Here is a 43,989-nt window from a genome sequence, read left to right on the forward strand (position 1 = left end):
GACGGCCTCCTTGTCGCCGTGCACGACGTTGAAGACTCCGTCGGGCAGGCCGGCGTCCTTGAGCATCTGGGCCATGAAGTTGGCCGCGGACGGGTCCTTCTCCGAGGGCTTCAGCACGACCGTGTTCCCGGCCGCGATGGCCAGCGGGAAGAACCAGAGCGGCACCATCGCGGGGAAGTTGAACGGGCTGATGATGCCGACGACGCCGACCGGCTGCTTGAGCGAGTACACGTCGACGCCGGTGGAGACGTTCTCGGAGTAGTCGCCCTTCATCAGGGTCGGCATGCTGCAGGCGTACTCGACGACCTCGAGGCCGCGGGCGATCTCGCCTGCGGCATCCGAGAGCACCTTGCCGTGCTCGTTGGTGAGGATCGCGGCCAGCTCGGGGGTGCGCTTGTGCAGCAGCTCGCGGAAGTTGAACATGATGTTCTGCCGCTTGGCGATCGACATGTCGCGCCAGGCCGGGAGGGCGGCCTTGGCTGCCGCGACCACGGTGTCGACGTCGGCGGTGCTGGCCATCAGCACGTTCTTCTCTGCGACGCCGCGGGCCGGGTTGAAGACGGGTGCGGTGCGCGTGGAGGTTCCGGCTGCGGGTGCGCCATTGACCCAGTGCTGGACGGTGGGGATTTCGGACATTGCGGTGTGTTTCCTATTCTTTTCTGGTGAAAATCTGTGGTGCCGGGCTTTAGCCGAGCAGGTCGAGGGAGAGCACCTCGTCGTAGATGGCCATCGCCTCGGCGACCTCCTCCGGCGTGACGACGCACGGCGGCACGACGTGGATGCGGTTCTCGGCCAGGAAGGGCAGCAGGCCGCGCGCGACGAGCTCCTTCTTGATCCGGCCCATCACGGCGCCGCTGACCGGCTCGCGGGTGGCCCGGTCGGCCACCAGCTCGACGGCCCAGAAGACGCCCTCGCCGCGCACCTCGCCGATGATGTCGTGCTTCTCGGCCAGGGCGGTCAGGCCGGGGCCGATGTGCTCGCGACCGACGGATGCCGCGTTCTCGATGATGCCCTCCGAGGCCATCGTGTCGAGGGCGGCGACGATCGAGGCCATCGCCAGCGGGTGGCCGCTGTAGGTGAGGCCACCGGGGAACACCCGGTCGTTGAAGAAGTCGGCGATCGGGTCGCTGATGACCACGCCACCGACCGGAACGTAGCCGGAGTTGACGCCCTTGGCGAAGGTGATCAGGTCGGGGACGACGTCGTAGCCGTCGAAGGCGAACCAGCGGCCGGTGCGGCCGAAGCCGCACATGACCTCGTCGAGGATGAGCAGGATGCCGTGGCGGGTGGCGAGCTCGCGCACGCCGGCCAGGTAGCCGGGCGGCGGCAGCAGCACGCCGGCCGTGCCGGGGATGGTCTCCAGCAGGATCGCCGCGATCGACGACGGTCCCTCGCTCAGGATGACCCGCTCGAGGTGGCGGAGAGCACGCTCCGCCTCCTGCTCCGGCGTGCTCGACCAGAAGTCGCTGCGGTAGGCGTAGGGGCCGAAGAAGTGCACGTGGCCCGTGGCGTACTCGTTGGGGATGCGGCGCCAGTCCCCGGTGGCGACAACGGCCGAGCCGGTGTTGCCGTGGTACGAGCGGTAGGTGCTGAGCACCTTGTCGCGGCCGGTGAACTGGCGTGCCATGCGGATCGCGTTCTCGTTGGCATCCGCCCCACCGTTGGTGAAGAAGACCCTGTTGAAGCCCTCCGGTGCACGATCGGCGATGCGCTTTGCTGCCTCGCCGCGGGCCAGGTTGGCGGTCGCGGGGGCGATGGTGGCGAGCAGGCTGGCCTGCTCCTGGATGGCGGAGATGACCGCGGGGTGCTGGTGCCCGATGTTGACATTCACCAGCTGGCTCGAGAAGTCGAGGTAGCTGGTCCCTTCATGGTTCCAGACCCGCGACCCCCTGCCGCCTGCAATCACGAACGGCGCGAGCGCGGCCTGCGCCGACCACGAGTGGAAGACGTGGCGCTGATCGAGCTCGGCCGTGATGGCGTCGAGATCGGGGTTGGATGTTTCGAGCATGTGTTGCTGCCTTTCGGTGTTTCTGTGAGTGGTTCCGACAGGCCCAGCCGGCGGTGGCTGGGCCTGTCGAATCCGGTTTAGTTGCCGCCCTCGGCGAGGGTGACGGTGATGGGCTTGAAACTCTCGCCCGTCACATCGACTCCCTCAGCCTTGAGTTCGTCGAGTGCTTTGGTGATCCAGTCGTTGGACCATGCGGATGCCGGCGGCTCCTTCGTGATCGGGGAGGCCCCGGTCTCGTTGACGGCCGAGAGTGCACCCTTGACGGTGGCGTCCCAGGCGGCCTCGTCGATCACGCCGATGCCATCCGGTGCCGGCCAGATCAGCTTGTTGGTCTCGTTGACCATCCACAGCTCGTGGCTGGGGCCCCAGTTGGACCCTGCCGCGATGGTGATCGCCGAGGCCTCCTCCGGGTTCTCCGCCGCGTAGATCCAGCCCTTGACGACGGCCTTGAGGAACTTGACCGTGGTGTCCTGGTAGGCGGTGTCGCTCTCGAGCCGGGCGGTGTCGGCCCAGATCGCGTCCTGCAGCATGGCGCCGACCGTGTCCTGGTAGCTGATCACGTTGAAGTCGGCATCCGTGTACTGCTTGCCGGTCTCGGGGTTGACGGCCTCGAGCAGCTGCGCGTACTCGTTGTAGGTCATCGCCTGCGCGGCGTCGATGTCACCCTGCAGGAAGGCGTTCATGTTGAAGTCCTGCGTGATGATCTGCACGGTGGAGGAGTCCAGGCCGTCCGCTGCCATGGCCGCGAAGATCTCCCACTCGTTGCCGAAGCCCCAGGAGCCGATCTTCTTGCCCTCGAAGTCGGCGACCGAGTCGATGCCGGAATCCGCCCACGACACCTGCAGGGTGCCGGAGCGCTGGAAGATCTGCGCGATGTCGGTGATGTTGGCGCCGGCCTCGACCGAGCCGAGCGCCTTCGGCACCCAGGCGATCGCGTAGTCGACGTCGCCGTTGGCGAGGGCGTCCTGCGGCACGATGTCGCCGCCGGACGGGATGATCTCGACGTCCAGGCCCTCGTCGGCGAAGTAGCCCTGATCGGCGGCGGCGAAGTAGCCGGCGAACTGGCCCTGCGGCAGCCACTGCAGCTGGAGCTTGACCGCGGTGGTGGCGTCGCCGCCGCCAGCGCCATCGGTCGAGCCACCCGAACCTCCGGAGGTGTCGCCAGAACCGGAACAAGCGGAGAGTACGAGCGCTGCCGACAGTGTGAGCGCGCCCAGTGTCGCGAGGCGACGTGTGCTGTGTTTCATTTCAGTCCTTTCCCTGCTCTCAGTGGTGCCTGTGTTGCCATGCGTTGTGTTGAGTTGCCTTGTGTTGCCTGCCCCTGGCCCGTCGGGCCCGGGGACGTGTGTGGGCTACGAACCACCCCCGCGCCGGTTGGCGAGGCGTTCGAGCGCGAGCGTCGCGACGTAGAAAAGGAGGCCGAGCACGATGGATGCGACGACGTAGGCCCACGCCCTGGCGTAGGCGCTGGACGCGGCCGACGTCGAGATGAGGCCGCCCAGGCCGCCGCGCGGGCCGCCGAAGTACTCGGCGACGAGGGCCGAGATCACGGCCAGCGAGGAGGCGATGCGGATGCCGGTGAAGATGAACGGCTTCGCCGTCGGCAGCGTCACGGTGCGCAGCACCTGGCCGGGGCTGGCCGCGTACACCCGCATCAGGTCGCGGTGCACGGCGCGGGTCTGCCGGAACCCGCGCAGCGTGTTGATGAACACGGGCACGAAGGTGGCCAGCGCCGCGATGGCCTGCCGGCTGAACTGGCTGTCCGCGCCGAACATCGAGTTCAGCACCGGGGCCAGGGCCACGATCGGGATGACGGCGATCGAGGCGACGATCGGCGCGCTCATGCCGTCGACCAGCCGCGAGTTCGCGGCGAGCGCCGCCAGGCCGATGCCGAGGATCGAGCCGACGAGCAGTCCGATCAGGGCGTTCATGCCGGTGATGTACATGGCGGAGAGGATCGAGGGCAGGTACTCGACGAACTGGGTGGCGATGGATGCCGGGCTCGGCAGCAGGTACTCGCTGACGCCGACCACGGTCACCAGGAACTGCCAGCCGCCGAGCACGATCGCGCCGACCGCGACGGGCGCGATGATGCGCAGCCACGACTCGGTGCGCGCGCTCATCGCCTTCCGGCCGGGGGCCGTGCCCCGTCTCGATACCGCCGCCGTGCTCATCAGCGCGTCTCCGCCCCGCGCACGGGCGCGGAGGCCGCGACGGAGCCGGTGGCCAGGCCACCCGTGGCGATGCCGCCGCCCGGGTTGCCGCCGTGCAGCGCCTCGCGCACCGCGGTGATCATCTCGAAGTAGCGGGTGTCCTCGCGGAGGGACTCGGTGCGCTCGCCGTCCAGGCGCATCGGCACGATCTCCTGGATCCGGCCGGGGCGGGCCGACATGACGACCACCCGGTCGGAGAGGTACACCGCCTCGGGGATGGAGTGGGTGACGAACACGACGGCGGCCTGGGTCTCGGCGCAGATGCGCACCAGCTCCGTCTGCATCCGCTCCCTGGTCATCTCGTCGAGCGCGCCGAACGGCTCGTCCATGAGCAACAGGCTCGGGCTCTCCGCCAGCGAGCGGGCGATGGCGACGCGCTGCTGCATGCCGCCAGAGAGCTGGTCCGGGTAGCGGTCGGCGAACTCGGTGAGCCCGACCATGCTCAGCAGCTCGGCCACCCGGGCAGCGCGGGCGGCGCTGCCGACCCCGTGCAGCTCGAGCGGCAGGCCCACGTTGGCGGCGACCGTGCGCCAGGGCAGCAGGCCGGCCTGTTGGAAGGCGATGCCGTAGTCCTGGTCGAGGCGCGCCTGGCCCGCGCTCTTGCCGAAGACGGCGACGCTGCCCGCGGTGGGCTGGTCGAGGTCGGCGATGATGCGCATCAGGGTGGACTTGCCGCACCCGCTCGGCCCGATCAGCGATACGAACTCGCCGGCCTTGACCGTGAGGTTGATGCCCTGCAGCGCGTGCACCTGTCCGCTGCGGGTGTCGAAGGTCTTGTCGACGCCGGTGACGGTGACGGCGTCGGCGGTTGTCTGAGACGGTGCGCCGTGCTGAGCCTGGTTCATGCGTTGACCTCCACGCGTCGGTAGTTCTTGAGGAAGACGCCGAGCAGGGCGATCGAGCCCGCCACGACGAGGCCGAGCACGATGGCGCCGAAGATCGGCCCCCAGGCCTTGGCCGGGTCGCCGCTGGCCTGACCGGCGTACTGGATGAGGATGCGGCCGAGGCCGCCCTGCAGGCCCGTCGACACCTCGGCGACGACGGCGCCGATGACGGCGTTGGCCGCGCCGAGGCGCAGCGCCGGCAGCAGGTAGGGCACGGATGCCGGCACGCGCAGCTTGACGAGGGTGCGCCACCAGCCGATGCCGTAGCTGCGCATCAGCTCGGTGTGGATCACGTCCGGCGACTGCAGGCCGCGCAGCGCGCCGATCGCGATCGGGAAGAAGGCGAGGTAGCTGGCGATGAGGGCGACCGACATCCAGTCGGCCCACTCGAAGCCGCCGATCTGGATCTTGGAGCCCCAGCTGCGCACGATCGGCGCGAAGGCGATGAGCGGAACGGTCTGGCTGAGGATGATCCAGGGCAGCAGGCCCCACTCGGCCAGCCGCCAGCGCAGCATCACCAGGGCGAGCCCGACGCCGACGACGAGGCCGACCAGCCAGCCGACCGCGGCGATGCCGAGCGTGACGAGCGCGCCGGCGCCGACGGCGGCCCAGAGCGGCGCAGCCCCCTCGGCCCGGGTGACCGGCTCGAACAGCCGGGCGAGCATGTCCCAGATGTGCGGCATGGCGAGGTCGGTGGTGCGCGGCAGCACTCGGAGCCCGCCGATCACGACGCCGTCGGCGGGGGCGAGCAGCTTGTAGAGCTCCCAGACGATCACGATCGCGGCCAGGCCGAGCGCGCCGTACGCCCACACCTGCAGCTCCCGGGCGCCGCGCGGTGTCTGGCGCGCCTTGGTCTCGATACGCTCGTTCCTCGCTACTCGGCCGGCGGGGTTTCCGCGGCCGGCGGGGTTTCCGCGGCCGGCGGGGTTTTCGACCCCCGACCGTTGGTCGAGTAGGCCGCCCGCGGCCGTATCGAGACCCGGCGGCCCGGCCTCAGGCCCAGGCCGCAGGCCCTCCGTTTCTGCTCCAGTGGTCATGGTCATGCCTTGGCCGTGATGTGATCGCTGAGGGCCGGGATCACGGTCTCCCCGTAGACCCGCAGCGTCTCTTCCTTGTTGTCGTGCTGCAGGTAGCCGGCGAACTGGTCGACGCCGAGCGCCTTGAGCGCCTCGAGCTTCTCGATGTGCTCCTTGGCGGTGCCCAGCAGGCAGAAGCGGTCGACGATGTCGTCCGGCACGAAGCTGGCGTGCGTGTTGCCCGAGCGGCCGTGCTCGTTGTAGTCGTAGCCCTCGCGCGCCTTGATGTAGTCGGTGAGGGCTTCGGGGATCTCGCCGTGCGCGCCGTACTTGGCGACGATGTCGGCGACGTGGTTGCCGACCATGCCGCCGAACCAGCGGCACTGGTCGCGCATGTGCTCCCAGTCGTCGCCGATGTACATCGGGGCGGCGACGCAGAACTTGATCGACATCGGGTCGCGCCCGGCCGCCTCGGCCGCCGCCCGCACGGTCTTGATCATCCACGCGGCGATGTCGACATCCGCCAGCTGCAGGATGAAGCCGTCGCCGACCTCCCCCGTGAGCTTGAGCGCGAGCGGGCCGTATGCGGCCACCCAGACGTCGAGCTTGGATCCGACGCTCCACGGGAACTGCAGGGTGGCGCCGTTGTACTCGACCGAGCGGGAGTTGGCCAGCTCGCGGATGACGTGGATCGACTCGCGCAGGGTGGTCAGCGTGGTCGGCGCCCCGTTGGTGACGCGCACGGCGGAGTCGCCGCGGCCGATGCCGCAGATGGTGCGGTTGCCGTACATCTCATTGAGCGTGGCGTAGAGCGAGGCGGTGACCGTCCAGTCCCGGGTGGCCGGGTTGGTGACCATGGGGCCGACGATGACCTTGCGCGTCTCGGCCAGGATCTGGCTGTAGATGACGTAGGGTTCCTGCCAGAGCAGGTGCGAGTCGAAGGTCCACACATGGCTGAAGCCATGGTCCTCTGCCAGCTTGGCCAGCTGCACCGTGCGCGCCGAGGGTGGGTTGGTCTGCAGTACCGCTCCAAAATCCATCTGGTTCCCGTTCCTTACGAAATGTGCCGATTCACGTCTGTGTGAGGGGCGGATGCCGGAGCCTCCGGCATCCGCCCGTTGCCGCTGCTAGATGAGGTACTGGCTGAGCCCGCGCCTCACAAACTGGCCATCGCCCTTCTGGCCGACGTACTGCCGGTCGGTGACGACCACCTTGCCGCGGGAGAGCACGGTGTCGACGTGGCCGTCGATCTCGTAGCCCTCCCAGGCGGAGTGGTCCATGTTCATGTGGTGGCTGCGCCCGGTCGGGTTGCCGTCGGCGTCGACGGGGTAGCCGATCGAGGTGTGGCCGTTCGGGTCGTAGACGACGATGTCTGCGTCGGCACCCGGCTGGATGACGCCCTTCTTGCCGTACAGGCCGAACATGCGCGCCGGGGTGGTGCTCGTGATCTCCACCCAGCGCTCCAGCGTGATCTGCCCGTCGACGACGCCCTGGTAGAGCAGGTCCATGCGGTGCTCGACCGAGCCGATGCCGTTCGGGATCTTGGAGAAGTTGCCGAGCCCCAGGTCCTTCTGCCCCTTCATGCAGAACGGGCAGTGGTCGGTGGAGACCATCTGGATGTCGTTCGTGCGCAGGCTCTGCCACATGTGGTGCTGGTGGCCCTCCTCCTTGGAGCGCAGCGGCGTCGAGCACACCCACTTGGCGCCCTCGAAGGCGCCCCACTCGTCGCTCGAGGCGCCGAGCTGGTCCTCCAGCGAGAGGTAGAGGTACTGCGGGCAGGTCTCGCCGAACACGTTCTGGCCGTTGTCGCGGGCCGCGGCGAGCTGCTCGACGGCCTGCTTGGCCGAGACGTGCACCACGTACAGCGGCGCCCCAGTGAGGTTGGCGAGCATGATCGCCCGGTGCGTCGCCTCCTCCTCCATCTGCCAGGCGCGCGCCACCCCGTGGTAGTACGGGTCGGTCTTGCCCTGGGCGAGCAGCTGCTCGACGAGCACGTCGATGGCCGGGCCGTTCTCGGCGTGCATCATCGTCATCAGCCCGGTGTCGGCGGCGACCTGCATGGCGCGCAGGATCTGGGCGTCGTCGCTGTAGAACACGCCGGGGTAGGCCATGAACATCTTGTAGCTCGAGATGCCCTCGTCCGGGAGCCCGCGGAGCGCGAGCAGCGACTCCGGGTTCACGTCGCCCACGATCTGGTGGAACGCGTAGTCGATCGCGCACTGCCCGGCGGCCATCCCGTGCCAGGTGGCCAGGCCGTCCTGCACCTTCTGGCCGTGGGTCTGCACGGCGAAGTCGATGATCGTCGTCGTGCCGCCCCAGGCGGCTGCCCGGGTGCCCGTCTCGAAGTTGTCGGATGCCGCGGTGCCGCCGAACGGCAGCGACATGTGCGTGTGCGCATCGATGCCGCCCGGGATCACGTACTTGCCGGTGGCGTCGATGACCGTGTCGACGCCGGCCGTCAGGTCGGTGCCGAGCAGCACGCTGCCGCGCGCCAGCACCGCCACGATCTTCTCGCCGTCGACGAGCACGTCGGCATCCGCCCGGCCCGTGGAGGTGACCACGGTGCCGCCGGTGATGAGGGTCGTTGCCATGTCTGTTCCCCTTCTCCTGCTCCTCTTTCCTGTTCGGCGGCTACGGCTTCGGGATGGACGTGTAGGACTCGGGGCGGCGGTCGCGGAAGAACTGCCAGTCGTTGCGCACCTGGCGCACCAGGCTCATGTCGAGGTCGCGCACGAGCACCTCCTCGTCGGTGGACGAGCCGAGCTCGCCGACCCAGTTGCCGCGCGGGTCCAGCACCTGGCTGGAGCCGTAGAAGGTGACGGCGAGGTCGCCGTACTCGTTGTCCTCGCGGCCGACGCGGTTGGAGGCCGCGACGAACATGCCGTTGGCGGCGGCCGCGGCCGCCTGCTCGATCTCCCAGAGCCGGTTGGAGAGGCCGGGCTTGGTGGCGTTCGGGTTGAACACGATCTGCGCGCCGTTCAGGGCGAGCTCGCGCCACCCCTCCGGGAAGTGCCGGTCGTAGCAGATGTAGACGCCGATCGGGCCGACCGCGGTGTTGAAGACGGGGTAGCCCATGTTCCCGGGGCGGAAGTAGAACTTCTCCCAGAACTTGTCGAGGTGCGGGATGTGGTGCTTGCGGTACTGGCCGAGGATGGTGCCGTCGGAATCGACCACAACGGCGGTGTTGTAGTAGACGCCCGGCTGGTCTTCCTCGTAGATCGGCAGCACCATCACCATGCCGAGTTCCTTGGCGAGCGCGGCGAAGCGCTGCACGATCGGGCCGTCGGCCGGCTCGGCGTAGTCGTAGTACTTGGCGTCTTCCGTGATGCCGAAGTAGGGGCCGTAGAACAGCTCCTGGAAGCAAATCACCTGAGCGCCCTGCTCCTTGGCCGTGCGGGCGAACTGCTCGTGCTTGTCGAGCATGGACTCCTTGTCGCCGGTCCACGTGGTCTGGGTGAGTGCTGCTCGAACGATTTTGGGGGTGTCGCCGGTCATCTTGCCTCCACTTGCGCCTATTTCAAACTGGGTTTGAGCCGCGATGCGTAATACTTCGCGGGGTGCCGGCGTTGGCAATTCACGGGAGTCACCAACGCCGAGCGGTTGAGCCGAACCGAGCTTCTTTGCTCATTCTGTTATTGTTCGGCGTAAACATTTCTCTTTTGTTTCAGTGTGTGACACACGCGTTAATCATCATGTTGCCGAACCAGTCAGAAAGGCAAGGGTTTCTGTGAACGAGTTCTGGAACGAGATCGACGATCCCACCCCGCGCGGCATTGCCGCGGCCATCGCCAGACGGATCACGAGCGGGGAACTTCACCCCGGAGACCGGCTGCCGACGGTGCGCGCGCTCGGCACGCTGCTGGGCGTCAGCCCCGCGACGGTGAGCCACGCCTGGCAGGCGCTCAGCCAGGCCGGGCTGATCGAATCGCGCGGGCGGGCCGGCAGCTTCGTGCGGCAGCATCCGCAGACCTGGCTGCCGCCGCGCATGCTCGGCCTCGTCGCCGGCGGCGAGTTGCCCCAGGACGCCACCCACCTCGACCTCTCCCACGGCACCCCCGACCCGCTGCTGCTGCCCGCGCTCGGCCCGGCGCTGTCCCGCGTGTCGCTGCGCGCGGAGACCTCGAGCTACCACGAGCTGCCGGTGGTGCCGGAGCTCGGCCGGGTGCTCGACGAGAGCTGGCCGTACCGCGCCGAGTCGCTGACCGTGGTCGACGGGGCCCAGGACGCCGTCTCGCGCAGCCTCGAGTCGGTGGTGCGCTTCGGCGACCGGGTGGTGCTGGAGAGCCCCGGCTTCCCCGCCTTCTTCGACCTGGTCAGCGCCCTCGGCGCCTCCGTCGTTCCGGTCGCCATCGACGAGCACGGCATCCTGCCGAGCTCGCTCGCCGCGGCGCTGCGCCAGGGGCCGTCCGCGCTCGTGCTTCAGCCGCGGGCGCAGAACCCCACCGGCGCCTCGATGACCTCGGAGCGGGCGCAGGAGCTGGCCCGGGTAATCCGCTCGGCCCGCAACGGCTCCAAGCTCATCGTGGTCGAGGACGACCACTCCGGCCAGATCAGCACGGCCGCCCCGGTCAGCCTCGGCCGCTGGATCCCCGACCAGGTGTTGCACGTGCGCAGCTTCTCCAAGTCGCACGGCCCCGACCTGCGCATCGCCGCCCTCGGCGGGCCGGCCGCGCTGATCGACCGCATCGTCTCCCGGCGCATGCTCGGCCCGGGCTGGACCTCCCGCATGGTGCAGCGCATCCTCGCCGACCTGCTCACCGACGGCACCGCGCTCGACGAGGTGACGGAGGCGCGCCGGCAGTACTACTCGCGGCAGAAGGCGCTGAACGCCGAGCTGGCCCGGGTGGGCGTGCACGCGGTCTCCGGCGTCGGAGAGGCCTCGACCACTCTCCCCGACGGCATCAACCTCTGGCTGCCCGTCGCCGACGAGCGTGCAGCGCTGGTGCAGCTGGCGGCGGCCGGCATCCGCGTCGCGCCCGGCTCGCCCTTCCTGGCCGGCGGGGCCGTGCACACGGATGCCGCAATCGGCGGCGTCTCCTCGGTGCCCGGCGTCGGCCCCGGCTTCGTGCGCGTCACGGCCGGCATGGTGCGCAGCAACGCGGCCGAGGTGGCCGGGGCGCTGGCCGGCGCGGCGCTGCCCGGGCCGCGCGCCTTCTACACGCTGGAGGCGTAGCGGCGGGCGGCGCCCCGCCGGCTCGGGGGAGCGTGCGACCGAGGCGTGCCCGGCGCCGCCGTTTGGGAGGCCGACGGCGGATCGGGAGGCCGCTTCCGGCACGAAGTTGCGTCCCGATGTCGCGCTTGCCTCCGCATCCGGTGCCGCTTCCCTTTGGCTCGGGGGAGCGCCAGCGACCGAGGCCAACCCCTGGGTGCGAGATGCGCTGGATCCAGATTCCAGCGGAGTCTGGCGCCTGACGGCGCCGGGCGTCTAGGCTGAATGCGACCCCCTGTCGGGATGACGGGGCTGAACCGGCCTGGACTTGGGCCGCAGGTCGCCGACATCGCTCGGATTCCCTGCCATCACCCTGTCCGGAGGCCCCTCTTGTTCACGCTGAACCCCGCCCCGCGCACCGCACGCCGCCTCCTCGGCGCCGGCGTGGCCGCCGCATCCCTCGCCCTCCTCGCCGGCTGCGCCGCGCCGGCATCCGCCCCGAATTCAGCGCCGGCCGGCGGCGCGCCCAGCGCCTCGGCCACGCAGACGGTCTACCCGCTCACGATCGACAACTGCGGCACCGAGGTGACCTTCGAGGCGGCGCCCGAGCGCGTCATCACGATCAAGTCGACGTCGACCGAGGCGCTGCTGGCACTCGGCCTCGACGACCGGATCGTCGGCACCGCGTTCGGCGACGGCCCGGCCGCGGCCGCGTGGCAGGCGGCGGCCGAGGCGCTGCCGGTGCTCAGCGACAAGCTGCCCGGCCAGGAGGCGACGCTCGAGCTGGAGCCCGACCTCATCTACGCCGGCTGGGAGTCGAACCTGAGCGCGGAGGGTGCCGGCGACCGGCCGACCCTCGCCGCCCTCGGCGTGAACAGTCTCGTCTCCCCCGCCGCGTGCAAGGGCGAGGCGTACCGGCCGAACCCGCTCAGCTTCGACGCGGTGTTCGCCGACATCGAGCAGCTCGGCGAGATCTTCGACGTGCAGGATGCCGCCGCGACCCTTGTCGCCGGGCAGCGGGCCGAGCTGGCCGCGGTGCAGCCGGCCGGCGCCGGGCGCAGCGCGCTCTGGTACAGCTCCGGCAACGACGTGCCCTACGTCGGGGCCGGCATCGGCGCCCCGCAGATGATCCTCGACGCGCTCGAGCTCGAGAACGTGGCCGCCTCCGTGCAGGACAGCTGGGCGCCGCTCGGCTGGGAGGCGATCGTGGCCGCGGACCCCGACGTCATCGTGCTGGTGGACGCCGCCTGGAACACCGCGGAGAGCAAGATCGCGCTGCTCGAGTCGAACCCCGCGACCGCCGAGCTGAGCGCCGTGAAGGCAGGCCACTACCTCACCGTGCCGTTCCCCGCCGGCGAGGCCGGCGTGCGCAACGTCGAGGCCGTCGCCTCCCTGAACGCCCAGCTGGCGGCCCTCGATGGCTAGCCCCGCCCCCGCCGCACCGCCCGCCGAGACTGCTCGACTTGTCGTTCCGGGCGCTCCGAACGACAAGTCGCGCAGTCTCGGCGCGCGCGGGCGAAGGCCGCGGGGGCGCGGGCAGCGCGGGCGCAGCGGGGTCGTGGCTGCGGTGCTCGGGCTGGCGCTGGCGGCATCCGTGCTGCTGGCCATCGCGATCGGGCCGGCCGACCTCAGCCCGGCCGAGGTGCTCGCCAGCGTGCTGCACCACCTCGGTCTCGGCGGCCTGTTCGGGCTCGAGCCGCTCTCGCCACTCCGCGACGGCATCGTCTGGGAGCTGCGCCTGCCCCGGGTGCTCACGGCGGCGGCCGTCGGCGCGGGCCTGGCCCTCTGCGGCACGGTGATGCAGGCGCTCATGCGCAACCCGCTCGCCGACCCGTACCTGCTCGGCCTGAGCTCCGGCGCCTCGCTCGGCGCCGTCAGCGTGATCGTGCTGGGCGCCGCCATCGCGCTGCCCGTCGCGGCGTTCCTCGGGGCGCTGCTCGCCCTTGGCGCCACCCTCCTGCTCGCCGGCGGCGGCGGGCTCAGCCCGAGCCGCACCATCCTCGGCGGCCTCGCCGTCTCGGCGATCTTCGGCGCGCTGACCAGCCTGGTGATCTTCTGGAGCGCGACCGGCGACAGCTACCGGGAGATCCTGAACTGGCTGCTCGGCTCGCTGGCCGGCGCCCGCTGGCCGGCCGTCGTGATCGCCGGGACCGCCCTGCTCGTGATCGGCCTGCCGCTGCTGTTCAGCGGCACCGTGCTCGACGCCTTCGCCTTCGGCGACACCGCCGCCTCGGCGCTCGGCATCCCGGTCACCCGGGTGCGCTGGCTGCTGCTCGGCGCGACCGCCCTGCTCACCGGCGCCCTCGTCGCGGTGAGCGGTGCGATCGGATTCGTCGGCCTGGTGCTGCCGCACGCCGTGCGGCTGCTCGTCTCCCGCGGCGGGGCGGGCCCCGGCCACCAGGCACTGCTGCCGCTCTCCGCCCTGGCCGGCGCGATCTTCCTGGTCTGGATGGACACCGGCGCGCGCACCCTGTTCGACCCGCGCGAGCTGCCGGTCGGAATCCTGACCGCCATCGTCGGAGGCCCCGTCTTCGCCCTGATCATGCTCAGAAACCGGAGGGTCGGATGACCGTCACCGCCGCACGCCCCGCGCCCGCAGCCGATGCGGGTCTGGCCCCGGATGCCGCGCCTCCCGGCTTGGAGACATCGCGCCTGCACTTCACCCGCGCCGGCGCCCTCGTCATCGACGGGGTGGACTGCACGATCCCACACGGCCGCCTCGGCGCGATCATCGGGCCGAACGGCGCCGGCAAGAGCACCCTGCTGCACCTCATCGCCGGCGTGCTGAACGGCGACGGCGGCACCGTCAGCCACGGCGGCACCCGGCTGGACACCGCTACCCGGCGCGCCCGCGCCCGCGTCGTCGCCCTGGCCGAGCAGCACGCCGACAGCCAGCTGGAGCTCTCGGTGACGGATGCCGTGCTGCTCGGGCGCACTCCGCACCGCAGCCTGTTCGCCGGGCCGGGCGCCGACGATCACGCCATCGCGGCGCGCTGCCTCGCCGACACCGGCGCGGCCGAGCTCGCCGACCGGCTCTACCGCACCCTCTCCGGCGGCGAGCGGCAGCGGGTCAACCTCGCCCGCGCGCTGGCCCAGGAGCCGCGCCTGCTGCTGCTGGACGAGCCAACGAACCACCTCGACATCCGGGCGCAGCTCGACACCCTCGCCCTGGTCTCCCGGCTGACCGAGCGCGGCCTCACCGCCGTCGCCGCTCTGCACGACCTGAACCTGGCCGCCGCCTTCGCCGACCATGTGATCGTGCTCGCGGCCGGCCGGGTCGTGGCCGCCGGCGCCCCCGCGAGCGTGTTGACGAGTGAGCTGATCCGCGAGGTCTACGGCGTACACGCCGAGGTGTTGCGGCATCCGACGACGGGGCGGGCGCTGCTGGCGTTCTCGGCGCTCCCCGCGGACGATTCCGGGGCGGATGACGGGGCGGATGCCGCTGCGGGCACTGCGGCGACGGCCGCGCGGGTGAGCGCATGAGCGCCGCGCCCCGTAGCGCCGCGCCCCGCGTCACCGTGCTGGCCGGCGGGGTGGGCGGGTCCCGCTTCGTGCGCGGTCTGCTGCACCAGCTGCGCACCGAGTGGCCGGCCGCCGCCGGCGGCCCGGAGGAGAGCATGCCGGGCAGCGGCACCGCGGCATCCGTCACCGTCATCGCCAACACGGGCGACGACCTCTGGCTGGCCGGGCTGCGCGTCTGCCCCGACCTGGACTCGATCATGTATGCCCTCGGCGGCGCGAACGACGAGGAGCGCGGCTGGGGCCGGCGCGGTGAGAGCGAGCGGGTCAGCGCCGAGCTGACCGCCTACGGCGTCGGCTGGCCGTGGTTCACGCTCGGCGACCTCGACCTCGGCACCCACATCGCGCGCAGCTCCTGGCTGCGCGAGGGCCTGCCGCTCAGCGAGGCGACCGCCCGGCTGTGCGCCCGCTGGAACCCCGGCGTCGCCCTGCTGCCGGCCACCGACGACGAGGCGGAGACGCTCGTGACCGTCGCCGACGAGGCCGGCGGCACCCGGCAGCTGCACTTCGAGGAGTGGTGGGTGCGGCACCGCGCCGCCCTGCCCGCGCTCGCCTTCACCCAGCACAACGTCGAGCGGGCCCGCCCGGCCCCCGGCGTGCTCGAGGCGATCGCGGAGGCCGACGTGGTGCTGTTCGCGCCGTCGAACCCGGTCGTCTCCGTCGGCACGATCCTCGGCATCCCGGGCATCGCCGACGCGGTGCGGCAGACCGCGGCGCCCGTCGTCGGAATCTCGCCGATCATCGGCGGCGCCGTCGTGCGTGGCATGGCCGACGCCTGCCTGAGCGCGATCGGCGTGGAGACGAGCGCGGTCGCGGTCGGCGCGCACTACGGCGCGCGCGGCCTGCCCGGAGCTGGCCTGCCCGGAGCTGGCCTGCTCGATGGCTGGCTCGTCGACAGCGCGGATGCCGCGGTGGCGGCGTCCGCCGCGACCGGGCCGCTGGCCGGCATCCGCACCCTCGCCCGCCCGCTCTGGTTCCACACCGTCGAGGAGACGGCCGCGATCGCCGCGGACGCCCTGGCCCTGGCCGCCCGCCCGCGCCCCTAGCCCCACCCCACCGGTACCCGTCGAGACTGCGCGACTTGTAGTTTTAGCCGCTTCCAACTACAAGTCGAGCAGTCTCGATGAGGTGAGCGGGGCTGCGGGGTGGGGGCAGCAGGCTAGGAGAGGATGTCCTTGGTGAGGAAGCGGCCGCAGGCGAGCGCCCCGAAGACGAGGATGTAGCCAGCCTGCAGCAGCGCGTTGTCGGCGAAGGACGCCCACTGCACCGGGTCGCGGAGCAGGTCTGCGAAGCCCAGCCAGTGCTCGCTGAACAGCCACGGGTGCAGCCAGTCCAGCTGCGGCAGCGCCCCGATGATCTGCGCGACGACGGCGAGGATCGCGGTCGCCGCCATCGCCCCGACCGGCACGGTGGTCAGGGTCGAGAGGAACAGGCCGATCGCCGAGAGGCCGAGCAGCGAGACGCAGACGTAGGCCGCGATGCCGAGCAGGCGCAGCAGCCCCTCGCCGACGCTCACCGTGCTGCCGGAGAGCAGCGTGACCGGGCCGATCGGGAACAGCGCCCAGCCCACGAGCGTGCCGACGACGACGACCGTCAGGCTGGCGGCGAGGCAGAAGACGCCGGCGCTCAGGTACTTCACCGCGAGCAGCCGGAGCCGCCCGGCCGGCGCGATGAGCAGGTAGCGCAGGGTGCCGTGGCTGGCCTCCCCGGCAATCGTGTCGCCGGCGACGACGCCGATCGTCAGCGGCAGGAACAGCGGGATCGCCACGATGATCGCCGTCACCCCGACGAACAGCCCGTTGTTCGTGATCTGGTCGAGAAAGGCTGGCCCGCGGCCGCTCCCGGCGTCGCCGGCCAGCCGGATCGCGACGCCGATCAACACCGGGATGAGGGCCAGCGCGGCGAGCAGGGCGACGGTCCGGCGCCGCCGGAACAGCGTGAGCAGCTCCGAGCCGAACAGCGCAGCGGTGCTGCCCCGGCGCTCGGCGCGCACGCCGCCGTGTCCCGCTCCCCGGTTGCCACGAATCGGGGGTGTCGCGTCGCCCACACCCCCGAAAATCGGCAACTGGGGTTTGGGGTCAGCGCCTGGGGCGGATGCCGGTCGGCGCCCCGCATCGGGTTGCGGGTCGGGCGCAGGCTGCGGCTCACTGGACAACGTCGAAGCCCTCCCCCGTCAGCTCGACGAAGCGCTGCTCCAGGCTGGCGTGTGCGGCCTCGAAGCCGCGCACCCGCACCCCGGCGGCGACGAGCGCGGCGACGACGGCCTCCGGAGGCGTGGCGTCGAGCCGGGCCGTCACCAGGCGGGTCGCGTCGGCCGGGCCGCCGGCCCGCGCCGGTGTGCCGGCCGGCGCGTCCACGGTCAGGCCGAGCCGGGCGAGCACCGCGCGGGCGTCCGCGACATCCGGGGTCTGCAGCCGCACGCTGACCGCGCCCGTGCTGCGGAAGTCGTCGAGGGTGCCCTGCGTCACGAGCCGCCCGGCGCGCATCACGCCGACGTGCGTGCAGATCTGCTCGACCTCGGCCAGCAGGTGGCTGGAGACGAACACGGTCGTGCCGTCGCCGGCGAGCGAGCGGATCAGGTTGCGCACCTCCCGGGTGCCCTGCGGGTCGAGGCCGTTGGTCGGCTCGTCGAGCACGAGCAGGTCGCGCGGCACGAGCAGGGCGTTGGCCAGCCCGAGGCGCTGCTTCATGCCGAGGGAGTAGGCGTGCACCTTCTTGTCCGCCGCGTGCGAGAGGCCGACCCGGTCGAGGGCGTCGGCCACCCGGGCCGGGCGGCTGCGGCCGCCGGCGCTGCGGTCGGCCGCGTCGAAGCGGCGCAGGTTGGCCGCGCCGGAGAGGAAGGGCAGGAACGCCGGCCCCTCGACCAGCGCGCCGACCCGGGGCAGCACGCTGCCGACGCCGCGGGGCATGTCGGTGCCGAGCACGCGCGCGCTGCCGCTGCTGGCCGCGACCAGCCCGAGCAGCATCCGGATCGTCGTGGTCTTGCCCGAGCCGTTGGGGCCGAGGAAGCCGAACACGGAGCCGCTCGGCACGGCGAGGTCGATGCCGTCAACGGCCATCTGCGCGCGGAAGCGCTTGGACAGCCCCGCTGTCTCGATCGCGAAGCCCGTCACTCCCGGCGCCCGTCAGCGCCCGCTCGAGGCGGCCGGCGCGCTCGCGGCGGCCTGCAGCGTTGCGACGTCCACGGCGCCGGCGAACGCTCGCCCGTCGGAGGTGAACAGCACGGTCACGAGCGAGGTCGTGAGCACGCGGCCGCCGTCGACGGGTTGTGTGACGGTGTCGAGCGGGCCGGATGCCGGTGCGCCGAGCGCCCCGGCCGGCAGCTCCACCACGGTGGTCCAACCGGTGCCGTGCAGCACTGGCTTCGCGGCGGAGTCGACGGAGCCTGCGTCGCCGGAGCCGGCTTCGGCCTTAGCCTGCTGCAGCTCGGCGGCGGTCGGCACCGGGATCGGCTTCTCGGTCACGGCGGTGCCGGCCGGTGGGGTGAAGGCGAACACAGCCGGGTCCGGCGCCGCGAACGTCACGTCGGTGAAGGCGATGCTGAACGCCGGGGTGTCGGCGCCGCGCGCGGTGACGGAGGCTGCCAGGGCCGTTCCCGTCTGGCCGTCGATCGCCACCGAGATCTGGCCGACGAGGGTGCCGCTGTCGCGCGGGGTGAGCACCAGCTCGTAGGCGGCGCGGCCGGCGACGAGGGCATCGGTGCCGACGGTGACGGCGGTGGACTCATCCAGCCGGGCGAGGGCCTGGTCGAGCATGGCCTCCGGTGTCGGCATCTCCGCGCCGGCCCCGGCGTCCGCGTGGCCCGTCTGCAGCTCGGCCTTGAGCGCCTCGACGGCCGCCTGGTCGACGGTGATGTGGGTCGCGGCCTTCTCCGCGGAGTCGTAGATCCAGACGCCGTCGGCGTTGCGGTAGACGTTCCGCTCGGCGAGCGGGTCGAGCACCTGCAGCCGCGCGTTCGGCCCGTCGAGGTAGACGCGGGCGGTGTGCGAGCCGAGGGCGAGGGAGAGCAGCTGCTCTAGGTCGGCGGACGACGCGGCAGCGGGTGCCGACGAGCCGTCACCGCCCGCACCGCCCAAGGCGCCGGTCAGGCCGGAGAGGTCTGGCAGCCCGAGCTCGGAGCGCTGCTCGATGGTGCCGGAGAGCGGCTGTGCCGGGCTCTCCGCCGCGAACTGCACCAGCTCGGCCGGGGTCTTGTCCGGCAGGTCGACCGCCGCAGTGGCCTGCATCGGCACGAGGATGACGCCGACGCCGATCACAATCGGCGCGACGATCGCGGGGATCCAGCGACTGAACGTGCGGGATGCCGTGCTGTTCTGTGTGCGGGAGCTCTGATCGCGCATGGGCTCAGGCTACGCCTCGCCCCCGCGGATCGGGGCTGTTCCGTGGCGAACGCACAGGATCTGGCGCTTACGGCCGCCGGCGGAGCAGGCCACGGCGCTCGGCGACGCTGAGCGCCCGCTCGCGGTCGCGCACACCGAGCTTGGCGAAGATCGACGCGATCTGGCTCTTGACCGTGTTCGGCGAGACCGAGAGCGCCGCTGCCACCTCGGCCGTCGACCCGCCGCCCCGGAGCCCGTCGAGCACGACCAGCTCGCGTGCGGTCAGTTCGGCGATCTGCTCCGACTCCGGGAAGAGCGGGTTGAGCCCGGCGAGGCGCTCGGCGGCGACCGCCGGCAGTGTCGCGCCGCTCGCAGCCGCGAGCCGGGCGAGTGATTCGCGCGGAATGCCGAGGAAGACGCGCCACTGCCTCCGGTGCACCGCCAGCGCGTGGGCGTGCGTGAAGGCCTCGACCGCCGCCTCCTCCTCGCCCTGCCGCAGCAATGCCTCGGCGAGGATCAGGGATGCCTCGACGCCGTCGGTCGGTGCCGTGCGCCGCGAGTTCACCGCCGTCGAGGCGAGCCGCGCCGCCTGGGCCTCACGACCGCCGTAGAGGTGTGCCCGCGCGTTGCTGACGAGCAGTTCCGGCACGGCGTCCGGCTTCGCGGCGCAGACCCGGTGCGCCACCATCTCGAGCAGCTCGACTGCGCGGCCGGCGGCGCCGGTCGCGATGAGGCCGTCTGCGCGCGTGCGCGCCATCATCAACAGAGCCCCGTTCGAGCCGGTCCGGCCCAGCCGGGCCTGCGCGAGCTCGACCCTGTCGAACTCGGCCAGCATCACGGTCGGGTCGCCGAAGGTCAGCGCGGAGCGCGCGGCTTGCGCCGCCACGAACGGCCACATCTCGATCGGCGCGGAGCCGTCCCCCGTCGCGGCGAGCGCCAGCTCGGCAGCCGCGCGGTCGAGGCGCTCCGTGGCGACATATGCCGCTGCGACCTGCGCGGGCACGCGGGTGAGGGTGCCGTGCCACTGGCTCGGGTCGTGCGGGCCGGCCACATCCAGCCAGTCCAGCGCATCCTGCTCCGCACCGCTCAGCGCGTGGCAGAGGGCGAGGTGGGCGGCGGCGTTGACGACGACATGCTCGGCATCGATTCCGGCGCCCACGGCCCACTCGTAGGAATCGGTGGCCGCGGCCAACGACCCCGGCAGATCGTCGGCCAGGAGCAGGGTCACCGCATGTTGGAACCGGGCCCAGGCGTAGTTCGAGGCGCTCGGCAGCTCGCCCAGCGCGGCGCGCTGCTCCAGCTGTTCGGCGAGCAGTCGTGACGACTCCAGCGCCCCGGCGACGGCGCCGGTCACCCGCTGGTTCACGAGCACGGCCGACATCACGCCGATGAGGCCGTCCGCGGTGGTGGAGTCGCTCAACTGGGGCAGCAGCGGGGTGGCGGCCTGGGTCGACGCGCGCAGCCAGACGCCGCCCGCCGTGCTTCCGGCTGTGGCGCCCGGGGCGCTCCCCGCGGCATCCAGGCTCATCAAGACGAGCTGCGCCAGGCGCAGCTCCGGGTACTCCCGGATGGCCCCGTCCGGCAGATCCGAGTAGGCGGCGACGGCCACAGCGAAGTTGCGGTTGAGGAGGCCGAGGCCGTGCCTGGCCCAGAGCGATGCCAGGATGTCCCAGGCCTCCGCGGCCCTGGCGTGTTCCAGCGCGACCCAGATCTCGTCCCGCCCGCCGTGGCCGACCAGCCCGTCGGCGAAGACCCGGTTCCACTCCCGGAACTCGGCCGGGGAGTGCGTGCGCGCGTCATCCCGCAGCACCGCCCGGATGGCCGGCACCATCTGCCGCGCCCCCGAGGCGCCGGCCGCCCCCGACTGCACGAAGAAGCCCAGGGTGCTGAGCGTCCCGACGACGACGTCGCCCTCCAATCCCAGCAGGGCGATGTGGCGTTCCAGCAGCTGCGGCGCGAGCGCCATCCTGCGCGCGATCGAGAGCAGTTCGCCGTCGCCGAGCGCGCGCTCCACGGCGGCGCGCAGCCACTGGGCCACGGCGGGCGTGCCGACCGCGAGTGCGACGGCGGCCGCCGCGCCCTCGGCGCCTGCGCTCTCCAGCTCCGTACCGCCGGCCGTGGCCGCATCCGCCAGGCGGATCATCAAGCCGGGCCACCCGTCGGCGGTCTGCAGCAGCTGCGCGGCGAGGGCGCTCGGCGACGCGTCGGGGTCGTGCTGTGCGTCGGGGTCCTGGTGCACGGTGGTGGCGTTCTGGCGCACGGTCAGCTTCAGCTGCGCGGCCCCGACCTCGCGCACGCTGAGGCCAGCGGGCAGCGCCGGGGCATCGGCGGCGGCCGCGCAGGAGGTGCAGAGCACCGCGCGGAGCCCCGGCTCGACCTGCAGCTGCGCGTACAGCTGCCCGAGCTGCGGCGCGGTGAGCAGCTCGGCATCGTCGATCACGAGGGTGTGGACCCGGCCGGATGCCGTCGCTGCCGCCTCGGCGATCAGTGCGGCCAGCGGCATCCGCAGCTCACGCGCCGAGGCGATGGTGGTCTGCACGCCGCGCTCTTCGCACAGTGCGCGCCAGGCGTCGACCGACCGGGTCTTGCCCATTCCGGGCAGTGCGCGCACGATGACGAGCTGCTCCGGGCCCTCCAGCAGAGCGCTGCCGTCGGGCTGGGCCGCACCCCGGAGCAGCGGGTGGGCGTCAGGCGGAGCGGCCTGCCGCGAGATCGTGGCCGTTCGCGACAACAGGGCCCCCTCGGTCGTCGGCGGGTTCCCCGCCTCGGTCTTTCGCACAGGCTATCGCGCGATTGCGCCCGCCCGGCGTGGGGCCGGGCGGGCGCACGGTGGTGCTCAGAGGGCGCGGAGGCGGGGGGCCAGGTCGCGCTCGAACAGGGTCATGAAGCGCTCCTGGTCGTGGCCGGGGGCGTGGAAGACCAGGTGGTTGAAGCCGGCATCCGTGTACTTCTTGATCTCGGCGACGGTCGCATCAGGATCGGTGCCCACGATCCAGCGCTTGGCGATCTGCTCGATCGGCAGCGCGTCGGCGGCCTTCTCCATCTCGACCGGGTCGGTGATGCTGTGCTTCTGCTCGGCGCTCAGCGAGAGCGGCGACCAGAAGCGGCAGTTGTCGAGGGCGGTCTGCTCGTCCTCCTCGTAGCTGAGCTTGATCTCGATCATCTTGTCGATGGCGTCGTAGTCGCGGCCGGCCGCCTCTGCGCCCTCGCGGAGCGCCGGCAGCAGCTGCTCGGTGTAGAGCTCCATGCCCTTGCCCGAGGTGCAGATGAAGCCGTCGCCGGCACGGCCGACGTACTTGGCGACGACCGGGCCGCCCGCGGCGATGTAGACGGGCACGCCGCCCTCCGGGCGGTCGTAGATCGAGGCGTCGTGGGTCGAGTAGTACTCGCCCTCGAAGTTGACTCGGTCGCCGTCCCACAGCTCGCGCATCAGGCGGATCGACTCGCGCAGCCGGGCGAATCGCTCGCGGAACTCGGGCCAGTCCTGCTCGCCGGCGCCGCGGAATCCGGTGGCGATCTCGTTGAGGGCCTCGCCCGTGCCCACGCCGAGCATGACCCGCCCCGGATAGAGGCAGCCGAGCGTGGCGAACGCCTGGGCGATGACGGCCGGGTTGTAGCGGAACGTCGGCGTCATGACGCTGGTTCCGAGCTTGATCGTGGAGGTGCGCTCCCCCACGGCCGCCATCCAGGCCAGCGAGAAGGGGGCGTGCCCGCCCTCGTGCCGCCACGGCTGGAAGTGGTCGCTCGTCGCAACCGACTCGAAGCCGTGTTTCTCGGCCGAGACCGCGATCTCAACGAGTTCGCGGGGGGAGAACTGCTCTGCAGAGGCCTTGTATCCGAGGGTCAACGTCATGCCCTCGATGCTCTCATGGCGCAGCCGAATCGTGCGCTGCTCATTCGAGCGTGGCGCGATCGGCCCGCGACCGGCGCGCGACCGGCCCGCGATCGACAGAGACCCGGCGGGGCCGGCGCCGCCCGCTAGGCGTCCTCGGCGTCCGCCTCGGCGAACCCGTCCGCGTAGCCGTCGGTGTAGCCGCTCGCATAGCCGGCCTCCACCCCCTCCGCGCGGGCCTCGTCGCTGCCGAGGCGGAACATGTCGCGCTCCGGCGGCCGCACGATCGAGGCCGCGCCGGGCAGGTCCAGCTCGCCGACGAGGCGGCCGAGCCCGCGCACGAGCGCGACCGGGCAGCCGGTGGCCTTGCCCTTGACCAGGTCGGTGGCGGCGGCCAGCTCGTCGGCGACGCACGGCATGGTGACCAGCAGCGGCTTGCCCGCGGCATCCGTCTGCCCGCGCAGGTCGTCGAAGACGTGCACGCCGGCGGCGCCGATCGCCACGTCGGTCTGCCCCTCGCGCCAGGGCCGGCCGAGGGTGTCGCTGAGGATGACGCCCACCCGGGCGCCGGTCAGGGTGCGCAGCCCCACGGCGAGCGCCCGCGCCGAGGCGTCGGGGTCGACCGGCAGCAGCAGCACGGTGCCGTCGGCGGTGTTGCTCGCGTCGACCCCGGCGGCGGCGGCCACGATGCCCAGGCGGTTCTCGACGATGCGGGTCACCCCGCCCGGGTGCTCACGGCTGGCGACGAGACGCACCGTCTCGGCGGTGATGGCGGCCTCGCGGTCGGCGGCTGCCACGATGCGGCCCTCCGCCTTGGAGACGATCTTGGAGGTGACGACGAGGATGTCGCCGTCCTGCAACTCCCAGCTCGGCAGGGCGGCCCCGTCGACCCCGGATGCCGTGGCGGCGGCGACCAACTCGACGAGGTCGTCGCCGGGGCTCACCTCGGGGATGCCCTCGAGCGCCCATGCGCTGAATCGGTTCATCTGGCCCTACTTTCGCAGTTTCGGCAGCACGTCACGCCCGAACACCTCAATCCACTCGCGTTGGTTGCGGCCGACGTTGTGCAGGTGGATCCGGTCGAAGCCCAGGTCGAGGAAGCCCTGGATGTGCGCGCGGTGTTCCTCCGGGTCGCTCGAGATGAGCAGCCGGCCCTCGAAGTCCTCCGGCCGCACCATCTTGGCGATCTGGTCGAACTCGTACGGCGAGCGGATGTCGCTCTTGGCGAAGCGCATTCCGCCGTTCGGCCACTCGCGCAGCGCGTTCCGCACCGCCTCCTCGTGCGTGGGCGCCCAGGAGAGGTGCAGCTGCAGCACCTTCGGCATCGTGGCCGAGCTGCGCCCGGATTCCCGCGCGCCCTCGGCGAAGCGGGCCAGCAGGTGCTCGAGCTTGTCGCGCGGGGCGCCGGTCGTGACGAGGCCGTCGACCGTCTTGCCCGCGCGCTTGGCGGTGACCGGGCCGGCCGTCGCCACGTAGATCGGCGGGGCGACCGGCGGCATCGTCCAGAGCCGGCTCGACTCGAGGCGGAAGTGCGGGCCGGTGTGCTTGACGTCGCGCCCGGCCAGCGAGGCCGAGAACAGCTTCTTGATCACGTCGACCGCCTCGAACATGCGGTTGATGCGGTCGGCCGGCTCCGGCCAGTACTCGCCGACGGCGTGCTCGTTGAGAGCCTCGCCAGAGCCGATGCCGAGCCAGTGCCTGCCGGGGTTCAGCGCGGCGAGGGTGGCGGATGCCTGGGCGAGCGTTGCCGGGTGCATGCGGTAGCCGGGGGTGCTCACCCCGGTGCCGAGCGCCCCGCTGGTGCGCTCGCCCATCGCGGCGAGCACGCTCCAGACGAAGGAGGACTGGCCCTGCGCCGGCACCCACGGCTGGAAGTGGTCGCTGGCCATCACCCCGCGGAACCCGTGCGCCTCCGCGTGCGCGGCCAAGGCCACCGCCTCGGGGGGTGCGAAGCGTTCCAACATGGCGGCGTAGCCGATCTCTGCGCTGGTCACTCCCCGATTCTCGCACCCCGGGCCCTCGCGCCGGGCTCCCGTCGGGCACTCGTCGCCGGGCTGCGAGCATCCGCAGGGCCAAATAGGCTGGGGGCATGCGCATCGCCACCTGGAACGTCAACTCGATCCGCACCCGCGTCGGCCGCGTCGTCGACTGGATGGTGCGCGAGGACATCGACGTGCTCGCCATGCAAGAGATCAAGTGCAAGCCGGAGCAGTTCCCCGTCGACGCCTTCGAGGAGGCCGGCTACGAGCTCGCGATCCACGGCCTGAACCAGTGGAACGGCGTCGCGTTCGCCAGCCGGCATCCTCTCGAGGATGTCGCCACCAGCTTCCCCGGCATGCCCGGCTTCCAGAAGGGGCTCGAGGGCCCCGACCAGCCGCTGGAGGCGCGCGCCCTCGGCGTGACCGTCAACGAGCAGCGGCTGTGGAGCCTGTACGTGCCGAACGGCCGTGCCCTCGGCGACCCGCACTTCCACTACAAGCTCGACTGGTACGCGGCGCTCACCGAGCACACCCGCGCCGAGCTGGCCGCGAATCCCGAGCTGGCGCTCGCGCTGATGGGCGACTTCAACGTGGCCCCGCTCGAGGGTGACATGGGCGACCCGAGCTTCACCCCCGGCCTCTCCACGCACGTCTCCGAGCCCGAGCGGGCCGCGTTCGCCGCGCTCGAGGCGGCCGGCGTCAGCGACGTGGTGCGCCCGCTGGTGCCGGAGGGCTACACCTTCTGGGACTACAAGCAGCTCCGCTTCCCCCGCGACGAGGGCATGCGCATCGACTTCATCCTGGGCTCGCCGGCCTTCGCCGACACGGTGACGGATGCCAGCATCCACCGCGACGAGCGCAAGGGCGACGGCCCGAGCGACCACGTGCCCGTGGTGGTCGACGTCGAGCTCGACGGCGACGACGACGATCGGCCGATGTTCTACTAGCGCGCCACCCGGGTCTCGCCGCCCACCCCGCTGGTCACGTCTCAGCCGACGCTCATTCCCCGCTGGTCGAGTAGGCCCGCCAGGGCCGTATCGAGACCCGGCTTCCGGCGCGCGACTGTGCGTAGTACGGGGTCTCGATACGCTCGTTCCTCGCTACTCGACCAGCGGGGTTGGGGCGCGGCCCCTCCACGGGGCGGTGCGGGGTCTCGATACGCTCGTTCCTCGCTACTCGACCAGCGGGATGGGGCGGGCCCCTCCCGTTGGCTCGAGGGAGCGCCAGCGACCGAAGCCAACAACCAGACGACCACGCCGGGTCCCCGGCTTCGGCGGCTGCGCTGCCCAGGTCTCGCCGCCCACCCCGCTGGTCGAGTAGGCCCGCCAGGGCCGTATCGAGACCCGGCTTCCGGCGCGCGACTGTGCGCGGTGCGAGGTCTCGATACGCTCGTTCCTCGCTACTCGACCAGCGGGATCGGGGCGGGGCCCCTCCCGTTGGCTCGAGGGAGCGCCAGCGACCGAAGCCAACAACCAGACGACCACGCCGGGTCCCCGGCTTCGGCGGCTGCGCTGCTCGTTCCTCGCGGCGCGGCCGCCTCCAGCCGACGCGCATTCCCGCGGAGCCCGCCCAGAACTGGGGCCGCGGCGGCGCCGGGGCGGGCGGAGGGCGCCGCTAGCGTGGGTGGAATGTCTGAACCTCGCCCCGTCCGTGCCTGGGACATCGTCCTCTCCGCCGTGCTCGTGCTCGCCCTGCTCGCGGCGACCCTCACCGCGCTGTCGATCGGCATCTTCCTGCCGATGGCCTCCGACGGTTGCGGTCAGGGCTGCAACATCGGCCAGATCGAGGTCGGCGTCATCCTGGCCCTCGCGCTGCCGATCGTGGCGGCGCTCGCGGCGATCGTCATCACGATCGTGTTCCTGATGAAGCGCCGGCTGGCCTTCTGGGTGCCGCTGGCCGGAATCGGCGGTGTGGTCGTCGGGCTGCTCATCGGCGCGGCCCTGGTCATGACCGCGATCCCCAACTTCTTCTAGGTTTCGACAGGCTCAACCAGCGGGGCAGGCTCAACCAGCCGGGGCGGGCTCAACCAGCGGGGGCGGGCTCAACCAGCGGGGGCGGCGGGCTCGACCCGAGCTGGCGACCCCGCGGCGTCGTGGTGCGGCGCGGTGCGGCGCCGGTCGGGCGTCGACCGCTCGGCGGCTGCGGCGGCGAACAGCGGCATCACCTTGTTCTCGAACTGAGTCTCCAGCACGATCGAGCTGCGAGTGCGGGTGACCGCCTTCGACTGCATGATGGCGTCGAACACGCGCTGCAGATCGGAGTTGGAGCGCGCCACCATGCGGATCACCACGTCGCTGTCGCCGGATGTCGTGTACATGTCGATCACCTCGGGGATCTGGCGCAGCGACTCGAACGCCACCGCGTAGCCGACGCCCTGGTCGAGCTCGACGTGGGTGATCGCCGAGACCGGGTAGCCGAACGCCGCCGGGTTCAGCCGCGGCTCGATGCGCTCGATGACGCCGTTCTCGTGCATCCGGCTGAGCCGGGCCTGCACCGTGATCCTGGCCACCCCGAGGCGCCGCGACGCCTCGACGACACTGACGCCGGGTTCCTCGGCGAAGAGTTTGACGATCGCATAGTCCAAAGCATCAACGCTCATGATCTACCTGCCAACTTGTCACACATCTATGGGCAACTACGTCGCAGATACTACAGCTTGTTCGGTAATCCACATTCAATTTGCATGGTCGTTCTGATTCGAACTACGCTCACTCATCACGTCGCCGTTGACGCAGAAGTCGCGGCCCAGTACCCAGAAGGTCGTGAGTCATGGTTCGGCAGCGCGAAGTCATTGCGGAGTTGCCCGCGTACAAGCAGGGCGCGGCGCCGTCCAGCGCCGACGTGTTCAAGCTGTCGTCGAACGAGAACCCGTTCCCGCCGCTGCCTTCCGTCGTGGCATCCGTCGTCGAGGCGCTCAGCACGATCCACCTCTACCCGGCGATGTCGGCGCCCACCATCAGCCAGCGCGTCGCCGAGAAGTTCGGCGTCGACGTCGACAACGTGGCGTTCGGCGCCGGCTCCGTCGAGGTCGCGGCGCAGCTGATCCAGGCCAGCGCGGGCAGCGGCGACGAGGTCATCTTCGCCTGGCGCTCCTTCGAGGCCTACCCGATCCTCGTGACCGTGGCCGGCGCCACCCCGATCGCCGTGCCGCTGACGGCCGATGACGCGCACGACCTCGACGCGATGGCGGATGCCATCACCCCGCGCACCCGACTGATCTTCGTCTGCAACCCGAACAACCCCACCGGAACCGGCGTGACCCGGGCCGAGCTGGAGCGCTTCCTCGAGCGCGTCCCCGCCGACGTGCTCGTCGTCATCGACGAGGCCTACGTGCACTTCAACCGCGACGAGAACACCGCGGAGGGCATCGACTTCTTTCGCCGCTACCCGAACATCGCCGTGCTGCACACCTTCTCGAAGGCGTATGGCCTGGCCGGCCTGCGCCTCGGCTACGCCATCGCCCAGCCCGCCGTCGCCGCCAACCTGCGCCGGGTGGCCGTGCCGTTCGCGGTCACGGACCTCGCCCAGCGCGCGGCCGTCGCCTCGCTCGACGCCGAGGCCGAGCTCGGCGAGCGCATCGACCAGATCGTGGCCGAGCGCGGCCGCGTCTCCGCCGAGCTCGCGGCGGGCGGCTGGAAGCACTCGGACTCGCTCGCCAACTTCGTCTGGCTGCGCACCGGCGCACAGACAGACGATGTGAACGCGGCGCTCACCGAACACGGCGTGCTCGCCCGTGCCTGGTCAAACGAGGGCATTCGCGTGAGCATCGGCAGCACCGAGGCCAACGACCGCTTCCTCGCGGCAATGGCGACGCTGCAGCCCACGCCCTAACACTTCAACGTCACCTCTCACAGCAATGCACCACCCGTTCAAAGGAGAACCACCCATGAAGCGTTCACGCGCACTGCTCAGCCTGGCCATCGCCGCCACGGCCGCAACCGCACTCGCCGGCTGCGCCCCCGCGGCCGGCCCCGGCGCCAGCGAGGGGGGCGAGTCCGGCACCCAGCCGATCCGCATCGGCATCAGCCAGATCGTGCAGCACGAGGCCCTCGACGCCGCCCGCGAGGGCTTCAAGAAGGCGTTCACCGACGCCGGCTACGTCGACGGAACCGACGTCATCTACGACGAGCAGAACGCCCAGGGCGAGCAGGCCACCGCCACGACCATCGCCGGCAAGTTCGCCACCGACAAGGTCGACCTCGTCCTGGCGATCGCCACGCCGACCGCGCAGGCCGCGGCACAGGCCATCACCGACATCCCGATCCTCTTCACCGCCGTCACCGAGCCGGCCGAGGCCGGCCTCGTCGCCAGCTGGGAGGCCCCGGGCGGCAACGTCACCGGCACCAGCGACCTGAACCCGGTCGCCGAGCAGATCGCCCTCATCACCGAGGTCATGCCCGGCGCCAAGTCGGTCGGCATCATCTACAGCTCGGGCGAGGTCAACTCCTCCGTGCAGGTCGACATGGCCAAGGATGCCGCCAAGGAGCTCGGCCTGGAGATCAAGGAGGCCACGGTCACCAACTCCAGCGAGGTTGCCCAGGCCGCCGACTCGCTCAAGGGCGTCGATGCGATCTACATCCCCACCGACAACCGCGTGACCGAGGGCCTCGAGGCCGTCATCCAGTTCTCCGAGGCCAACGGCGTCCCGCTGTTCGGCGCGGAGGGCGGCCAGGTCACCCGCGGTGCCATCGCCACCTACGGCATCAACTACTCCGACCTGGGCTACCAGACCGGCCTGATGGCGATCCGCATCCTCGAAGAGGGCGCCGACCCGGCCACCATGCCCGTTGAGACCCTCGACACCCTCGAGGTCATCATCAACCCGGCCGCCGCGGAGCGCATGGGTGTCACCCTGCCCGCCTCCCTCGTCGACCGTGCAGACCAGGTCATCGAGTAACACGGCCTCCGCCACCAACGAATCACCTTCACGAAGGACATTGAGATGAATGCGGCGATCGAACTCGGTCTGCTCTACGGCGTCATGGCGCTCGGGGTGTACCTCACTTTTCGGGTACTGAACTTTCCCGACCTCACCGTCGACGGCAGTTTCACGACCGGTGCTGCGGTCGCCGCATCACTCATCCTCCAGGGCGTGCCAGCCCCTGTCGCCACCCTCGCGGGGGCGGCGTCAGGGCTGGTCGCCGGCACCGTCACCGGCCTGCTCTACACCAAGGGCAAGATCGACGGCCTGCTCGCCGGCATCCTGACCATGATCGCCCTCTGGTCGATCAACCTGCGCATCATGGGCAAATCCAACTTGCCGCTGCTGCGCGAGGAGACCGTCATGACGCCGCTGCGCGAGAACGGCCTGATCGGCGGCCCGGGGGCGATCCTCGTCTTCGCGATCCTCGTTCTGGTGATCAAGTTCGCCATCGACTGGTTCCTCAGCACCGACCGCGGCCTGGCCATCCAGGCCACCGGCGACAACGACCAGATGATCCGCAGCTTCGGCGTCAACACCGACGGCACCACGATCCTCACCCTCGCGCTCTCCAACGGCCTCGTCGCCCTCTGCGGCGCCCTCGTCGCCCAGTACCAGGGCTTCGCCGACATCAGCATGGGCATCGGCCTGATCCTGGTCGGCCTGGCATCCGTCATCATCGGCCAGGCGATCCTGTCGGGCCGCAGCGTCATGGTGAGCACCCTCGCGGTGATCGTCGGCGCCATCGTCTACCGCCTCGTCATCTTCTTCGCGCTGGCTGGCGGCCTCAACCCGAACGACATGAAGCTGGTCACTGCCGGCCTCGTCGTCGCCGCGCTGCTGCTGCCGCGCTGGGGCTTCCTCAAGAAGCTGCCGCGCCTGCGGGTCGGCGGCGGCCGCTCGACCTTCGAGATGCCGGATGTCGCGGCGCCCGCCTCGTCCGATGCCGCAGCCGCCGAGCCCGAGCTCGCCTCGACCGCCTCCGCCAAGTAGCCCTGAGTTCCAGAGGAATCGACATGCTGAAGATCGACAACATCTCCAAGACCTTCTTTGCGGGCACGGTCAACGAGCGCAAGGCGCTCAGCGATGTCTCGCTCGAGCTGAACGCCGGCGACTTCGTCACCGTGATCGGCAGCAACGGCGCCGGCAAGTCCACGCTGCTCAACACCATCTCGGGCAAGCTCGGCGTCGACACCGGCACCATCTCGATCGATGGCCGCAACGTCAGCAAGCTCAAGGACTACGCCCGCGCCGCCTATATCGGCCGCGTGTTCCAGGACCCGATGGCCGGCACCGCGCCGACGCTCAGCATCGAGCAGAACCTCGCGCTCGCGCTGCGCCGCGGCAAGTCGCGCGGCCTCGGCCGGGGCGTGACGCGGGCCCGGCGCGAGCAGTTCGCCGAGGAGCTGCTGGCGCTCGAGCTCGGCCTCGAGAAGCGGCTCAAGGCGAAGGTCGGCCTGCTCTCCGGCGGCCAGCGCCAGGCGCTGTCGCTGCTGATGGCAAGCTTCACCCAGCCGCGCATCCTGCTGCTCGACGAGCACACGGCCGCCCTCGACCCGCAACGGGCCGAGCTGGTCACGACGTTGACGAAGAACGTCGTCGAGAAGGACAAGCTGACCACGCTGATGGTGACCCACAACATGGAACAGGCGCTGCGCCTCGGCAACCGGCTCATCATGATGCACGAGGGCCGCATCATCTTCGAGGCCGCCGAGGAGCAGAAGCGCTCCATGACCGTCCCCGACCTGCTGGCCGAGTTCGCCAAGATCAAGGGCGCGACGCTCGACGACCGGGCGCTGCTCGCCAGCTAGCCGGTCGTCGCCCGAGCGGCTTCAGGAGACGTGGAGGCGGCGCCGGTACATTTGGTTCAATGACTGTCACTCGCCGTATCCGCGTCTGGGACGTCGCGCTCTCCTCCGTGTTCATCCTCGTGCTGCTCGTGGCAACCGGCGGCTCCGCACTGGTCGGCCTGTCCCTGCCGATGGCCGCAGGCGGCTGCGGCGAGGGCTGCAGCCCCGAGCAGATGCAACTGGGCTATGTCGTGGCGGTGGCGCTGCCCATCCTCCTCGCCCTGGTGACGATCGTCACCACGATCGCCTTCCTGCGCCTGCGCCGGGTCGCCTACTGGGTTCCGCTGCTCGGCACCGTCGCGGTCGGCCTCGGACTCCTGATCGGCTCCTGGATCTCGCTGAGCGCCGTTCCCCGGCTCCTCACGTTCTAGGGCGGCGGGGCTCGCGGACGCCGCGGCCGCTAGTGCGCGTGGAACGCGCCGTGGCCGGCGGCGGCGCTGGCCCGCGCCGCGACGTCGAGCAGGGCGTCCTTGTAGGGTCCGGCCAACTGCTCCAGCGACACGGTGGCGACGCTCGTCGACACGTTGATGGCCGCGAGCACGCGGCCGTCGGCCGCCCGGATCGGCGCGGCGATCGAGCGCAGCCCGGCCTCGAGTTCCTGGTCGACGAGGCACCAGCCGGACGCGCGGACCTCGTCGATCCTCCGGCGCACCGCCGCGGCATCCGGCACCGTGCCCGCCGTGAGCCCGGTGGGCGGCGCGGACGCCAGCACCGCGTCGAGGGCCGGCTGGCCCAGTCCGGCCAGCAGCACGCGCCCCATCGAGGTGGTCGGGGCAGGGAAGCGGGTTCCGATCGTGATGCCGACGCTCATGATGCGCTTGGCCTGCACCCGCGCCACGTAGACGATGTCTGACCCGTCCAGGATGGCCGCGGAGGTCGATTCGCCGAGCTCGCGGCTGAGCTCGGCGAGGAACGGCTGCAGGAGTTCGGGCAGGCCGAGCGCCGAGAGGTAGCTGTAGCCAAGCTCGAGCACCTTGGGGGTGAGCGAGAAGCCGCGGCCGTCGGCGCGCACATAGCCGAGGTCGACCAGCGTGAGCAGGAACCGCCTGGCCGTCGCCCGGGTGAGACCGGTGCGGGCGGCGACGTCGCTCAGTGTGAGCTCGCGGTGCTCCGCGTCGAAGGCGCCGATGACGGCGAGTCCGCGGGCCAGCGATTGCACATAGTCACTGCTGGGCTTGGTCTCCATGTGCTTCAGGTTAGCGTTCGAGCACGACCGCGAGCCCCTGCCCGACGCCGATGCAGATCGCCGCGACCCCGACTCCCCCGCCGCGGCGGGCAAGCTCGTGCGCGAGATGCCCGATGATGCGGCCGCCGGAGGCGCCGAGCGGGTGCCCGATGGCGATCGCACCGCCGTGGATGTTGGCCTTCTCCGGGTCGAACTCCGGCCACAGCCTCAGGCAGGCCAGGGCCTGCGAGGCGAATGCCTCGTTGATCTCGAGCACGTCGACATCCGCCCAGCTCTTGCCCGCGCGGGCGAGCGCCCGGTTGGCGGCCTCGACGGGGGCGATGCCGAACTCGTCCGGGTTGTTGCCGGCCACGCCGCGGCCGATGATGCGGGCGAGCGGATCGATTCCGAGGGCGGTCCGCTCGCCGCCGACGAAGAGCATGGATGCGCCGTCGTTCAGCGGGGAGGAGTTGCCCGCGGTGACCGATCCCTGCGGCCGGAAGGCCGGCTTCAGCCCGGCCAGCGCCTCCGGGGTGGACTCGGCCCGGACGCCCTCGTCGCGGGTGACGCTCGTGCCGGGCACCGCGGCGACCTCGTCGTCGTAGATCCCGGCGTCCCACGCCGCGGCGGCCAGTCGGTGGCTGCGCAGCGCGAAGGCGTCCTGCTCCTCGCGCGAGATGGCGAAGCGGTCGGCGAGCATCTCGGCGGTCTCGCCGAGCCCGACCGTCCACTGCGCGGGCATCCGCGGGTTGGTCAGGCGCCAGCCCAGCGTCGTCGAGTGCAGGGTCTCGTTGCCGGCCGGGTAGCCGCGCGCGGGCTTCGGCAGCACCCAGGGCGCCCGGCTCATCGATTCGACGCCGCCGGCGACGACGAGGGACGCGTCCCCGGACTCCACCGCGCGGCTGGCCTGGATGACGCTCTCCATGCCGGAGCCGCAGAGCCGGTTCACGGTCGCCCCGGTGACGCTCGTCGGCAGCCCGGCGAGCAGCGCCGTCATCCGCGCCACATTGCGGTTGTCCTCGCCGGCCTGGTTGGCGGCGCCGAGCAGGATCTCGTCGATCAGCACCGGGTCGAGGCCGGGGTGCCGGGCGAGCAGGCTGCTGAGCGTGTGCGCCGCGAGGTCGTCCGGGCGCACCTCGGCCAGACCCTTGCCGTAGCGCCCGAACGGGCTGCGCACGGCGTCGTAGATGAAGCTGCGGGTCATGATGCTCCCTCGGTCAGGCTGAGTCCGGTGAGCGCCTGCAGGCTCTCACGGGTGTTGTCGGCGAACAGCTCGCGGATGACGAAGCCGCTCTCTCCCACGTCGAAGACGGCGTGGTCGGTGTACACGCGGGTGACGCAGCGCACGCCGGTGAGCGGGTAGCTGCAGGCGGCCACGAGCTTGGAGGTGCCGTCCTTGCCGAGCAGGTCGGTCATCACGAACACCTGCTTCGCCCCGACGGCCAGGTCCATGGCGCCGCCGACGGCCGGCACGGAGCCGGGCGCGCCCGTGCTCCAGTTGGCGAGGTCGCCGCGCTCCGACACCTGGAATGCGCCGAGCACGCAGACGTCGACGTGGCCGCCGCGCATCATGCCGAAGGAGTCGGCGTGGTGGAAGTAGGAGGCGCCCGGCAGCTCGGTGACCGGCAGCTTGCCCGCGTTGATCAGGTCGGGGTCGACCTGGTCGGGGGCGGGCTCCTCGCCCATGCCGAGCATGCCGTTCTCGGTGTGCAGGATGATCTCCTGGTCGCGCGGGAGGAAGTTGGAGACCAGGGTGGGCGCCCCGATCCCGAGGTTGACGTAGGAGCCCTCCGGGATGTCGCGGGCGATGCGCGCGGCCAGCTCGTCGCGGCTGATTCTGCTGGTCATGCGGTTGCCCCCGTCGCTGCTGATTCCTGCTGGCCGACGAAGCGGCCGCCCCGCAGCCAGTCGCGCTCCGGCACCTGCACGACGCGGTTGACGAAGATGCCGGGCGTGACGACCGTCTCGGGGTCGAGCACGCCGAGCTCGACGATCTCGTCGACCTGGGCGACCGTGATGGCGGCCGCGGTCGCCATGATCGGCCCGAAGTTGCGCGCCGTCTTGCGGTAGACGAGGTTGCCCCAGCGGTCGCCCTTGAACGCGCTGATCAGCGCGAACTGGGCGCGGATCGGGTACTCGAGCACGTAGTCGCGGCCGTCGATGGAGCGCGTCTCCTTGCCCTCTGCGAGCACGGTGCCGACCCCGGTCGGAGTGAAGAAGGCACCGATGCCGGCGCCGGCCGCGCGGATCCGCTCGGCCAGGTTGCCCTGCGGCACGAGTTCCAGCTCCACCTTGCCCGCCCGGTAGAGGGCGTCGAAGACGTGCGAGTCTGCCTGCCGCGGGAACGAGCAGACCATCTTCCGCACGCGCCCCTCCGCCAGCAGCGCGGCCAGGCCGACGTCGCCGTTGCCCGCGTTGTTGCTGACGATGGTGAGGTCGCGCGCGCCCTGCGCGAGCAGCGCGTCGATCAACTCGACCGGCTGGCCGGCCCGGCCGAAACCGCCGACCAGGATCGTGTCACCGTCCGCGACGCCCGCGACGGCATCCGCAACCGCGGGGACCACCTTTGAAATCATGCCGAGCCCACCCAACCGCATCGTCAGAATGTTTGCCAAACGCACTTTTGTGCGTATGGCAAACATAGCACGGCCCGAAGCCTCGCCGCCCGGGTGCGTCGGGCAGACTGGGGAGATGACCGTCGCCCCGTTCCTCATCCGCCGGACGACCGAGCAGGACTGGTCCGAGACGCGGGCGCTCCGGCTGGAGATGCTCGCCGACACCCCGCACGCCTACCTCGAGACGGTGGCGGATGCCGCGGCGCGCGATGAGGCGGGCTGGCGGGAACGTGCGGGCCGCACGGCGGGGCCGGGCGCCATCAGCCTCGCGGCGATCCTCACCGGGGGCGAGGAGGCCGGCCGGTGGGTCGGCACCATGGCTGCGATCCTGCCGGAGGGCGCTGCCGGTGCGCGTCTCGTGGGCGTGTATGTCTCGCCGGACTGGCGGGGAGCGGCGGCCGGGGTGAGCGGCGCGCTGCTCGCCGGCATCGAGGAGTGGGCGGGACTGCACGGCGACGTGCTCACGCTGGAGGTGCACCAAGACAGCACCGCCGCCCGCCGGTTCTACAAGCGGCACGGCTTCGAGGAGACCGGCGTCGCGCACCCGTACCCGCTGGACCGGAGCCGGCTGGAGTTCGAGATGGCGAAGCCGTTGCGAGCCGAGCAGGCGGGCGGGGCCCGGCTGCTCGGCGGCGGCAACGAGCGGCGGTTCTGAGCGCCGACCCCTAGCTGGTCGCGCTGCGACGGGCAAGCACCAGACCGCCCACACCGGCGCTGAGCAGGAGCGCGGTGGCGGCACCAATCGCGCCCGCCTCCACCCCGGTCTCGGCCAGGGGCTGGGCAGGCGTTGCGGCGGGGACCACGACGGGCGCGGGCGCGACCGGCGGCACCACCATCGGCGGCTCTACCACCGGCGGCACCACCGGCGGCACGACAACCGGCGGCACGACAACCGGCGGCTCGACGATCGGCGGCACGACAACCGGCGGCACCACGACCGGCGGCACGACAACCGGCGGCACGACCACGGGCTTGTTCGTGGTGCAGGTGTCGGTCACCACGAACGAGGCGTCGGTCATGGTCCATGCGGAGACGACGGGAAACCCGAACGCGACGTACGCCTGGGCGGTTGCCGCATCCACCGGCACCGGGTACGCCATCGTGATGCTGCCGACCAGGGGCATGACGTCCGCGTAGGGCGCGGTGAGCCCATGCGCGACGAGGCCAGGGGACTCCTCGGGGTACTCCAGCCAGCCGATGCCGTCCGTCGATGCATTGTCGTCGCTCATCGGAGCCGCCGCGGCACCGGCGAGGAGTGCGCTGAAGCTCGCTACCGCGTCGTAGTGCCACGAATCGACCTCAAGGAGGTCATAGGAGTAGCTGAAGCTCGAGACCGTGCGGGTGCAGCTCTCCGGCGTCGCCGGCAGCAAGAACAGGTTGTCGACGAAGCTGTCGTCGCTCGAATCGCCATCCGGCTCCGCCTCGGCCGCGTCGGACACGATGTGGGGGAATGTGATCGCCCCGGCGGGCGCGATCGAGCCGCTCGAACGCCCCAGGCGCCAGGTTTCCTCCATCCCGGCGATGAACGGGTTGAGGCCCGGGTCCATCGGCGCGACGCTCGCGGCGGCAACCGTGTGCGTGGTGACCGTAGTGATGGTGTCGGCGGGCTCGGCGGATGCCGGGGCGACGGCGGCCAGGGCCAGGGCGGTGGCAGCAGCCACCCCCGGCAGAACGACGTGGCGCAGGGATATCCCCCAGGATTGCGTAGGCATGCCGCCACGCTACGCAGCCGGCTCGGCGAAGTCAGGGGACCTAGGCCCCCAGTTCGCCGCCCGTCGCAGGAGGCGGCTGCCGCGGTGCCGAGCGCCGGGGAGCGCTAGACCTCGCCGAGGATCTCTGCCCGCTTGGCCTCGTACTCCGCCACGCTGAGCAGCCCGCGCGCGCTCAGGTCTTCAAGCTCGGCCAGGCGCGCGGCACGCAGCTCGGCCGGTTCCGGTTGCGCCGCGGGCGCGTTCCCGGGCTCGGCCGGGAACACCGGCGATGCCGGCGCCGCACGCCGGGCGAGGTACACGCCCAGGAAGATGACGCCGACCGCCCCGGCCGCCATCACGAGGAGCACGGCCAGAATGACGAGCAGGTGCCAGCCCGAGAGCGCCATCGCGGATCCCCTTCGTTCGCGTGCCGCCATCCTAGCGAGACGCGGAGCGCGCGCGGCAGAGCTGCCGACTAGCCGCCGAGACGCTCGTCGAGCTCGCGGATGACGTCCCAGGCGCCCTCCTCGGCATTGCTGAGCACGACGACGTCGATGCCCTCGTCGAGGTAGTGGCGCAGGATGCCGCTGGCGCCGGCGCTGATGCCGTCCTTGAAGTAGGAGCGCACGCTGCCGTCCTCGTTCATGTCGAACTCAAGGCCGAGCCCGTAGAAGGTCTCCTCGTCGTGCTCGACCTGCGGCGTGAAGAACTCGCTGGTGTACTCGGGGTTCAGCAGCACGCCCGTGCGCAGCGCCGTGAGGAAGCGCAGCAGGTCGTCGGCGGTGGCGTGCGCGCCGGTGTCCGGGCCGCCGATCGGCGGTGCCTTGTAGATGTTGGACTCCCAGCTGCCGTCCTCGGCCTGGTCCCAGCCCTCCGCGACGTTCGGGGTGGCGTCGCGGCGGTCGAAGAAGCCGCTCGCCTTCATGCCCGCGGCGGCGAAGACGTCGCGCTCGATGTAGGCGCGGTAGCTGAGCCCGGTGGCCTGCTCCAGGGCGAGTCCGGCCAGCACGTAGCCGGCGTTGATGTAGTGGCTCTCCACGCCGGGCGCCTCCAGCGGGGCCTTCTGCGCGAAGAACGGCAGCAGGTCGCTGGTGCGGAAGATCGAGTAGTTGGGGGTGTCGACGTAGAGCTCGGCGTAGTCCTCGCCGGCGGCCTCGTCGGCGTCATCCGCGAGCCCGCTGGTGTGGGTGAGCAGGTGCAGCAGGGTGACGTCACGGCCGATGGTGGTACCGGTCAGGTCGACGTAGTCGTGGATGGAGGCCTCGAGGTCGAGCCGGCCGGCCACGACCTGCTGCAGCACGCCGACGCTGGTGAACAGCTTGGTGATCGCGGAGGTGTCGAAGCGGGTGTCCACCCGGTTGGCGACGCCCCAGCGCTGTGTGGCCAGGCCGCTGGCGGCCTCGAAAAGAGTCTGGTCGCCCTTCCGCACAAGCACGACGCCCGAGAACTCGATGTCGGCCAGGAACTCATTCAATCCGGTGATATCCACGCTTCAAGTGTAGAGATACCTGGCCAGGCCGGTTCCGCGTGGCGCCGGGCACGGGTCGCGGTTGCGGCCTCTGACTCAGGGGCGGCTGCCGCCGTGCTCGCCGCTGCGCTCCCGGCCCGTGAACCCGGCCATCGAGCGGTAGACGCCGAACACCTCGGCCACGGCGTCCCAGACCCGCACCGGCAGCACGCCGCGCAGCGCCTTGGAGAGCCCGACCGACCAGGGCAGCAGCAGCTGCGGCTTGCCGGCCAGCATGGCGCGCCAGACCCGGTCGACGACGTACTCGGGGGTGAGCACGGGGGTGAGCAGCGGCCCGCGGGCACCGGCGAACATGCCGGTCGAGATGTAGCTCGGGCACACCGTCGTCACCCGCACGTTGCCGTGGTCCTCCTGCTCGAGCTCGAGCCGCAGCGAGTCGCTCCAGCCGATGAGGGCCGCCTTCGAGGCGGCGTAGACGCTCATCCTCGGGTTCGACAGGGTGCCGGCGGCCGAGGCGATGTTCACGATGCGCGCCGCCCGGTACGGGTTCGCCATCATGCCGGGCAGAAACTCGCGGGTGGTGTACATCGGCGCGAGCGCGTTGATCTGCACCGTCGGGCGGGTGTCCTCGCCATTGTCGCTCTGCCAGAAGAACTGGTTGCCGCGCACGATACCGGCATTGTTGATGAGCACGTCCGGGTTGCCCACCTCGGTGCGCACCCGCTGGGCCGTCTGTGCGATCGCACCGAGGTCGGCGAGGTCGATCACGTAGGAGTGCACGCGGGTGCGGCCCTGCGATTCCCCGCCGAGCTCCTTGACGGTGCGGGCGAGTGCCGCGGCATCCCTGTCCCAGAGGACCACGGATGCCGCCCCCTCTGCCACTGCGCGCTCGGCGTAGAGGCGGCCCATGCCGCTGGCGGCTCCGGTGATGAGAACGCGGGCACCGCGAACAGTTCGGGACATGGCCCCATTCTCGCAGGTGCCGCGCCGCCCCCTGCTCAACGCCGAACACCTGCGGGAGGGGCGGCCCCAGCTCGGGCTGGGATACTCGATGGCACGGTGGATCCTCTGCCGACACGATCTTCTCGCGCTCGCGCGGGGCCGCCCGCGGCCGCCGCCGCCGCGCAGATTGGCCACCATGCCCAGCACTGAGTCCACCCCCCTCGACCGGCAGGCCGAGCCTGCCCGCGTGAGCTGGCTCGAGGGCGGCGAGCAGCGCACGGCGCTCTGGCGCTCGGAGAGCGGCTGGCCGGTTCCAGCGCGCGTGGCCATCGCCGACGAGCGGATGCCGGCCGCCGAGGCCCACCGCCTGGTATCCGAGGGCACGGCGCTGCTCTGGCGCGGCGACTACCAGGCCGCCCGCCAACTGCTGCGGGCGCTCGCGGCCCGCATCGACAAGGGCAACCGCCGCCCGCCGCGGGATCTCTCGCTGGCCTTCCGCCAGCATCGCGAGCAGAGCTTCCACCGGGCGCAGCTGCTCGGCCTGCTGCTCGTGCCGCTGGACGCCGGCCACGCGGTGCCGCTGCGGCGCGCGCCGGACGTGCGCGAGGCGTGCGTGGAGGCGTATGGACCAGTCGACGCCGCGCAGGACTCGCTCGTCTCGCTGCGCGAACTGCTCGGCGTGATCGGCTCGCACGAGTGGCGCCGACGCGGGGTCGAGGTGCCGGAGCTGGACGCGCCGGGCCTGCCCGGGCGCATCCACCCGCACTACGGCGTGTTCGCACCGGTGCGCGGCGAGTACCTCGAGCTCGTGGCGAGCGCCCCGCTGCCCGAGGTGAGCCGCGCGATGGACATCGGCACCGGAACCGGGGTGCTCGCGGCGATTCTCGCGCGGCGCGGCATCCGCACCGTGACGGCGACCGACCTGGACCCGCGCGCCATCGCCTGCGCCCGCGAGAACCTGGACCGGCTGGGGCTGGCCGAGCAGGTCGAGGTGGTCGAGGCCGACCTGTTCGCACCGGGGCGCGCCGAGCTGATCGTCTGCAACCCGCCGTGGCTGCCGGCCGAGGCGCGGATCCCGAGCGACTACGCCGTGTACGACCCGGAGAGCCGGATGCTGCGCGGCTTCCTCGGCGGGCTCGCCGAGCACGTGGCGCCCGGCGGCGAGGGCTGGCTGGTCATCTCGGACCTGGCCGAGCGACTCGGGCTGCGCTCGCGCGGCGAGCTGCTCGACCTGATCGAGGACTCGGGCCTGCGCGTGCTCGAGCGCCACGACACTCGCCCGACGCACGGCCGCGCCAGCGACACGAGCGACCCGCTGCACGTGGCCCGCGCGGCCGAGATCACCTCGCTCTGGCGGCTGGCCGCCGCGGGCTAACCCCCGGCCGGTCAGCGGATGCGAGCGGTGCGCCTCGCCACTGAAACGTTTTTTCGGGGCGATCGGGCGCCCGCATCCGCCGACTGGCAGCGCGGGCGGATGCCGCTCAGCGCAGCGCGGGCGGATGCCGCTCAGCGCAGCGCGCGGTAGTGGGCGCGCGGCGCGGAGTCGAGGTGCTCGGTGGCGTAGCTGAGCTCGGTGCGCGGCATCCGGCTCGCGTGCTCGTCGAGGAAGGCGATCAGTAGGCCGCGATCCACGCGCTTGCCGATCTCGCGCAGCATCCAGCCGACCGCCTTCTGCATGAGGTCCTCGGGGTCGTCGCGCAGCAGGGCGGCCAGCTCGAGCGCGGTCGTCGCATCGCCGCGGTTGATGAAGCCCTGCGTAGCGATCATGGCGACACGGCGCTCCCAGAGCACCGGGCTCGCCGCCAGCTCGAACAAGACATCCCGCGGACGGTCAAACAGCCAGCCGCCCAGGATGCCGGGCGCCGAGCTGTCCACCAGGTCCCAGTTGTTGACGCGCCCCCGGCGCACGGCACCGAGGTACCACTCTGCCAGCGCCGCCCGCCGACCCTCGTCGAGGCCGCGCGGCGCGCTCGCCCTCTCGAACTGTCTCGTCGCGATGAGCAGCCCGATGAGGCGGTGCTCGTGCACGGGGCTCGCCAGCAACAAGTCGAGCTGGGCCAGCGGAAGCTCGGCGAAGCGGCGGGCGACGCCCCGCAGCCGGGGAACCGTCACGCCCACGAACACGTCGCCCTCGCCGTACTGGCCCGGCCCGGTCTTGAAGAAGCGCTGGCTGGAGGCCGCCCGTTCCGGGTCGGCCAGCTCGGCGATCGCCTCCTGCACGGCCGACGCCGTCTGCGGCTCCGCGGGCTGCGGTGCGGGCACCCGGGCCGCATCAGCCGTCATAGCGCGACTCTACGCCGCATCCTGCCGTCAGCCACGGCGGGCGGAGGGTTGCGGCCGGCGGCTAGTGGATGACGGCGAGCATCGCGCCAACGGCAACGAACAGCGAGCCGAACACGCGGTTCAGCACCAGCTGGCCGCGGGCGTCACGGGTGAACCGCTGAAAGCTGCGGGCCGCCCCGGCGAAGAAGAACCACATCACGAGGATGTCGACCACCATCACCGTGACGGCGACGACCAGGTACTGCGACAGCAGCGGCTGGTCGAGCCGGATGAACTGCGGCAGGAAGGCGAGGAAGAACACGATCGCCTTGGGGTTGAGCAGGTTCACCCAGAGACCGCGGCGGAACATCGACCAGGCCGGCTCGTTGCGCCGGAGCTCGATGCTCTCCTCGTCGGTCGAGGGCTTGGCGAGGAACTGCCGCACACCGAGGTAGACGAGGTAGGCGGCACCGGCGTAGCGGATCACGTTGAACGCGATCGGCGAGCTGGCCACCAGCACGCCGACGCCGAGTGCCACGATCACGATGTGGATCACGAGCGCGGCCTGCTGGCCGAGGATCCCCCAGATCGAGCGGCGGAAGCCCGCGTTCAGGGAATTGCTCATCGTGTTGATCGCGCCGGCGCCGGGCGTGAAGCTGATCAGGAGGGTGGCACCGAGCAGGGCGAGCCAGAGGGAGAATTGCACGCGCTCAGCCTACGTCCCGAACGCAACGCGAGAATCTGCAGCGCAGCACCGATTCTCAGCGTGAGAACGGGCGATCACGCAGCTTCCTTGCGCACTCCCTCATGAAAATGCAGCGCTTTGCTCGTTAGCCTTGATCACACGCCACATCGGCGCACACACTGCCGTTTGCCTGCACTTCGCATCGCGCGCGGCCGTCTACGAGGACGGGAGGTTCCCATGTCGAATTACATTGCACAAGCACTGGTCGGTGAGCCCGAGGTTGTCGAAGACGGCCTGACCACCGCCCTCGACATCGCCCTCGCCTCCGACGTCCAGAACCACCCGGCGTGGGCCCGCCTCAAGCAGGCCGCGATCGCCCTGCAGGGTGTGCAGGCGCAGGACGGCTCGGTTCCGGATGCCGCGAACCACCCCGCTGCCGCCGAGAACGTCGCCACGCTCGTGGCCGCCGTGCGCGAGCTCGCCCCGCTGTTCCCGCACGACGCCGCCTACCTGGCCGCGCTCGCCATCGACTTCGAGCGTTGGAGCACCGGCGGCTTCGCCGTGCCCGACTTCCTCGACTCCCTGACCGCGTTCCAGCCGCAGCAGCACCGGGTCGACGGCCTGCGCCACCTCGTCGTGTTCCCGATGTACACGCAGAACGGCAGCACCAACCGCTTCGTCGAGGCCGTGCTGGTCGAGGTCATGTGGCCGGAGTTCATCGGCGAGCTGGAGGCCGGGGACTACGGAAACAAGCTGTTCGTGCCGCTGCGCTTCGTCGACTTCACGCCCGGTTACGACACCAACTCGGCCGTGCTGTTCCCCGAGTCCGTCGCGATGCGCGAGATCCCGACCTTCACGTGGGGCGCGATCTTCCAGGACCGCGAGGCGGCCCGCTACCGCCGCGTGGTGCGCGCGGCATCCGAGATCACCAAGCTCGAACTGCCGGAGGACGCGGCCTCGCTGCTCGACGACCAGAAGCTGGCCGAAGAGACCTTCGTGATGTGGGACCTGATCCACGACCGCACGCACATGCGCGGCGACCTGCCGTTCGACCCGTTCATGATCAAGCAGCGGATGCCGTTCTTCCTCTACTCGCTGGAGGAGCTGCGCTGCGACCTGACCGCGTTCCGCGAGTCGGTCGCGATCGAGCGCGACGAGAACGCGAGCCCGGAGGCGCGCAAGCACGCCAAGCTGGTGCAGTACGCGGTGATCTTCGACCGCATCTTCCGCTTCGCCATCACCGGCAGCCGGGTGCGCAACTACGACGGGCTCGGCGGCCAGCTGCTGTTCGCGTGGATGCACCAGCACCACGTGCTGCACTGGACCGACACGCAGCTCGCCTTCGATTGGGATGCCGTGCCGGAGGTCGTCATCGCCCTCGGCGCGCAGATCGACGAGCTGTACTGGAAGTCGATCGACCGCCCGAAGAAGGCGCACTGGCTCGCCGCCTACGACATGATCGCCGAGACCC

Annotated in this window: 42 protein-coding genes; 15 read left to right on the forward strand and 27 right to left on the reverse strand. The window is 71.4% G+C overall.

Features of this window, described 5'->3' with window-relative positions:
* The 9 genes from GY24_RS09690 to GY24_RS09730 all read right to left on the reverse strand — a co-directional run.
* Window positions 1-636, reverse strand: a 636-nt coding sequence (locus GY24_RS09690; protein WP_133161157.1) for an aldehyde dehydrogenase family protein, incomplete at its 3' end; no start/stop codon positions are given.
* 49 nt (window positions 637-685) lie between these two features.
* Complete coding sequence (locus tag GY24_RS09695; protein WP_104475445.1) at window positions 686-2,008, reverse strand: aspartate aminotransferase family protein; 1,323 nt, start codon at window positions 2,006-2,008, stop codon at window positions 686-688.
* A gap of 77 nt (window positions 2,009-2,085) precedes the next feature.
* Window positions 2,086-3,255, reverse strand: a complete 1,170-nt coding sequence (locus tag GY24_RS09700) for an ABC transporter substrate-binding protein (RefSeq protein ID WP_104475446.1) — start codon at window positions 3,253-3,255, stop codon at window positions 2,086-2,088.
* 105 nt (window positions 3,256-3,360) lie between these two features.
* Window positions 3,361-4,131, reverse strand: coding sequence for an ABC transporter permease (locus GY24_RS09705; RefSeq protein ID WP_233279298.1), 771 nt, complete (start codon window positions 4,129-4,131; stop codon window positions 3,361-3,363).
* A 50-nt stretch (window positions 4,132-4,181) separates the two neighbouring features.
* On the reverse strand, window positions 4,182-5,066 hold the full coding sequence (locus GY24_RS09710) for an ABC transporter ATP-binding protein (protein ID WP_104475448.1): 885 nt from the start codon (window positions 5,064-5,066) through the stop codon (window positions 4,182-4,184).
* Window positions 5,063-5,917, reverse strand: coding sequence for an ABC transporter permease (locus GY24_RS09715; protein ID WP_324778317.1), 855 nt, complete (start codon window positions 5,915-5,917; stop codon window positions 5,063-5,065). The genes GY24_RS09710 and GY24_RS09715 overlap by 4 nt, the downstream gene beginning before the upstream one ends.
* Window positions 5,918-6,144: 227 nt before the next feature.
* Complete coding sequence (locus GY24_RS09720; RefSeq protein ID WP_083362719.1) at window positions 6,145-7,161, reverse strand: TIGR03842 family LLM class F420-dependent oxidoreductase; 1,017 nt, start codon at window positions 7,159-7,161, stop codon at window positions 6,145-6,147.
* Between the two features lie 87 nt (window positions 7,162-7,248).
* Window positions 7,249-8,712, reverse strand: a complete 1,464-nt coding sequence (gene hydA / locus GY24_RS09725) for a dihydropyrimidinase (RefSeq protein ID WP_104475449.1) — start codon at window positions 8,710-8,712, stop codon at window positions 7,249-7,251.
* 40 nt (window positions 8,713-8,752) lie between these two features.
* The gene (locus tag GY24_RS09730) at window positions 8,753-9,616 is read right to left on the reverse strand and encodes a nitrilase-related carbon-nitrogen hydrolase (RefSeq protein ID WP_083362717.1); all 864 of its coding nucleotides are present in this window, start codon (window positions 9,614-9,616) and stop codon (window positions 8,753-8,755) included.
* Window positions 9,617-9,848: 232 nt separating this feature from the next.
* Between GY24_RS09730 and GY24_RS09735 the strand changes: the two genes are divergently transcribed.
* From GY24_RS09735 to cofD, 5 genes are all read left to right on the forward strand, one after another.
* Window positions 9,849-11,294, forward strand: a complete 1,446-nt coding sequence (locus tag GY24_RS09735; protein WP_104475450.1) for an aminotransferase-like domain-containing protein — start codon at window positions 9,849-9,851, stop codon at window positions 11,292-11,294.
* Window positions 11,295-11,660: 366 nt separating this feature from the next.
* Window positions 11,661-12,695 carry a putative F420-0 ABC transporter substrate-binding protein gene (locus tag GY24_RS09740; RefSeq protein ID WP_233279299.1) on the forward strand — a complete coding sequence of 345 codons (1,035 nt, stop codon included), beginning with the start codon at window positions 11,661-11,663 and terminating at the stop codon, window positions 12,693-12,695.
* Window positions 12,688-13,839, forward strand: a complete 1,152-nt coding sequence (locus GY24_RS09745) for a putative F420-0 ABC transporter permease subunit (protein WP_104475452.1) — start codon at window positions 12,688-12,690, stop codon at window positions 13,837-13,839. The genes GY24_RS09740 and GY24_RS09745 overlap by 8 nt, the downstream gene beginning before the upstream one ends.
* Window positions 13,836-14,753 (forward strand): ABC transporter ATP-binding protein, encoded by a 918-nt coding sequence (locus GY24_RS09750; protein ID WP_104475453.1) that lies wholly within the window; start codon window positions 13,836-13,838, stop codon window positions 14,751-14,753. The genes GY24_RS09745 and GY24_RS09750 overlap by 4 nt, the downstream gene beginning before the upstream one ends.
* A complete protein-coding gene (gene cofD, locus GY24_RS09755; RefSeq protein WP_104475454.1) occupies window positions 14,750-15,835 on the forward strand; it encodes a 2-phospho-L-lactate transferase in 1,086 nt (361 codons plus the stop codon). The genes GY24_RS09750 and cofD overlap by 4 nt, the downstream gene beginning before the upstream one ends.
* A 113-nt stretch (window positions 15,836-15,948) precedes the next feature.
* Here cofD and GY24_RS09760 read toward each other — a convergent pair whose 3' ends face one another.
* The 7 genes from GY24_RS09760 to GY24_RS09790 form a co-directional block, all read right to left on the reverse strand.
* Complete coding sequence (locus GY24_RS09760; RefSeq protein ID WP_172829763.1) at window positions 15,949-16,782, reverse strand: ABC transporter permease; 834 nt, start codon at window positions 16,780-16,782, stop codon at window positions 15,949-15,951.
* A gap of 151 nt (window positions 16,783-16,933) precedes the next feature.
* On the reverse strand, window positions 16,934-17,848 hold the full coding sequence (locus tag GY24_RS09765) for an ABC transporter ATP-binding protein (protein ID WP_104475481.1): 915 nt from the start codon (window positions 17,846-17,848) through the stop codon (window positions 16,934-16,936).
* 66 nt (window positions 17,849-17,914) lie between these two features.
* A complete protein-coding gene (locus GY24_RS09770) occupies window positions 17,915-19,129 on the reverse strand; it encodes a LolA family protein (protein ID WP_104475456.1) in 1,215 nt (404 codons plus the stop codon).
* Window positions 19,130-19,196: 67 nt separating this feature from the next.
* Complete coding sequence (locus GY24_RS09775; RefSeq protein ID WP_104475457.1) at window positions 19,197-21,839, reverse strand: helix-turn-helix transcriptional regulator; 2,643 nt, start codon at window positions 21,837-21,839, stop codon at window positions 19,197-19,199.
* A 105-nt stretch (window positions 21,840-21,944) separates the two neighbouring features.
* Window positions 21,945-22,961 carry a glucose-6-phosphate dehydrogenase (coenzyme-F420) gene (gene fgd, locus GY24_RS09780; RefSeq protein WP_104475458.1) on the reverse strand — a complete coding sequence of 339 codons (1,017 nt, stop codon included), beginning with the start codon at window positions 22,959-22,961 and terminating at the stop codon, window positions 21,945-21,947.
* Between the two features lie 125 nt (window positions 22,962-23,086).
* Window positions 23,087-23,926, reverse strand: a complete 840-nt coding sequence (cofE, locus tag GY24_RS09785) for a coenzyme F420-0:L-glutamate ligase (RefSeq protein WP_104475459.1) — start codon at window positions 23,924-23,926, stop codon at window positions 23,087-23,089.
* A gap of 6 nt (window positions 23,927-23,932) precedes the next feature.
* The gene (locus GY24_RS09790) at window positions 23,933-24,934 is read right to left on the reverse strand and encodes a TIGR03557 family F420-dependent LLM class oxidoreductase (RefSeq protein WP_104475460.1); all 1,002 of its coding nucleotides are present in this window, start codon (window positions 24,932-24,934) and stop codon (window positions 23,933-23,935) included.
* A 95-nt stretch (window positions 24,935-25,029) separates the two neighbouring features.
* Here GY24_RS09790 and GY24_RS09795 point away from each other — a divergent pair, with 95 nt between their 5' ends.
* Both GY24_RS09795 and GY24_RS09800 read left to right on the forward strand, forming a co-directional pair.
* Entirely contained in the window at window positions 25,030-25,866 is an 837-nt protein-coding gene (locus GY24_RS09795; protein ID WP_104475461.1) for an exodeoxyribonuclease III, read from the forward strand.
* Between the two features lie 681 nt (window positions 25,867-26,547).
* The gene (locus GY24_RS09800; protein ID WP_104475462.1) at window positions 26,548-26,892 is read left to right on the forward strand and encodes a hypothetical protein; all 345 of its coding nucleotides are present in this window, start codon (window positions 26,548-26,550) and stop codon (window positions 26,890-26,892) included.
* Between the two features lie 68 nt (window positions 26,893-26,960).
* Here GY24_RS09800 and GY24_RS09805 read toward each other — a convergent pair whose 3' ends face one another.
* A complete protein-coding gene (locus tag GY24_RS09805) occupies window positions 26,961-27,518 on the reverse strand; it encodes an Lrp/AsnC family transcriptional regulator (RefSeq protein ID WP_104475463.1) in 558 nt (185 codons plus the stop codon).
* Window positions 27,519-27,688: 170 nt separating this feature from the next.
* On the opposite strand from GY24_RS09805, the gene hisC reads away from it, so the two are divergent.
* The 5 genes from hisC to GY24_RS09830 are packed head-to-tail and all read left to right on the forward strand — an operon-like array spanning window position 27,689 to window position 32,061.
* Window positions 27,689-28,750: a histidinol-phosphate transaminase gene (hisC, locus tag GY24_RS09810; RefSeq protein ID WP_104475464.1), complete on the forward strand. Its 1,062-nt coding sequence runs from the start codon at window positions 27,689-27,691 to the stop codon at window positions 28,748-28,750.
* 55 nt (window positions 28,751-28,805) lie between these two features.
* Window positions 28,806-29,816, forward strand: a complete 1,011-nt coding sequence (locus GY24_RS09815) for an ABC transporter substrate-binding protein (protein WP_104475465.1) — start codon at window positions 28,806-28,808, stop codon at window positions 29,814-29,816.
* A gap of 45 nt (window positions 29,817-29,861) precedes the next feature.
* Complete coding sequence (locus tag GY24_RS09820; protein ID WP_104475466.1) at window positions 29,862-30,833, forward strand: ABC transporter permease; 972 nt, start codon at window positions 29,862-29,864, stop codon at window positions 30,831-30,833.
* 23 nt (window positions 30,834-30,856) lie between these two features.
* Complete coding sequence (locus GY24_RS09825; RefSeq protein ID WP_104475467.1) at window positions 30,857-31,651, forward strand: ABC transporter ATP-binding protein; 795 nt, start codon at window positions 30,857-30,859, stop codon at window positions 31,649-31,651.
* Between the two features lie 59 nt (window positions 31,652-31,710).
* Window positions 31,711-32,061, forward strand: a complete 351-nt coding sequence (locus tag GY24_RS09830) for a hypothetical protein (protein ID WP_104475468.1) — start codon at window positions 31,711-31,713, stop codon at window positions 32,059-32,061.
* Window positions 32,062-32,090: 29 nt separating this feature from the next.
* On the opposite strand, the gene GY24_RS09835 is transcribed toward GY24_RS09830, so the two are convergent.
* The 4 genes from GY24_RS09835 to GY24_RS09850 are packed head-to-tail and all read right to left on the reverse strand — an operon-like array spanning window position 32,091 to window position 35,431.
* The gene (locus GY24_RS09835) at window positions 32,091-32,876 is read right to left on the reverse strand and encodes an IclR family transcriptional regulator domain-containing protein (protein WP_104475469.1); all 786 of its coding nucleotides are present in this window, start codon (window positions 32,874-32,876) and stop codon (window positions 32,091-32,093) included.
* A gap of 10 nt (window positions 32,877-32,886) precedes the next feature.
* The gene (locus GY24_RS09840; protein ID WP_104475470.1) at window positions 32,887-34,059 is read right to left on the reverse strand and encodes a thiolase family protein; all 1,173 of its coding nucleotides are present in this window, start codon (window positions 34,057-34,059) and stop codon (window positions 32,887-32,889) included.
* Window positions 34,056-34,703 carry a 3-oxoacid CoA-transferase subunit B gene (locus GY24_RS09845; protein WP_104475471.1) on the reverse strand — a complete coding sequence of 216 codons (648 nt, stop codon included), beginning with the start codon at window positions 34,701-34,703 and terminating at the stop codon, window positions 34,056-34,058. The genes GY24_RS09840 and GY24_RS09845 overlap by 4 nt, the downstream gene beginning before the upstream one ends.
* Entirely contained in the window at window positions 34,700-35,431 is a 732-nt protein-coding gene (locus GY24_RS09850; RefSeq protein ID WP_104475472.1) for a 3-oxoacid CoA-transferase subunit A, read from the reverse strand. The genes GY24_RS09845 and GY24_RS09850 overlap by 4 nt, the downstream gene beginning before the upstream one ends.
* Before the next feature lie 115 nt (window positions 35,432-35,546).
* On the opposite strand from GY24_RS09850, the gene GY24_RS09855 reads away from it, so the two are divergent.
* A complete protein-coding gene (locus GY24_RS09855; protein WP_104475473.1) occupies window positions 35,547-36,125 on the forward strand; it encodes a GNAT family N-acetyltransferase in 579 nt (192 codons plus the stop codon).
* Window positions 36,126-36,135: 10 nt separating this feature from the next.
* On the opposite strand, the gene GY24_RS17915 is transcribed toward GY24_RS09855, so the two are convergent.
* The 4 genes from GY24_RS17915 to GY24_RS09875 all read right to left on the reverse strand — a co-directional run bounded on the left by GY24_RS17915 (window position 36,136) and on the right by GY24_RS09875 (window position 39,592).
* Complete coding sequence (locus tag GY24_RS17915) at window positions 36,136-37,182, reverse strand: hypothetical protein (protein WP_193953551.1); 1,047 nt, start codon at window positions 37,180-37,182, stop codon at window positions 36,136-36,138.
* 104 nt (window positions 37,183-37,286) lie between these two features.
* Complete coding sequence (locus GY24_RS09865) at window positions 37,287-37,568, reverse strand: SHOCT domain-containing protein (RefSeq protein ID WP_104475474.1); 282 nt, start codon at window positions 37,566-37,568, stop codon at window positions 37,287-37,289.
* 68 nt (window positions 37,569-37,636) lie between these two features.
* Complete coding sequence (locus GY24_RS09870; protein ID WP_104475475.1) at window positions 37,637-38,650, reverse strand: serine hydrolase domain-containing protein; 1,014 nt, start codon at window positions 38,648-38,650, stop codon at window positions 37,637-37,639.
* A 75-nt stretch (window positions 38,651-38,725) separates the two neighbouring features.
* A complete protein-coding gene (locus tag GY24_RS09875; protein ID WP_083362690.1) occupies window positions 38,726-39,592 on the reverse strand; it encodes an SDR family oxidoreductase in 867 nt (288 codons plus the stop codon).
* 175 nt (window positions 39,593-39,767) lie between these two features.
* On the opposite strand from GY24_RS09875, the gene GY24_RS09880 reads away from it, so the two are divergent.
* Entirely contained in the window at window positions 39,768-40,946 is a 1,179-nt protein-coding gene (locus GY24_RS09880) for a methyltransferase (RefSeq protein ID WP_104475476.1), read from the forward strand.
* A 131-nt stretch (window positions 40,947-41,077) separates the two neighbouring features.
* Here the strand turns inward: GY24_RS09880 and GY24_RS09885 are convergent, their stop codons facing one another.
* Both GY24_RS09885 and GY24_RS09890 read right to left on the reverse strand, forming a co-directional pair.
* On the reverse strand, window positions 41,078-41,854 hold the full coding sequence (locus GY24_RS09885; protein ID WP_104475477.1) for a DNA alkylation repair protein: 777 nt from the start codon (window positions 41,852-41,854) through the stop codon (window positions 41,078-41,080).
* Window positions 41,855-41,915: 61 nt separating this feature from the next.
* Window positions 41,916-42,539 (reverse strand): LysE family transporter, encoded by a 624-nt coding sequence (locus GY24_RS09890; protein ID WP_104475478.1) that lies wholly within the window; start codon window positions 42,537-42,539, stop codon window positions 41,916-41,918.
* Between the two features lie 216 nt (window positions 42,540-42,755).
* Here GY24_RS09890 and GY24_RS09895 point away from each other — a divergent pair.
* The coding region (locus GY24_RS09895) for a DUF6421 family protein (protein WP_104475479.1) at window positions 42,756-43,989 on the forward strand (1,234 nt) is incomplete at its 3' end.

Source organism: Microterricola pindariensis (assembly GCF_002936985.1).
In the GTDB taxonomy this organism is placed as follows: Bacteria; Actinomycetota; Actinomycetes; order Actinomycetales; family Microbacteriaceae; genus Microterricola; species Microterricola pindariensis.

Bases quoted from the DNA above. Each gene is read 5' to 3' on its own strand.
- GY24_RS09700 (WP_104475446.1), bottom strand. From the start codon at position 3,255: ATGAAACACAGCACACGTCGCCTCGCGACACTGGGCGCGCTCACACTG.
- GY24_RS09765 (WP_104475481.1), bottom strand. From the start codon at position 17,848: ATGGCCGTTGACGGCATCGACCTCGCCGTGCCGAGCGGCTCCGTGTTC.
- GY24_RS09820 (WP_104475466.1), top strand. From the start codon at position 29,862: ATGAATGCGGCGATCGAACTCGGTCTGCTCTACGGCGTCATGGCGCTC.
- GY24_RS09875 (WP_083362690.1), bottom strand. From the start codon at position 39,592: ATGTCCCGAACTGTTCGCGGTGCCCGCGTTCTCATCACCGGAGCCGCC.
- GY24_RS09835 (WP_104475469.1), bottom strand. From the start codon at position 32,876: ATGGAGACCAAGCCCAGCAGTGACTATGTGCAATCGCTGGCCCGCGGA.
- GY24_RS09805 (WP_104475463.1), bottom strand. From the start codon at position 27,518: ATGAGCGTTGATGCTTTGGACTATGCGATCGTCAAACTCTTCGCCGAG.
- GY24_RS09695 (WP_104475445.1), bottom strand. From the start codon at position 2,008: ATGCTCGAAACATCCAACCCCGATCTCGACGCCATCACGGCCGAGCTC.
- GY24_RS09845 (WP_104475471.1), bottom strand. From the start codon at position 34,703: ATGACCAGCAGAATCAGCCGCGACGAGCTGGCCGCGCGCATCGCCCGC.
- GY24_RS09750 (WP_104475453.1), top strand. From the start codon at position 13,836: ATGACCGTCACCGCCGCACGCCCCGCGCCCGCAGCCGATGCGGGTCTG.
- hisC (WP_104475464.1), top strand. From the start codon at position 27,689: ATGGTTCGGCAGCGCGAAGTCATTGCGGAGTTGCCCGCGTACAAGCAG.
- GY24_RS09865 (WP_104475474.1), bottom strand. From the start codon at position 37,568: ATGGCGCTCTCGGGCTGGCACCTGCTCGTCATTCTGGCCGTGCTCCTC.
- hydA (WP_104475449.1), bottom strand. From the start codon at position 8,712: ATGGCAACGACCCTCATCACCGGCGGCACCGTGGTCACCTCCACGGGC.
- GY24_RS17915 (WP_193953551.1), bottom strand. From the start codon at position 37,182: ATGCCTACGCAATCCTGGGGGATATCCCTGCGCCACGTCGTTCTGCCG.
- GY24_RS09825 (WP_104475467.1), top strand. From the start codon at position 30,857: ATGCTGAAGATCGACAACATCTCCAAGACCTTCTTTGCGGGCACGGTC.
- GY24_RS09850 (WP_104475472.1), bottom strand. From the start codon at position 35,431: ATGATTTCAAAGGTGGTCCCCGCGGTTGCGGATGCCGTCGCGGGCGTC.
- GY24_RS09730 (WP_083362717.1), bottom strand. From the start codon at position 9,616: ATGACCGGCGACACCCCCAAAATCGTTCGAGCAGCACTCACCCAGACC.
- GY24_RS09745 (WP_104475452.1), top strand. From the start codon at position 12,688: ATGGCTAGCCCCGCCCCCGCCGCACCGCCCGCCGAGACTGCTCGACTT.
- GY24_RS09880 (WP_104475476.1), top strand. From the start codon at position 39,768: ATGCCCAGCACTGAGTCCACCCCCCTCGACCGGCAGGCCGAGCCTGCC.
- GY24_RS09815 (WP_104475465.1), top strand. From the start codon at position 28,806: ATGAAGCGTTCACGCGCACTGCTCAGCCTGGCCATCGCCGCCACGGCC.
- GY24_RS09710 (WP_104475448.1), bottom strand. From the start codon at position 5,066: ATGAACCAGGCTCAGCACGGCGCACCGTCTCAGACAACCGCCGACGCC.
- cofD (WP_104475454.1), top strand. From the start codon at position 14,750: ATGAGCGCCGCGCCCCGTAGCGCCGCGCCCCGCGTCACCGTGCTGGCC.
- GY24_RS09800 (WP_104475462.1), top strand. From the start codon at position 26,548: ATGTCTGAACCTCGCCCCGTCCGTGCCTGGGACATCGTCCTCTCCGCC.
- GY24_RS09705 (WP_233279298.1), bottom strand. From the start codon at position 4,131: ATGAGCGCGCGCACCGAGTCGTGGCTGCGCATCATCGCGCCCGTCGCG.
- GY24_RS09795 (WP_104475461.1), top strand. From the start codon at position 25,030: ATGCGCATCGCCACCTGGAACGTCAACTCGATCCGCACCCGCGTCGGC.
- cofE (WP_104475459.1), bottom strand. From the start codon at position 23,926: ATGAACCGATTCAGCGCATGGGCGCTCGAGGGCATCCCCGAGGTGAGC.
- GY24_RS09840 (WP_104475470.1), bottom strand. From the start codon at position 34,059: ATGACCCGCAGCTTCATCTACGACGCCGTGCGCAGCCCGTTCGGGCGC.
- GY24_RS09720 (WP_083362719.1), bottom strand. From the start codon at position 7,161: ATGGATTTTGGAGCGGTACTGCAGACCAACCCACCCTCGGCGCGCACG.
- fgd (WP_104475458.1), bottom strand. From the start codon at position 22,961: ATGACGTTGACCCTCGGATACAAGGCCTCTGCAGAGCAGTTCTCCCCC.
- GY24_RS09830 (WP_104475468.1), top strand. From the start codon at position 31,711: ATGACTGTCACTCGCCGTATCCGCGTCTGGGACGTCGCGCTCTCCTCC.
- GY24_RS09855 (WP_104475473.1), top strand. From the start codon at position 35,547: ATGACCGTCGCCCCGTTCCTCATCCGCCGGACGACCGAGCAGGACTGG.
- GY24_RS09770 (WP_104475456.1), bottom strand. From the start codon at position 19,129: ATGCGCGATCAGAGCTCCCGCACACAGAACAGCACGGCATCCCGCACG.
- GY24_RS09885 (WP_104475477.1), bottom strand. From the start codon at position 41,854: ATGACGGCTGATGCGGCCCGGGTGCCCGCACCGCAGCCCGCGGAGCCG.